At 42.0% G+C, this 52,199-nt stretch carries 64 protein-coding genes (1 of these 64 only partly in view); 52 read left to right on the top strand and 12 right to left on the bottom strand.

Annotated features, from left to right (window positions below; genetic code table 11):
- Window positions 1–108 precede the first annotated feature (108 nt).
- Complete coding sequence (locus ACFO6W_RS14290) at window positions 109–1,569, top strand: tryptophanase (protein WP_379997547.1); 1,461 nt, start codon at window positions 109–111, stop codon at window positions 1,567–1,569.
- 295 nt (window positions 1,570–1,864) lie between these two features.
- Window positions 1,865–2,128 (top strand): hypothetical protein, encoded by a 264-nt coding sequence (locus ACFO6W_RS14285; RefSeq protein ID WP_379997545.1) that lies wholly within the window; start codon window positions 1,865–1,867, stop codon window positions 2,126–2,128.
- Window positions 2,129–2,217: 89 nt separating this feature from the next.
- On the opposite strand, the gene ACFO6W_RS14280 is transcribed toward ACFO6W_RS14285, so the two are convergent.
- From ACFO6W_RS14280 to ACFO6W_RS14270, 3 genes are read right to left on the bottom strand one after another with little or no spacing between them, the layout of a single operon-like run.
- Complete coding sequence (locus ACFO6W_RS14280) at window positions 2,218–2,559, bottom strand: hypothetical protein (RefSeq protein ID WP_379997543.1); 342 nt, start codon at window positions 2,557–2,559, stop codon at window positions 2,218–2,220.
- Between the two features lie 40 nt (window positions 2,560–2,599).
- Window positions 2,600–3,157 carry an RNA polymerase sigma factor gene (locus ACFO6W_RS14275; RefSeq protein WP_379997541.1) on the bottom strand — a complete coding sequence of 186 codons (558 nt, stop codon included), beginning with the start codon at window positions 3,155–3,157 and terminating at the stop codon, window positions 2,600–2,602.
- Entirely contained in the window at window positions 3,158–3,541 is a 384-nt protein-coding gene (locus ACFO6W_RS14270; protein WP_379997539.1) for a DUF6249 domain-containing protein, read from the bottom strand.
- A gap of 533 nt (window positions 3,542–4,074) precedes the next feature.
- Here ACFO6W_RS14270 and gltX point away from each other — a divergent pair.
- The 9 genes from gltX to trxA all read left to right on the top strand — a co-directional run bounded on the left by gltX (window position 4,075) and on the right by trxA (window position 14,744).
- Window positions 4,075–5,589, top strand: a complete 1,515-nt coding sequence (gltX, locus tag ACFO6W_RS14265) for a glutamate--tRNA ligase (protein WP_379997537.1) — start codon at window positions 4,075–4,077, stop codon at window positions 5,587–5,589.
- A 96-nt stretch (window positions 5,590–5,685) separates the two neighbouring features.
- Window positions 5,686–6,924 (top strand): 3-deoxy-D-manno-octulosonic acid transferase, encoded by a 1,239-nt coding sequence (locus ACFO6W_RS14260; RefSeq protein WP_379997535.1) that lies wholly within the window; start codon window positions 5,686–5,688, stop codon window positions 6,922–6,924.
- Between the two features lie 74 nt (window positions 6,925–6,998).
- On the top strand, window positions 6,999–9,086 hold the full coding sequence (locus ACFO6W_RS14255) for an HD family phosphohydrolase (protein ID WP_379997533.1): 2,088 nt from the start codon (window positions 6,999–7,001) through the stop codon (window positions 9,084–9,086).
- Window positions 9,087–9,117: 31 nt separating this feature from the next.
- Window positions 9,118–10,305 carry a C1 family peptidase gene (locus tag ACFO6W_RS14250; protein ID WP_379997531.1) on the top strand — a complete coding sequence of 396 codons (1,188 nt, stop codon included), beginning with the start codon at window positions 9,118–9,120 and terminating at the stop codon, window positions 10,303–10,305.
- Between the two features lies 1 nt (window position 10,306).
- Window positions 10,307–10,738 carry a Dabb family protein gene (locus tag ACFO6W_RS14245; RefSeq protein WP_379997529.1) on the top strand — a complete coding sequence of 144 codons (432 nt, stop codon included), beginning with the start codon at window positions 10,307–10,309 and terminating at the stop codon, window positions 10,736–10,738.
- Window positions 10,739–11,005: 267 nt separating this feature from the next.
- Window positions 11,006–11,365, top strand: coding sequence for a MarR family winged helix-turn-helix transcriptional regulator (locus ACFO6W_RS14240; protein WP_379997527.1), 360 nt, complete (start codon window positions 11,006–11,008; stop codon window positions 11,363–11,365).
- A gap of 48 nt (window positions 11,366–11,413) precedes the next feature.
- Window positions 11,414–13,864 carry an FAD-dependent oxidoreductase gene (locus ACFO6W_RS14235; protein WP_379997525.1) on the top strand — a complete coding sequence of 817 codons (2,451 nt, stop codon included), beginning with the start codon at window positions 11,414–11,416 and terminating at the stop codon, window positions 13,862–13,864.
- 24 nt (window positions 13,865–13,888) lie between these two features.
- Window positions 13,889–14,113, top strand: a complete 225-nt coding sequence (locus tag ACFO6W_RS14230) for a hypothetical protein (RefSeq protein ID WP_379997523.1) — start codon at window positions 13,889–13,891, stop codon at window positions 14,111–14,113.
- Window positions 14,114–14,270: 157 nt separating this feature from the next.
- Entirely contained in the window at window positions 14,271–14,744 is a 474-nt protein-coding gene (trxA, locus tag ACFO6W_RS14225; RefSeq protein WP_379997521.1) for a thioredoxin, read from the top strand.
- 244 nt (window positions 14,745–14,988) lie between these two features.
- On the opposite strand, the gene ACFO6W_RS14220 is transcribed toward trxA, so the two are convergent.
- Window positions 14,989–15,585 (bottom strand): MarC family protein, encoded by a 597-nt coding sequence (locus ACFO6W_RS14220; RefSeq protein WP_006800272.1) that lies wholly within the window; start codon window positions 15,583–15,585, stop codon window positions 14,989–14,991.
- Window positions 15,586–16,388: 803 nt separating this feature from the next.
- Between ACFO6W_RS14220 and ACFO6W_RS14215 the strand changes: the two genes are divergently transcribed.
- A complete protein-coding gene (locus ACFO6W_RS14215; protein ID WP_379997519.1) occupies window positions 16,389–18,329 on the top strand; it encodes an NAD(+) synthase in 1,941 nt (646 codons plus the stop codon).
- Between the two features lie 167 nt (window positions 18,330–18,496).
- A complete protein-coding gene (locus ACFO6W_RS14210; RefSeq protein ID WP_379997517.1) occupies window positions 18,497–19,051 on the top strand; it encodes an NAD(P)H-dependent oxidoreductase in 555 nt (184 codons plus the stop codon).
- Between the two features lie 60 nt (window positions 19,052–19,111).
- Here ACFO6W_RS14210 and ACFO6W_RS14205 read toward each other — a convergent pair whose 3' ends face one another.
- Both ACFO6W_RS14205 and ACFO6W_RS14200 read right to left on the bottom strand, forming a co-directional pair.
- A complete protein-coding gene (locus tag ACFO6W_RS14205; RefSeq protein ID WP_379997515.1) occupies window positions 19,112–20,095 on the bottom strand; it encodes an alpha/beta hydrolase in 984 nt (327 codons plus the stop codon).
- Between the two features lie 125 nt (window positions 20,096–20,220).
- Window positions 20,221–21,447, bottom strand: coding sequence for an MFS transporter (locus ACFO6W_RS14200; protein ID WP_379997513.1), 1,227 nt, complete (start codon window positions 21,445–21,447; stop codon window positions 20,221–20,223).
- 386 nt (window positions 21,448–21,833) lie between these two features.
- On the opposite strand from ACFO6W_RS14200, the gene ACFO6W_RS14195 reads away from it, so the two are divergent.
- The 34 genes from ACFO6W_RS14195 (at window position 21,834) to rplQ (ending at window position 41,837) form a co-directional block, all read left to right on the top strand.
- Entirely contained in the window at window positions 21,834–23,234 is a 1,401-nt protein-coding gene (locus ACFO6W_RS14195) for an OmpP1/FadL family transporter (RefSeq protein ID WP_379997511.1), read from the top strand.
- Between the two features lie 269 nt (window positions 23,235–23,503).
- The gene (gene rpsL, locus ACFO6W_RS14190; protein ID WP_006800265.1) at window positions 23,504–23,926 is read left to right on the top strand and encodes a 30S ribosomal protein S12; all 423 of its coding nucleotides are present in this window, start codon (window positions 23,504–23,506) and stop codon (window positions 23,924–23,926) included.
- A gap of 163 nt (window positions 23,927–24,089) precedes the next feature.
- Window positions 24,090–24,566: a 30S ribosomal protein S7 gene (gene rpsG / locus ACFO6W_RS14185; protein ID WP_006800264.1), complete on the top strand. Its 477-nt coding sequence runs from the start codon at window positions 24,090–24,092 to the stop codon at window positions 24,564–24,566.
- A 24-nt stretch (window positions 24,567–24,590) separates the two neighbouring features.
- On the top strand, window positions 24,591–26,714 hold the full coding sequence (fusA, locus tag ACFO6W_RS14180) for an elongation factor G (protein WP_379997508.1): 2,124 nt from the start codon (window positions 24,591–24,593) through the stop codon (window positions 26,712–26,714).
- Window positions 26,715–26,807: 93 nt separating this feature from the next.
- Entirely contained in the window at window positions 26,808–27,113 is a 306-nt protein-coding gene (gene rpsJ, locus ACFO6W_RS14175) for a 30S ribosomal protein S10 (protein WP_006800262.1), read from the top strand.
- Between the two features lie 38 nt (window positions 27,114–27,151).
- Window positions 27,152–27,766 carry a 50S ribosomal protein L3 gene (gene rplC / locus ACFO6W_RS14170; protein ID WP_006800261.1) on the top strand — a complete coding sequence of 205 codons (615 nt, stop codon included), beginning with the start codon at window positions 27,152–27,154 and terminating at the stop codon, window positions 27,764–27,766.
- Window positions 27,766–28,395 carry a 50S ribosomal protein L4 gene (gene rplD / locus ACFO6W_RS14165; RefSeq protein ID WP_006800260.1) on the top strand — a complete coding sequence of 210 codons (630 nt, stop codon included), beginning with the start codon at window positions 27,766–27,768 and terminating at the stop codon, window positions 28,393–28,395. The genes rplC and rplD overlap by 1 nt, the downstream gene beginning before the upstream one ends.
- Window positions 28,396–28,405: 10 nt before the next feature.
- Window positions 28,406–28,699: a 50S ribosomal protein L23 gene (gene rplW / locus ACFO6W_RS14160; RefSeq protein WP_379997505.1), complete on the top strand. Its 294-nt coding sequence runs from the start codon at window positions 28,406–28,408 to the stop codon at window positions 28,697–28,699.
- Between the two features lie 7 nt (window positions 28,700–28,706).
- On the top strand, window positions 28,707–29,531 hold the full coding sequence (gene rplB, locus ACFO6W_RS14155; RefSeq protein WP_379997503.1) for a 50S ribosomal protein L2: 825 nt from the start codon (window positions 28,707–28,709) through the stop codon (window positions 29,529–29,531).
- Between the two features lie 22 nt (window positions 29,532–29,553).
- Window positions 29,554–29,823 (top strand): 30S ribosomal protein S19, encoded by a 270-nt coding sequence (gene rpsS / locus ACFO6W_RS14150; protein WP_006800257.1) that lies wholly within the window; start codon window positions 29,554–29,556, stop codon window positions 29,821–29,823.
- Window positions 29,824–29,869: 46 nt separating this feature from the next.
- Window positions 29,870–30,277 carry a 50S ribosomal protein L22 gene (rplV, locus tag ACFO6W_RS14145; RefSeq protein WP_379997501.1) on the top strand — a complete coding sequence of 136 codons (408 nt, stop codon included), beginning with the start codon at window positions 29,870–29,872 and terminating at the stop codon, window positions 30,275–30,277.
- Between the two features lie 6 nt (window positions 30,278–30,283).
- The gene (rpsC, locus tag ACFO6W_RS14140) at window positions 30,284–31,042 is read left to right on the top strand and encodes a 30S ribosomal protein S3 (protein WP_291111230.1); all 759 of its coding nucleotides are present in this window, start codon (window positions 30,284–30,286) and stop codon (window positions 31,040–31,042) included.
- Between the two features lie 22 nt (window positions 31,043–31,064).
- The gene (gene rplP / locus ACFO6W_RS14135) at window positions 31,065–31,496 is read left to right on the top strand and encodes a 50S ribosomal protein L16 (protein ID WP_006800254.1); all 432 of its coding nucleotides are present in this window, start codon (window positions 31,065–31,067) and stop codon (window positions 31,494–31,496) included.
- A gap of 5 nt (window positions 31,497–31,501) precedes the next feature.
- Window positions 31,502–31,699, top strand: a complete 198-nt coding sequence (rpmC, locus tag ACFO6W_RS14130) for a 50S ribosomal protein L29 (protein WP_296941741.1) — start codon at window positions 31,502–31,504, stop codon at window positions 31,697–31,699.
- 6 nt (window positions 31,700–31,705) lie between these two features.
- Window positions 31,706–31,963, top strand: a complete 258-nt coding sequence (rpsQ, locus tag ACFO6W_RS14125; RefSeq protein ID WP_006800252.1) for a 30S ribosomal protein S17 — start codon at window positions 31,706–31,708, stop codon at window positions 31,961–31,963.
- A gap of 2 nt (window positions 31,964–31,965) precedes the next feature.
- Complete coding sequence (rplN, locus tag ACFO6W_RS14120) at window positions 31,966–32,331, top strand: 50S ribosomal protein L14 (RefSeq protein ID WP_006800251.1); 366 nt, start codon at window positions 31,966–31,968, stop codon at window positions 32,329–32,331.
- A gap of 20 nt (window positions 32,332–32,351) precedes the next feature.
- Entirely contained in the window at window positions 32,352–32,669 is a 318-nt protein-coding gene (gene rplX / locus ACFO6W_RS14115; RefSeq protein WP_379997497.1) for a 50S ribosomal protein L24, read from the top strand.
- Window positions 32,669–33,232 carry a 50S ribosomal protein L5 gene (gene rplE / locus ACFO6W_RS14110; protein WP_291108953.1) on the top strand — a complete coding sequence of 188 codons (564 nt, stop codon included), beginning with the start codon at window positions 32,669–32,671 and terminating at the stop codon, window positions 33,230–33,232. The genes rplX and rplE overlap by 1 nt, the downstream gene beginning before the upstream one ends.
- 1 nt (window position 33,233) lies before the next feature.
- Window positions 33,234–33,503 (top strand): 30S ribosomal protein S14, encoded by a 270-nt coding sequence (gene rpsN, locus ACFO6W_RS14105; RefSeq protein WP_379997494.1) that lies wholly within the window; start codon window positions 33,234–33,236, stop codon window positions 33,501–33,503.
- Window positions 33,504–33,638: 135 nt separating this feature from the next.
- Complete coding sequence (rpsH, locus tag ACFO6W_RS14100; RefSeq protein WP_379997492.1) at window positions 33,639–34,034, top strand: 30S ribosomal protein S8; 396 nt, start codon at window positions 33,639–33,641, stop codon at window positions 34,032–34,034.
- Window positions 34,035–34,056: 22 nt separating this feature from the next.
- Window positions 34,057–34,611, top strand: a complete 555-nt coding sequence (gene rplF, locus ACFO6W_RS14095; RefSeq protein WP_291108957.1) for a 50S ribosomal protein L6 — start codon at window positions 34,057–34,059, stop codon at window positions 34,609–34,611.
- 19 nt (window positions 34,612–34,630) lie between these two features.
- Window positions 34,631–34,975, top strand: a complete 345-nt coding sequence (rplR, locus tag ACFO6W_RS14090) for a 50S ribosomal protein L18 (RefSeq protein WP_379997490.1) — start codon at window positions 34,631–34,633, stop codon at window positions 34,973–34,975.
- A gap of 5 nt (window positions 34,976–34,980) precedes the next feature.
- Window positions 34,981–35,499: a 30S ribosomal protein S5 gene (gene rpsE / locus ACFO6W_RS14085; RefSeq protein WP_006800244.1), complete on the top strand. Its 519-nt coding sequence runs from the start codon at window positions 34,981–34,983 to the stop codon at window positions 35,497–35,499.
- Window positions 35,500–35,517: 18 nt separating this feature from the next.
- Window positions 35,518–35,694: a 50S ribosomal protein L30 gene (gene rpmD / locus ACFO6W_RS14080; protein ID WP_006800243.1), complete on the top strand. Its 177-nt coding sequence runs from the start codon at window positions 35,518–35,520 to the stop codon at window positions 35,692–35,694.
- Window positions 35,695–35,725: 31 nt separating this feature from the next.
- On the top strand, window positions 35,726–36,175 hold the full coding sequence (gene rplO, locus ACFO6W_RS14075) for a 50S ribosomal protein L15 (RefSeq protein WP_379997487.1): 450 nt from the start codon (window positions 35,726–35,728) through the stop codon (window positions 36,173–36,175).
- Between the two features lies 1 nt (window position 36,176).
- Complete coding sequence (secY, locus tag ACFO6W_RS14070; protein WP_379997485.1) at window positions 36,177–37,493, top strand: preprotein translocase subunit SecY; 1,317 nt, start codon at window positions 36,177–36,179, stop codon at window positions 37,491–37,493.
- Window positions 37,494–37,503: 10 nt separating this feature from the next.
- Window positions 37,504–38,304 (top strand): type I methionyl aminopeptidase, encoded by an 801-nt coding sequence (map, locus tag ACFO6W_RS14065; protein WP_379997483.1) that lies wholly within the window; start codon window positions 37,504–37,506, stop codon window positions 38,302–38,304.
- A gap of 17 nt (window positions 38,305–38,321) precedes the next feature.
- Window positions 38,322–38,540 carry a translation initiation factor IF-1 gene (infA, locus tag ACFO6W_RS14060; protein WP_006800239.1) on the top strand — a complete coding sequence of 73 codons (219 nt, stop codon included), beginning with the start codon at window positions 38,322–38,324 and terminating at the stop codon, window positions 38,538–38,540.
- Between the two features lie 11 nt (window positions 38,541–38,551).
- Window positions 38,552–38,668, top strand: coding sequence for a type B 50S ribosomal protein L36 (ykgO, locus tag ACFO6W_RS14055; RefSeq protein ID WP_006800238.1), 117 nt, complete (start codon window positions 38,552–38,554; stop codon window positions 38,666–38,668).
- 33 nt (window positions 38,669–38,701) lie between these two features.
- Complete coding sequence (gene rpsM, locus ACFO6W_RS14050) at window positions 38,702–39,082, top strand: 30S ribosomal protein S13 (RefSeq protein WP_006800237.1); 381 nt, start codon at window positions 38,702–38,704, stop codon at window positions 39,080–39,082.
- 10 nt (window positions 39,083–39,092) lie between these two features.
- Window positions 39,093–39,482: a 30S ribosomal protein S11 gene (rpsK, locus tag ACFO6W_RS14045; protein ID WP_006800236.1), complete on the top strand. Its 390-nt coding sequence runs from the start codon at window positions 39,093–39,095 to the stop codon at window positions 39,480–39,482.
- 110 nt (window positions 39,483–39,592) lie between these two features.
- A complete protein-coding gene (rpsD, locus tag ACFO6W_RS14040; protein ID WP_379997480.1) occupies window positions 39,593–40,201 on the top strand; it encodes a 30S ribosomal protein S4 in 609 nt (202 codons plus the stop codon).
- Window positions 40,202–40,209: 8 nt separating this feature from the next.
- Window positions 40,210–41,202 carry a DNA-directed RNA polymerase subunit alpha gene (locus ACFO6W_RS14035; protein WP_006800234.1) on the top strand — a complete coding sequence of 331 codons (993 nt, stop codon included), beginning with the start codon at window positions 40,210–40,212 and terminating at the stop codon, window positions 41,200–41,202.
- Between the two features lie 8 nt (window positions 41,203–41,210).
- Window positions 41,211–41,837 (top strand): 50S ribosomal protein L17, encoded by a 627-nt coding sequence (gene rplQ / locus ACFO6W_RS14030; RefSeq protein WP_379997478.1) that lies wholly within the window; start codon window positions 41,211–41,213, stop codon window positions 41,835–41,837.
- A 336-nt stretch (window positions 41,838–42,173) separates the two neighbouring features.
- Here the strand turns inward: rplQ and pbpC are convergent, their stop codons facing one another.
- The gene (gene pbpC, locus ACFO6W_RS14025) at window positions 42,174–44,564 is read right to left on the bottom strand and encodes a penicillin-binding protein 1C (RefSeq protein ID WP_379997475.1); all 2,391 of its coding nucleotides are present in this window, start codon (window positions 44,562–44,564) and stop codon (window positions 42,174–42,176) included.
- Between the two features lie 316 nt (window positions 44,565–44,880).
- Between pbpC and ACFO6W_RS14020 the strand changes: the two genes are divergently transcribed.
- Genes ACFO6W_RS14020 through ACFO6W_RS14005 form a run of 4 tightly spaced genes read left to right on the top strand, consistent with a single transcriptional unit; the run spans window position 44,881 to window position 47,890 of the window.
- Window positions 44,881–45,912 carry a lysylphosphatidylglycerol synthase transmembrane domain-containing protein gene (locus tag ACFO6W_RS14020; protein ID WP_379997473.1) on the top strand — a complete coding sequence of 344 codons (1,032 nt, stop codon included), beginning with the start codon at window positions 44,881–44,883 and terminating at the stop codon, window positions 45,910–45,912.
- A 4-nt stretch (window positions 45,913–45,916) separates the two neighbouring features.
- On the top strand, window positions 45,917–46,330 hold the full coding sequence (locus ACFO6W_RS14015; protein WP_379997471.1) for a hypothetical protein: 414 nt from the start codon (window positions 45,917–45,919) through the stop codon (window positions 46,328–46,330).
- Between the two features lie 42 nt (window positions 46,331–46,372).
- The gene (locus ACFO6W_RS14010; protein ID WP_379997469.1) at window positions 46,373–47,197 is read left to right on the top strand and encodes an alpha/beta hydrolase; all 825 of its coding nucleotides are present in this window, start codon (window positions 46,373–46,375) and stop codon (window positions 47,195–47,197) included.
- A 42-nt stretch (window positions 47,198–47,239) separates the two neighbouring features.
- Complete coding sequence (locus ACFO6W_RS14005) at window positions 47,240–47,890, top strand: helix-turn-helix transcriptional regulator (RefSeq protein WP_379997467.1); 651 nt, start codon at window positions 47,240–47,242, stop codon at window positions 47,888–47,890.
- Here the strand turns inward: ACFO6W_RS14005 and ACFO6W_RS14000 are convergent.
- The 4 genes from ACFO6W_RS14000 to ACFO6W_RS13985 all read right to left on the bottom strand — a co-directional run bounded on the left by ACFO6W_RS14000 (window position 47,887) and on the right by ACFO6W_RS13985 (window position 51,135).
- Entirely contained in the window at window positions 47,887–48,636 is a 750-nt protein-coding gene (locus ACFO6W_RS14000; protein ID WP_379997465.1) for a helix-hairpin-helix domain-containing protein, read from the bottom strand. The two genes, ACFO6W_RS14005 and ACFO6W_RS14000, sit on opposite strands and share 4 nt — an antisense overlap.
- A gap of 38 nt (window positions 48,637–48,674) precedes the next feature.
- Complete coding sequence (gene trxB / locus ACFO6W_RS13995; protein WP_379997463.1) at window positions 48,675–49,616, bottom strand: thioredoxin-disulfide reductase; 942 nt, start codon at window positions 49,614–49,616, stop codon at window positions 48,675–48,677.
- Between the two features lie 111 nt (window positions 49,617–49,727).
- A complete protein-coding gene (lolA1, locus tag ACFO6W_RS13990) occupies window positions 49,728–50,366 on the bottom strand; it encodes an outer membrane lipoprotein periplasmic chaperone LolA1 (RefSeq protein ID WP_379997461.1) in 639 nt (212 codons plus the stop codon).
- Window positions 50,367–50,493: 127 nt separating this feature from the next.
- Window positions 50,494–51,135, bottom strand: coding sequence for a helix-turn-helix domain-containing protein (locus ACFO6W_RS13985; protein WP_379997459.1), 642 nt, complete (start codon window positions 51,133–51,135; stop codon window positions 50,494–50,496).
- Between the two features lie 216 nt (window positions 51,136–51,351).
- On the opposite strand from ACFO6W_RS13985, the gene ACFO6W_RS13980 reads away from it, so the two are divergent.
- Window positions 51,352–51,588 carry a hypothetical protein gene (locus tag ACFO6W_RS13980; RefSeq protein ID WP_379997457.1) on the top strand — a complete coding sequence of 79 codons (237 nt, stop codon included), beginning with the start codon at window positions 51,352–51,354 and terminating at the stop codon, window positions 51,586–51,588.
- Window positions 51,589–51,809: 221 nt separating this feature from the next.
- Here the strand turns inward: ACFO6W_RS13980 and ACFO6W_RS13975 are convergent, their stop codons facing one another.
- Window positions 51,810–52,199: the final stretch of a catalase gene (locus ACFO6W_RS13975; protein WP_379997455.1), read on the bottom strand. It continues 1,116 nt past the right edge of the window; only the last 390 of its 1,506 coding nucleotides appear in the window; its start codon lies beyond the right edge, outside the window — the gene reads right to left on this strand; it ends in the stop codon at window positions 51,810–51,812.

Here is a 52,199-nt window from a genome sequence, read left to right as displayed (position 1 = left end):
TCATTTGGGGATATACTTTTGATAAAATTTACAATCTATAAATAGCAACTTAAATTAATTATTTATATCTTGCATTATCTATTTTAACATACTATATAAACTAATATCATGTCAGACAATTCTGCTAAAATCAAATTCTACGGTGGAGAAGATATTCCACTGGAGTTGCACAAAGTACGGATAGTACAGAAATTACATTTAGTTCCTATCGAACGTCGTTTGGAAGCATTATGCGAAGCCGGATTTAATACATTCAGGCTCGATACAAAAGATGTATTCCTCGATATGCTTACCGACAGCGGAACAAACGCGATGAGCGACCGTCAAATGGGAGCCATGATGATTGCCGACGATGCTTATGCCGGTTCACAGAGTTTTGTACGTTACCAGAAAGCTGTTGAAGATGTTCTCGGTAAGAAATACCTGTTGCCGGTGCATCAGGGACGCGCTGCCGAAAATATTATCTCAAATGCCTTTATCCGTAAGGGTAGTATCGTACCGATGAACTACCACTTCACAACGGCAATGGCGCATATTACCCAATATGGAGGTAAGATAGAGGAATTGTTGTATGACGAAGCATATGTAATAAACAGTAAGCATCCTTTCAAAGGGAATATGAATCTGGAAAAGCTGGAGAAATGTATTACAAAGCATGGTGCGGCAAATATACCCTACATCCGTATGGAGGCTTCCACAAACCTGATTGGCGGGCAACCTTTTTCTATAGAGAATCTGCGCAGAGTTCGCGCTATTGCCGATAAATATGGAATCAAGCTTGTATTGGATGCCAGTTTGCTAGGTGAAAACGCATGGTTGGTGAAACAACGGGAAGAAGAATTTAAGAATAGCTCTATGGCCGAAATCATACTTTGTATGACAGGTCTCGCCGATCTTGTTTACTTCTCGGCCCGTAAATTGAGTTCATCCCGCGGAGGCGGGATCTGTACCAATAACCATGCGATATTCAAAGAACTGGAACCGTTGGTGCCTTTATTCGAAGGGTTCCTTACCTATGGAGGTATGTCGGTCCGCGAAATAGAAGCGATCGCAGTGGGCTTGTACGAAACACTGGATGAAAGTATGATTTGCCAGAGCCCTCAGTTTATCGCTTATTTAGTAAATGCACTCGACGCTAAAGGTATCCCTGTGGTAACGCCTGCGGGAGTACTTGGCTGCCATGTGAACGCCATGGAGATCTGTTCCCACATTCCCCAGACGGAGTACCCGGCAGGATCGCTTGCTGCTGCGTTCTTCCTTATCTCCGGGATTCGCGGTATGGAGCGGGGATCAGTGTCTAATCAGCGCGATGAATATGGCAATGAGACATATGCTGATATGGAATTGTTGCGTCTGGCTGTTCCTCGTCGTGTATTCACCCTTTCTCAAATCAAATATGTAGAGGACCGCATGACATGGCTCTACGAAAACCGTCACCTGATAGGAGGCCTTAGATTTGTGTACGAACCACCTGTGCTGCGCTTCTTTATGGGTGGACTCGAACCGGTGAGCGATTGGCCGCAAAGGCTACTGGAGAAATTCAAGGAAGATTTCGGAGATAGTTTGTAGATAATATATGGGAAGGGGGTTCGATAATTTTCGGGCCCTTTTTCTGTTTTCTGCCATTTTGATACTAATAAATCTTAAATTAATAAATACATAAATAAAACTGTAAAATCCGGATATATTTTTTGTCCTAAAACAAGCGCTGAGACACTATTTAAACGAAGTAAATAATCCTTAATAAACCTTACACATAGAGCCGTTTTTTTTAACGCGGATTAACAGCGGCTAATCTGAAATCAGATATACATTTGCTCCGTATTTAAACAACATGTTTAACTTTTTTAATTGACAAAAAATTATGAAAAAGATTATTCTTTCAAGTGTAATGGCAATCGCGTTAATTGCGTCTACTAGTGTAATGGCTCAAAATGTTACTCCAAAATCAGAAGCATCCAAAGTGAAAAAAGAAGCTAAAACTGAAGTGAAAGCTGCTGAAAAAACTGCAAAAAAAGAGACTAAAGCTCTAAAAAGCGATGCAAAGGCTGCAAAAGCTGATGTGAAATCAGATGCAAAGGCTGTTAAATCAGAAGCAAAAAAAGTAAAAAGTGAAGTAAAGAAATAAACGAAAGAATATTTACATATTAAAATACCTCACTAGTATACACAAGGAAACGGTCTCAATTAATTGAGGCCGTTTTTATTGTCCGCCTATTATTTGGCTCTGTGCTTATTCCGTCTGCGGTCGTCATAAAGAGAAATCATCCAGAACATGCTGCAAACAGAGGATATAAGTATCACAGGCACGAGAAAAGTAGCCGAACTCAATCCGCTTTGTCCCGATGTAGAATACACTGCCAGCCCTACAATGGCAATGAGAGCATACATAACACCGAAAACAGTAAGCATATTTTTTATAACGGGGCGGGAACTCACACTCCTTTTCGGCACCAAAGCCTTCTCCGTTTCTATCTGTTGCATGATTCTGTATTTCAGATTCTCTCCGGCTTTCATCTTTGTGCCCGACAGAAGGTCCTTTATTTTATCATCTTGCATATCGTTGTTTTTATCATTCAAATATATAAAAAGTTTTTTATCAGGCACATTCATGTCTCATCAGCAGGTTTATAGTATCGGCGAATCGCTTTCGCGCCCGGTGCAGCTTGACCTTTATATTCGCATCAGTCAGTCCCGTTATTTGTACAATATCTTTTACGGAGTTATCTTCCAGATAGTATAAAGTAAGTATCACAGCTTCGTCTTTAGGCATGCGTTCCATCGCTTTATTGACAAGTTCTTTCCTCTCATTCTCTTCCACCTGAGCCATAGTGTCCATATCGGAGTAGGAGTCGTTCATATCGATTTGTTTATAATCGACAAATTCGGTGCTATATGCACTGCCTCTCGTTTCGGTGACGGCAGTGTTGTAGACTATACGGTAAAACCATGTGGAGAATTTACTGTCGGACCTGAATGTATGCAAATTGTGAAAAGCTTTGACAAAGGCGTTCTGCACTATATCTTCCGCATCCTGCTTGTTTCCGCAGACACGGAAGGCTATAGTGACAGCCATGTCCTGATAGGTATCTACAAAGTAGCCGAAGGCGGAACTATCCCCCTTCAGTACTTTGTGTATCTGTTGCTTTTCGTTCATTTATTCAGCGTCGTCGTCAAATTCTTTTTTGTCTTTTACCAGCATGTAGAATGTTACATAGGCTAATCCGAGGAATAATAATACTCCGGAACCGACTACCCAGAAGGCCTGGTCTTCACTGAGATTCATAGTCTTGGATATAATCAGGGCGATAATTAGCCCCAGCGCGATTCCGATGCAAAGGATACCGTTCCGTAGCGACCTGTATTTGTTTGGAGTAGGTTTTCTCTGATCCGGCGGAATAATGCCTTGTTTAATCAATTCCATACGTTCCTTGTGTTTCGAGGCGATCGATTTCAGGCCAAGAAACATACCGAAGCCTATAGGGAGCGCTACTGAAGAAAGAATAGCCACAATGGGTATAATGTTGTGCATAAAGTCCATAATTTCTAATTTTTTATATTGTTATTAATCTGTTTCCGAATATATGACTACACGGCATTGTGTTCGGTTACAGATTTTTGAAAATATTTTTCAAAAAAAAATGCCTTTTTGTATAATTTGCTGTTAACCAATATATTGTATATATGTATGTGTTGGCGTCTTTCTTTGATTTGGATTTAAAGATATATCTATTAATTGTTAAAACCTGACATATGCTCATTTTTGATCATACAAGCATTCTTTGTAAAAACTTTTATCATTCGGTTCGAGCCTGCCCGCACTGCCGTAGGATTGTATCGTGTGGCTTGAAATACCACGCGGAAAACTCGCACGGCAGCAAAGGGATGTTGTTATTACTGTATAAAAACAATCCAGCATTAAAACTTAGCTACTGATTCGCATTATTTATAAACACCGATGGCTGACAGCTTTTACATATTGATAAATTATTTTCAAAATGATAAATCATATACAGCTAATTCGTTTTTCACTTATTTTATATACTTTTGTAGCCTTGATTTAAACTATAAGATATGTCTCAGAAAGTACGGGTACGCTTTGCACCCAGCCCTACAGGCCCATTGCATATTGGAGGTGTACGCACGGCATTATACAATTACCTGTTTGCTAAAAAGCACGGCGGAGACTTTGTTCTCCGTATCGAAGATACCGATTCCCAACGTTTTGTTCCCGGAGCCGAAGAATATATAATAGAAGCTCTTACGTGGCTCGGACTGAAGTTTGATGAGGGTACGCATGTCGGAGGGGCCTATGCTCCGTATCGTCAGTCGGACAGGAAAGAGATATACCGTAGATATGTCGATGTATTATTGGATAAAGGTGCCGCTTATATTGCTTTCGATACTCCTGAGGAACTTGAAGCTAAACGTGCGGCGGTAGCCAATTTCCAATACGATGCGTCTACCCGTGGTGAAATGAGGAACTCATTGACTCTGAGCAGGGAGGAAGTGGAGTCACTGATAGACGCCGGTAGTCAGTACGTTGTCCGTTTCAGGATTGAAGCGAATCAGGAAGTGATAGTTAATGACCTTATCCGCGGCGAGGTAAAATATAATTCTTCGGTGCTCGACGATAAAGTATTGTTTAAGTCAGCCGATAATCTGCCTACATATCATCTGGCAAATATTGTCGATGACCACCTGATGGAAATCACCCACGTCATCCGTGGCGAAGAGTGGTTGCCTTCGGCTCCTTTACATGTGCTTTTGTATAAAGCTTTCGGATGGGAGGCCACTATGCCGCAGTTTGCCCATCTGCCGTTATTGCTTAAACCCGAAGGAAACGGTAAATTGAGCAAGCGTGACGGGGATCGCCTGGGATTCCCTGTATTCCCGTTGGAATGGAAAGATCCGAAAACAGGAGAGATCTCTTCCGGTTATCGCGAAAGCGGTTATTTGCCCGAAGCCGTTATTAATTTCCTTGCGCTCTTAGGCTGGAATCCGGGTAACGATCAGGAGATAATGTCTATGGATGAACTCGTGCAGCTTTTCTCCCTTGAAAAATGTAGCAAAAGCGGGGCCAAATTCGATTATGAAAAAGGCAAGTGGTTCAATCATCAGTATATACAATTGCGCCCGAACGCCGAAATTGCCAATATATATTATCCCATTCTGGAAGAGAAAGGAGTGGATGTTACTCTCGACTATGTAGAAACAGTGGTGGGACTGGTTAAAGAGCGGGTAAGCTTTGTGAAAGAGTTGTGGGACCAATCCTTCTTCTTCTTCGTTGCACCGGTTTCATACGATGAAAAGGTGGTGAAAAAACGCTGGAAGGAAGATTCTTCCGCGCAAATGACAGAGCTGGCAGATGTATTGAAGGATATAGATGATTTTTCCGCCTATAATCAGGAAGAAATCGTAAAGGCATGGATCGAATCGAAAGGTTACCATCTGGGCAATGTAATGAATGCTTTTCGTTTGGCTGTTGTAGGCGAATCGAAAGGTCCGCATATGTTTGATATAACGGCGGCTATTGGTAAGGACGAGACTATCGCCCGCATTCGGAGGGCCGTTCAGGACATTAAGTAACAGAGGAGTGTTCCTCCGGAATATCTTTACAGCTAACCATTACTGTTATACATATGAAAGAGATAAATAGGTCAGTGACCATAAAAAATCATAGCCATGTTTTTTTATAATTTCGCCATATACCTGTATGCATTTATAGTCCGCATTATTTCCCCTTTCCACAAAAAGGCACGGAAAATGATAGTAGGACATAAGCAAACATATAAGATACTCAAAGAAAAAGTTGACCCTACGGCAAAATATATTTGGTTCCATGCTGCTTCGTCAGGCGAATTTGAGCAGGGTCGCCCGATCATCGAAGAGGTGAAGCGTAACAATCCGGAATATAAGATATTGCTTACATTCTTCTCGCCGTCAGGATACGAAATGCGTAAAAATTATCCGTTGGCCGATATCGTTTGTTATCTGCCATTCGATAAAAGGCGTAATGTAAAGAAGTTCCTGAAACTGGTGAAGCCCGAAACAGCTATTTTTATTAAATACGAGTTTTGGTACAACTTTGTAAATACTCTTCACAAGCAGGGAATACCTATCTATATGGTTTCGGCTATCTTCCGTTCCTCACAGATTTTCTTCAAATGGTACGGAATGGATATGCGCAAGCTGTTGAAGAAATATGAATGTATTTGTGTGCAGGATACAAATTCGGCCGAATTGTTGCGGAATATAAAAGTCACAAACGTTGAAGTCTGTGGCGACACCCGCTTCGACAGGGTGCTGGATATAAAGCGACAGGCAAAACATCTGAATATTGTCGAAGCATTCGCCAAAAAGGCTTCTGCCGAAGGAGAGAAAATACTGGTAACAGGCAGTTCGTGGCCAAAAGATGAAGATGTGATAATGCCATATTTCAATATGACTACCGACCTGAAAATGATAATCGCGCCACACGAAATAAATGAAGCTCATCTGAAATATATAGAGAGTAATCTTCAGCGGCCCTACATCCGTTATTCGAACGCTATTCCCGAAATGATGGCCGATTACGATTGTCTTATTATCGACTGTATGGGATTGCTGTCTTCTGTCTACCGCTACGGGCAGATTGTATATGTGGGTGGTGGTTTTGGTGTAGGGATACACAATGTGCTTGAGGCTGCCGTTTATGGTATTCCTGTTATATTCGGCCCTAACTTCAAGAAATTCCGTGAAGCACAGGGACTTCGTGAGCAGGGAGGTGGTTACTCTATCGCTGATAACCAGTCATTCAGGGGCTTGATGGATGAGTTTATCCAATATGACGAAACGCTGAATGCTGCCGGAAAGCATGCCGCCGATTATGTACGTTCCAATAGCGGGGTTGTGGACAGGGTGATGAATGTCCTCAAACTTTGAACTTTCCGTTTTCGGGTATATTTTTCTTCTAATAAAAAATATTCTTGTAGATTTGTATTCTAAACCATAGTGTTATGGCGCAAATAAGTAAGATATTCAATTCCAAGATTAAGATACCTACCCCTGTATTTTTTATAGTGACCATCCTGGTCATCTGGTATTTCTTGCCCCGTGAAGGCAAGTATAAGTATTCATATACCGAAAACAGACCCTGGCAGTATGGTTTACTGACAGCCCCCTTCAATTTCCATATTCATAAATCCGATAAGCAGGTACAAGGAGAGAAAGACAGTATAATGCAGTCTTATCAGCCATATTATCTTCCGAGTTCGGACATATCGAAGAAGACGATTATACAATTTTCACAGGATGCGACGGCAAAAAGCATCTCATCCGAATATATCAGTTATATAAGCCGCAAGCTCAGCGAAGTATATAAGGCAGGTATAATATCTGCGGAGGATTATGATAAAGTCCAGCAGCTCAACAAAAAGCAATTGCAACTGGTGAATGATAACAATGTCGCCAGTACACGCCATCTTGCATCTTTCTATACTCCCAGACAGGCCTATGAAAAAATCATCCAGGATGCGCCTTCGAGTCTGGATATTACGCATCTGAGGGCCATAAACCTGAATGACTACCTGAATGTAAATATATTGTATGACGAAAGCCGTTCGCAGAAAGAGAAAGAAGAGTTGCTCAAACAGGTGGCATTATACGAGGGAGAAGTACAATCAGGCGAGAAAATAATAGACCGCGGCGAAATTGTCGATGCCCGCACAAAGAATATCCTCGATTCTTACAACAGGGAGGTAGAAAGCAAAGTGGGGACAAAGTCCAAGCCCGGCTGGCTGATGTTCGGCGAACTGGTAATGTTGTCCCTGTTCCTGATATCGCTGATGATATATCTCAAATTTTACAGGTTGCATGAGTATAACAACCGGAAGAATATCATCTTTATTCTGATAATGGTCGGTATCTTTCCTATTATCACCGGTCTGATGGCCGATACGAAGATGTTCAGCCTGATGTATCTGGTTCCGTTTGCCATCCCTACCATACTGATCCGTACATTTATAGATTCACGGACAGCTATGACCACGCATATGATTACGGTACTCATCTGTGCTCTGATGCTCCCATTGGCTCAGATGGCCCAGTTTATCGTCATTCAGGTGATGATAGGCTATATGTGCATATTCAGTCTGAGAAACCTTTCGGAGCGTTCCCAGCTCGTATATTGCTCCATCCTTATTTTGCTGACATATGTTGTTGCATATACCGCGTGGGTTCTCTGTACAGAGGGAGACCCGTCGCTTTTGATCGAAAACGGGAGGATGTATATCTATTTCTGTATCAATTTTGTATTTGTATCGTTTGCTTATCTGTTAGTCTATATGTGCGAGCGCGTATTCGGCTTCATCTCCGAAGTAAGTATGATAGAATTATCGAATACCAACAGACCATTATTGCAGGAACTATCGGAAGTAGCTCCGGGTACATTTCAGCACTCGATGCAGGTGTCCACATTGGTGGTTTCGGCGGCACACCGTATAGGGGCAAATGCGACTCTTGTCCGCACAGGGGCTCTTTATCACGATATTGGCAAGATGGTGAACCCTATTTTCTTCACCGAAAACCAGGTTGAGGGAATTGATCCGCATGCAGGTCTTACAGAAAAAGAAAGTGCCCGCATTATTATCGGACATGTTGCCGAAGGAGTGAAGATAGCGAAAAAAAATAACCTGCCACAGCAGATAATAGACTTCATACAAACACATCACGGGAAAGGAAAGGCTAAGTATTTCTATAATTCGTATGTAAATAGTCATCCGGATGAAGATACAGACGAAGCCGACTTCACTTATCCGGGCCCAAATCCTTTTACCCGGGAAACGGCCTTGCTGATGATGGCTGATACCATAGAGGCCGCATCACGCAGTTTGAAAGACAACAGCAAAGAAGCGATCAGCGAACTGGTCAACAGACTTGTCGATTCGCAGGTAGCCGACGGGCTTTTCAAAAATGCGCCTATCACATTCAAAGATATAGAACTGGCAAAAGAGGTGTTTTCCGAAAAACTGGTAAGTATGCGCCATATGCGTGTAGCGTATCCCGAATTGAAGAAGCAGAATGATGAAACGTTGATAGAACAATAAGGATTTTAATACTGTAAAAACTAAATTATAAATGAAAAAATTAGTAGTGTTATCAGCATTCATTTTGCTGACTCTGGGTATAAATGCCCAGGACGCGGGAACAGGCTATCAGTTCTCCGTAGTAAAAGAAAACCCGATTACCTCTATCAAGAATCAGGGAAACAGTGGCACTTGCTGGAGTTTTTCCGGACTGGGCTTCCTCGAATCGGAAGTTATCCGCATGGGCAAAGGAGAGCACGATCTGTCGGAGATGTACATTGTACGCCGCAATTATGCAGACAAGGCGGACAAGTTTGTAAGGGTGGGAGGTAACCTGAATTTTGCTCAGGGAGGTTCTTTTGCCGATGTCGTAGAAACATTAAATGAGTATGGGGTTCTCCCGAATGAGGTTTATACCGGCCTTAACTATGGTGAAACAATGCATAAGCACGGGGAAGTTGAAGCAGGCCTTTCCGGATATGTAAAAGGAATTAATGAAAATAAGAACAAGCGTATATCTCCGGTATGGAAACAGGGTCTGAACGGCATTCTTGACGCTTATTTCGGAGTTGTTCCTCAGAATTTCCAATATCAGGGGAAATCATATACAGCCGGGTCGCTGCGTCAGTCTTTAGGCTTGGAGGCAAGTAATTATATATCTCTTACCTCGTTTACCCATCATCCGTTCTATGCTCCGTTTGCCCTTGAAATTCCGGATAACTGGCGTTGGTCGCTTTCATATAACCTCCCAATAGATGAACTGATGCAAACTATCGACAATGCCCTGAATAACGGTTATACAGTGGCATGGGCTTCTGATGTGAGCGAGATAGGCTTTACCCGTAACGGACTGGCCGTTATTCCTGACGATGAAGCGCCTGAGAATGTAGGTTCAGACCAGGCACACTGGTTAGGCCTATCCCAAACAGAAAAAAATAACCGCATTAAGTCTAAAATAGAACAAGGACCTGTAAAAGAAAAAGTAATCACGCAGGAAATGCGTCAGATAGCGTACGACAATCAGGAAACAACCGACGATCATGGCATGCAGATATATGGTATCGCTAAAGACCAGAATGGAAGTAAGTATTATCTGGTAAAAAACTCCTGGGGAGAGGCCGGTGCATATAAAGGTATCTGGTATGCCTCGGAAGCTTTTGTAAAGTATAAGACAATGAGTGTAATGATACACAAAAATGCCTTACCCGCCAGCGTTGCTAAAAAACTTACTCTGAAATAATATGATAATAAGGATAATAGGACTTCTGTTCGTATTTTCTCTGTTTTGTGCATGTAACAGGTCTAAACAGGAGAATGAGGTAAACGAAAGTTTGATCGTTGAACAGCCGGGAATTTTTGCAAAACTGGAAAAAGGGAATATACGGCATACAGTCATGTTCAATTTGAAATATGATGTGGATGCTCCCGAAACGGTAAAATTTTTGCAGGACGGCCAGCGCATTTTAGGCGCCCTCCCTATGGTAAGGAATTTCGAAGTATCCCGTCAGATCAGCAGCAAGAATGAATTTAAGTTCTATTTCTCAATGGTTTTCGACAATCAGGATGCTTATCAGGCCTATAATGGCCATCCTGAGCATGTGAAGTTTGTAAAAGAGCGTTGGGACACTGAAGTAACCAATTTTCTTGAAGCGGATTTCGTCGCCGTCGAATAACGATTATCATAGGATAATATAGTTTGAAGAGGATGAATTCTAAGTTTCCGGCAAATAAAAACAGGAAACTTAGAATTCATCCTGTTTTTATTTGTATCAGAGTTTGTTCTACAACGCTGACGATTCATTCTTAATAATTTATTTTGTCATGTACTATGATAGTTTCATTTCAATAATATTTTGACTCAATAAAAAAACTAAGATAATTTGCCTGTTCTAAATAAAAATATTTCCTTTACAAATATTTCGTACTAGCAAATAAATAAAATGGAACCGATTTGTAAATTAAAAGATATATATAAAGCCCTTTACAACTTCGAAAAACGTTTTGCAGAAGCTAATGGCATCACCATCAACGAAGGAATGTTGCTTTGCTGCCTCAAAGACGGCAAGCCAAGGTCGGCTAACGAGTTATGTGACTTTGTAGGATTGTCTAATTCGCGTGTGTCACGTGTCATTACCACCGTGGAAGGCAAGGGATATATAGTCCGTGAAATAGGAACTGCTGATAAACGCCAGATGATTTTCACATTGACGGAATCAGGAAAACAGAAAACAAAGGAAATGCAGGCGCAGGGAATGGATTTTTCGGAGTTCACAGCTTTAATTTCAAATTTGCAGGAATAAAAATTTTAATCGATTAATTGCTAATAGCAAATATTTATATCATAAATTATGAAAGTACTTATAATAGGAGGAGTTGCCGGAGGGGCGACAGCGGCAGCAAGGCTCAGGCGTATGGATGAAGACGCGGAAATTATATTATTCGAGCGGGGTGAATATGTATCCTATGCGAATTGCGGGCTGCCATATCATATCGGCGGGACGATAAGCGAGCGTGACAGGTTGTTTGTGCAGACTGTAGATGGCTTTACCGGCCGGTTCAATATAGATATACGGGTAAAGTCGGAAGTTACAGGCATCGATACCAGAAGTAAAACAGTGACGGTGCATGATTTAACTACCGGAGACAATTATATCGAAAGTTACGATAAGCTGATTGTATCCACCGGGGCAGAACCGATAAAACCGCCCTTGACGGGTCTTCATGACGGCCGGATATTCTCTCTGCGTAATGTGCCCGATATGGATAAGATAAAAGACTATATAGATCAGCATAAACCCAAAACTGCCGTTGTTATCGGTGGCGGTTTTATCGGTCTGGAGATGGTGGAAAACCTACATGATGCAGGGATTAAGGTGTCTGTGGTGGAAAAAGGCAATCAGGTGATGGCGCCACTGGACTATGCAATGGCTGCTATGGTACATCAGCACCTAAGGCAAAAAGGCGTATCGCTCTATCTTGAAGAAGGGGTGACAGGTTTTGAACCGGAAGGAGATAACCTGAAAGTCTTATTGGAAAAGGGAGTTGCGTTGGATGCCGGTATGGTTATCCTTAGTATCGGTGTCCGTCCCGAAACAAAGCTGGCAAAAGATGCCGGTCTTGAACTTGGTTCGCTCGGCGGGATTAAGGTAAACGACTATATGCAGACGTCGGATAAGGATGTGTATGCGTTGGGCGATGCAGTAGAAGTGTTCAACCCCGTAATCGGTAAACATGCCCTTATTCCCCTTGCCGGCCCTGCCAATAAGCAGGCGCGTATAGTAGCGGACAATATTCTCGAAAATAATAAATATAAGTATGCCGGCACAATAGGTACATCCATAGCCAAGGTGTTCGACCTTACGGTTGCCGCCACAGGAGCTTCGTCCAAATTGCTGGACAGGGAAAATATTCCTCATATTACTTCCTATACACACGGGAGTTCGCATGCAGGTTATTATCCCGATGCCTTGCCCCTGTCTGTGAAAATCAATTTTTCACCTGACGACGGTAAGTTGTTAGGTGTTCAGGCAGTAGGCTTCGACGGTGTGGATAAGCGCATCGACCTGTTTGCGCAAGTAATAAAAAAGGGAGGTACTATTTACGATCTGCAGGAAGTGGAACATGCTTATGCTCCGCCTTATTCCTCGGCGAAAGATCCTGTTAATATGGCAGGCTTTGTAGCGGATAATATTTTGAGGAAGAAAGTAAATATCATTCAGTGGGATGAACTGAAAAAGCAGGATAGACAGGATGTATTTATTATCGATACCCGTACTGCGGAAGAACATCAGTTCGGACACATCGCCGGCTCGGTAAATATTCCCGTGGACGAGATGCGCAGCCGCCTGCCGGAAATACCGAAAGATAAGAAGATTGTATTATATTGTGCTGTAGGACTACGAGGATATATTGCCTATCGCATTTTGGCGCAACACGGATATAAAGATATTTTCAACCTGTCGGGAGGATATAAAACATATTTCTGTGCCACGGAAGATTATTCTGGTTCAAACAATATATGTGCATCAGCTAAAGAAGAAAATAAACCTGCAACACAACAATTCACCAATATGAAAACGATCGCCATAGATGCCTGTGGGCTGCAATGCCCCGGACCGATAATGCAACTCAAAAAGAACTATGACAGTATAGAAGCGGGTGACCGCCTCGAAATAAAAGTGACCGACCAGGCTTTCGGCGAAGACCTCAATGGATGGAGCCGTATGGTGGGCGCTAAAGTTCTCGGCATGGAGAATGCAGGGGGAGTAATTACTGCTGTTGTGGAGAAACAGCCCGCAGACGAAAGATCTGAGAAGGCAGTCGCCTGCGGAGATAATAAAACACTCATCGTTTTCAGCGATGATCTCGACCGTGCCTTAGCCTCTTTTGTTATAGCCAACGGAGCGGTGGCTTCGGGCAAGAAAGTGAGTATATTCTTTACATTCTGGGGACTGAATGTGATAAAGAAGGTGGAAAAGCCAGCCGTAAAGAAAGACTTTATGGGTAAGATGTTCGGCCTTATGTTGCCGTCGAGCAGTAAAAAGCTAAGCCTTTCAAAGATGAATATGGGTGGAATGGGCAGCAAAATGATGCGTATGATAATGAAAGATAAGCGTATCGACAGCCTCGAAAGCCTGATGCAACAGGCAAAAGATAATGGAGTGGAATTTATAGCCTGTTCCATGTCGATGGATGTAATGGGGATAAAGAGAGAGGAACTGATGGACGGTGTCACCATCGGCGGTGTGGCTGCTTATCTCGACAGGGCTGAGAATGCCAATGTGAATTTATTTATTTGAGAAATATTAAATTATCTTTGACCAATGGAGAAAATAATAACCATATTGAAACGAAACTGGACATATCTCGCCGGAGCCGCTTCCGGCGCTGTCACCGGTTATCTGTACTGGTACTTTATCGGGTGCAGCAGCGGTACATGTCCTATTACGGCTTCACCTGTAAGCAGTATGATCTGGGGAGCAGTGACAGGAGGCTTGCTGCTCAGCCTTTTCAGAAAAGAAACAAGGAATGAGCAAGATAGTGAATAAATGGAGTATGCTGCCTGTCTGTATTAAGGGCATGGTATTTGCAATGCTTATAATCTATATTTTATCATCGTGTTGTGTTACAGGATACTGCCAGGCCAGCACTGTGGATTATGAACAGACAACAGAAAAAACAAACGAAAAATAACAGAAGGAAGTTATGAAACATATTTTATTGACGCTGTTTATAGCCGGACTGACATTCAGTTCCTGCAACGGACAAACAAAGAATACTCAAACAAAAGAACCAGCAAAAAAGGAGACTAAAATGAAAACAATACATTTGAATAAAATAGACTTTTTGAAAAAAGTAGCTAATTATGAGGCTAATCCGGGTGAATTCAAATATCTGGGCGATAAACCCGCGCTGATAGACTTTTATGCCGACTGGTGTGGCCCGTGTAAAGCCATTGCTCCCGTACTGGAAGAACTGGCAGCAGAATATGACGGCGAGATTTATATATATAAGATAAATACGGAGGAAGAACAGGAACTTGCAGCCTTGTTCGGAATCAGAAGTATCCCGAGCCTGTTGTTTGTGCCTATGGGTGAGGAACAGCCTCAGATGGCCCAGGGCGCATTGCCTAAGCCTGCACTGAAAGAGGCCATAGATAAGGTGTTATTGAAGAAATAATATATTATGCCAATCATTGATTTTTATTGACGATACGACTAAAATTAATATAGAGAAGAGGTTGTCCCAAAAGTATTTTTTCATATCATTTTGTCATGTTGAACGGAGTGAAACATCTCGTATCCGGAGGGCCGAGATTCTTCGTTACACTCAGAAACAACGTTCGGCAGAGCGAAGCGGAGCCAATGACAAAGAGGGTAACACTTTGATAGTGTAATATTACTTTTGGGACAGCCTCTTCTATTTATTGCTGCAAGCTGTCCAGCAGTGCATTGATGTTTGCGGTAAATAACCTTACGGCAATCGCCATAACGATGACCCCGAAAAATTTTCGCAGGACGTAGACTCCGCCTATGCCCAGTATCTTTTCCACTACATTGAGGTACCTGAGCACAAGGAATACGATTATCATATTCAGGAACAGGGCGATAATAATATTCGATACATCATATTCTGCACGCATAGATAACAACACCGTAAATGTACCGGGTCCGGCTATTAAGGGAAAAACAATGGGGACAAGTGTCTTTGAGCCGCCAGGAGCATCATTTTTGAAAACTTCCACGCCGAATATCATCTCTATGGATATGATGAAGATAACCAGTGCTCCGGCAACGGCAAAGGATGAGACATCGACATTGAATAATTTCAATACCCAGTTTCCGATAAACAGGAAAGCTGTCATTATGATAAATGAGTAGATAGCTGCCTGTAATGGGTTAACATCCCGTCCTTCTCCCTTGAAACTCAGAAATATAGGGATAGAGCCCGATACGTCGATTAGAACGAACAAGACAACAAATGCACTTAAGATTTGCGTTAAACTGATATCGAATCCCATAATATTTACTTTTTTTAAGATATAACAAAGGTATATATTTTTGGTTCAAATGCATGAGGTTTTATTCTTTTTGTAGAAGTTTATCTATGTAATAGTAAGCTATTAGCCTTTAGCTGTTAGCTTGTAGTTCTTTGAAGTATTGATTGGCCCCTCCAATCTCCCCTCCGGGGCAGGGCTGTTAAGTTCTGATTTCTTATACCCTCTGTGTCATGTTGAACGAAGTGAATTGCAAATCGCCGAAGCGAAGGCGAGGCAAACATCCCGTTTCTCAGGGTCGAGATCCTTCGTTCCACTCAGGATGACAGCAGAAAATAATGGAACAGAATCCAGAACTTAACAGCCCTGTCCCAAAGGGGGACTTACATAGAGGGAAAAAGTAACAGATAATAAAATAGTGGAAAAAGTGTAACTTTTGTAACTTTTTTGAAATAGTTACGAGTTAGCTGGCGCCCTGTTTTGTTTCACGCAAAGACGCAAAGTTTTTACATCTTACAGGTTGTTTATTGTTAACTGATGACTGTTTACTGAAAAGTTACCTTTTATATAGTGTTCTTTGTGTAAACCTTTGTGTCCCTTGCGGCGAAGATATTTAGCCATACATGGTTAATGAATGCAAAAATGACAGAATAAAAATAATGAAAAATGTGTCAGAAGTGTCAGGTTTTAACAATATATGGTTAATTAATGTAAAAAATAACTGATAATTATAGAAGTTACCAATTTTCATGGGTTTGTCTAAAAGAAACTGATAAACAACATAAAAAACTTTTGTAAGTTTGTGATTGTAAAAATATATTGCTCATATGAATAACTACGGATTTGTCCGCGTTGCGGCTGCCAGCCCTTCACTGAAGGTGGCGGATTGTGACTATAATACAGACGAGATACTGAAACAAATAAATGAAGCGCAAAGTAAGGGTGTTTCGGTCATTGTATTCCCCGAATTGGGCATCACGGCCTACACCTGCGGCGACCTGTTTCTGCAAAGGCTGCTTCTCGAAGAAGCGGAGAAGTCACTGCAACGAATATGTGATGCTACACGTGACTTGTCAGTTACAGCCATTGTAGGCGTGCCGGTCGAAATATCGGGCAGACTTTATAATATGGCGGTAGTTATCGGTGCCGGGTATATTCGTGGAGCAGTACCGAAAACGTTCCTGCCCAATTATAATGAGTTTTACGAAAAACGCTGGTTTTCTTCGTCAGAGGAATTGAAAGCACAGTCGGCATCCCTCTGCGGGCAGTGTGTGCCTGTAGGAATTAATCTGATATTCAGAACGCCCGGATTCAGCTTTGCCATAGAAATATGTGAAGATTTGTGGACGCCTGTTCCTCCTTCCTGTGCATCTGCGTTGAGCGGAGCTGAAGTTATATTCAACCTGTCGGCAAGTAATGAGACCACAGGAAAGCATGCATATCGCAAAGCGCTGGTGAATCAGCAGTCGGCTCGTTGCATTGCCGGGTATGTCTATGCAGCTGCCGGAGCTGGAGAATCCACTACCGATATTATTTTTGCAGGCAGCAGTCTGATAGCCGAGAACGGGTCTGTACTTGCCGAAGCGGAACGCTTCTCATTCGACAGCCAGCTGATAACGGCAGATATAGATATAGAACGGTTGAGAAATGACAGGTTGAGAAATAAATCATTCTCATTATCAGAGTACAGGGTGTTGGATAATATACAATTCGAAGAGATAGACATAGATATAAATAAGGAGGAAAAAGAATTTGCACTCAACCGCTATGTTTCGTCCACCCCGTTTGTCCCGGCACAGGATGCTACACTGGACGAACGCTGCGATGAAATCTTTTCCATGCAGGTGGGCGGTCTGGCAAAGAGGATGCTGCATGTGAATGGCAAGACCGCTGTGATAGGCGTGTCGGGCGGACTCGATTCTACCCTTGCATTACTGGTACTGGTGAAGACATTTGATAAACTGAACCTGTCTCGCGAAGGTATCTATGGTATTACAATGCCCGGATTCGGAACTACCGACCGTACCTATACCAATGCCATAAAGCTGATGCGGTCATTAGGTGTTACTATCAAAGAGATATCGATTAGGGACGCGGTTGTCCAGCATTTCAAAGATATAGAGCATGATGCAGGCATACATGATATAACATACGAAAATTCACAGGCGCGCGAACGTACACAGATACTGATGGACTATGCCAACAAGGTGAATGGCCTGGTTGTCGGTACAGGTGACCTTTCAGAGCTGGCTCTGGGCTGGTGTACTTACAACGGTGACCATATGTCGATGTATGCCGTGAACACGGGTATTCCGAAAACACTGGTGCGTACCCTTGTGTCGTGGGTTGCTGAAACACAGATGGATCGAGCGTCAAAAATAATTTTGGAAGATGTGGTGGATACACCTGTCAGCCCCGAATTGCTGCCTGCGGCGGAGGATGGGACAATAGCACAGAGAACAGAAGATGTGGTAGGACCTTATATTCTGCACGATTTCTTTTTATATTATGTACTTCGTTTCGGTTTCTCCCCTGCTAAAATCTATTATCTGGCAAAACATGCATTCAGGGGGCAGTATGAAAATGAAGTGATACTGAAATGGCTCCGGACATTCTTCCGGCGGTTCTTTTCCCAGCAGTTTAAACGCTCTTGCCTGCCCGACGGGCCGAAAGTGGGTTCGGTCAACCTGTCGCCACGGGGTGACTGGCGTATGCCGAGCGATGCCGCAGTGGCTTTGTGGATGAAACAGCTGGATACATTGCTTTGATTTGCTTCTGTGTAATATATGTAATAGTTTGCCTGTGAGTAATATAGGTAACTTTACCAGATAAAGCAAAATTTTTAATCAAATATTACATTGAAGATAACACTATTGAAAAAAAATGTATATTTGTAGAAGGAGAACTTCGCATTCTAATTCTAAAAAAATCACACATGGAACTGGAAAACAGAAATGAAAAGAATAAGGTTGTCATTCTATTGGCACACCCTGACTGGAACGAATCGGAAGCTAATAAAGCCTTGCTGGATGCCGTATATAACCCTGTCGATGTAGATTTGTACAACTTATATGGCGATAAGGAATATACAGTTACGGATTGGGCGAATATTATGGCCAAAGCATCATTTGTCATTTTTCAATTCCCTTTCTACTGGATGTCTGCACCTGCGAAACTAAAAGAGTGGCAAGACGAGGTGATGAATTCTTTGGCAAAAACTCCGGCTATCGCAGGTAAACCGTTTATGGTGGTTACCACGACCGGATGGAATCAGGAGGCATACAGGAGCGGAGGCAAAATAGGCTTTACAGTGGATGAATTGCTGCGTCCTTATCAGGCGGGAGCTATATATGCGGGCATGGTCTGGAAAACGCCTCTGGTTGTATACGGGATAGGGACAGCCAATTCCGCTAAAAATATTTCTATCGGTGTAGAACAGTACAGGAATATTGTGAGTCAATTTATACAGACTTCACAGGAGATCTGGTGATCTGATAAGAGAACAGCTATTCAATTTGAACAGCCGTCTCTATGTTATATTGCGAATTTTTTATTTCAGATATTTTTTCAGTGTCGCAGCGGACAACAGGATCAGTGCTTTCGTTTCCGGTGTATCGGCTAGCCCGTTGAGCATGCCCCAGTCATGGATTGCACTATTGAACCGTACAGTGGTTACATCCACGCCGGCTTCATCCAGTTTTCGCCCGTAGGCTTCGCCTTCATCCCTAAGTATGTCGTTTTCAGCTACTTCTATAAGGGTGGGCGGCAAATCTTTGAGTTGCTCTATGGATGCTAATAATGGGGACAGGTAAATACTTTTGGCATCTTCAGGTTTTGAGATGTATTGTCCTGCCATCCAGTCGAGGAGGGATGTTGTGAGGAATCTCTCTTTACCATATAGTTTGAATGACTCATAATCGGTGCTTGCATCGGTGACAGGCCATAGAAGTATCTGTACCTTGATATGGGGCCCGTTATTCTCTTTAGCCTTGATGCAGGTAACAGTAGTCATGTTCCCTCCGGCACTGTTGCCTACTACAGCCAGCCGTTTACCGTCTACGTTGATTTCGTCGCCGTGGGTTGCAACCCACTTTGTAGCAGCATACACTTCGTTGACAGCCTGCGGAAATTTAGCTTCGGGTGATAATGAATAGTTTACAAAAACGGAAGCGTATCCTGATTCTACGACCAAATCACGCACGAGACGCTGATGTGTCGGATAGTCGCCTAATACCCATCCTCCGCCATGAATAAAGATAAATACGGGTAGTTTGTCCTTTACTCCTTTCGGACGTACTATGTTCAACTTGATCGTATATCCGTCCGCTGTGATTGTCTTTTCCGATTCGTCGATTCCCGACAAATCTACCTTTACAGAAGCCTGTGCTTGTATCAGTACATTGCGGGCATCGGGTACAGGGAGCGATTCTACCGGCTTGCCGGCGGCATTCAATACTTTAAGAAAAGCTTTGGTTTTCTTACTAAGGTGCGGGTCCTCCAGATAGTTCAGAGGCTTTTTTATATCATTACTCATAGCCAATATAATTAAGGGGTTAATTATGCGAAGTAAACCTTTGTATTCAATTACAACATTTACTTTCGGCTATTAGTTTTATGATCCGGATAAAGGGGCTATTTAATTACGTTAATTTAACGGATTCATTCTTTCGCTCCCTTCGTAGTATAGCCTAGTCTTTTTATTACAGGAATGAAACTGGCAATTGCACCTATGGCAAGGGTTGCCACTCCTGCTATGATAAATGCATTGAGAAGCCCTATTTTTTCGGCAATAAATCCCGTGGCAAGTAATCCCGGTATCGTTGGCAGCAGGCTTACACTATCGTATATGGAAAATACACGCCCCAGCGCGGCGGGATCTATTTTGGTTTGCAATATTACTGTGAAAGAGCTCCAGTATATGGAACCTGCCACCCCGCTGATAGAGGTCAGTACAACAAACATGGCGAAGCCTGACGTAGGTAATATGCCCATGGCCCAATATGTTATACCCAGCCCCATGGCTACGATATTCATACTTACAACCTTATTCGTAGTCTTCATAAATTTGAGGCTGAGGACTGCTCCTCCTACCAGCATGCCGATACCCCATGCCGTTTCCACCAGCCCCATCTGGTAGGCATTTCCACCGAAGTAACTTGTCGTCATCAGCGGGTAAAGGGCTGCAATAGGCACTATAAAGAATGTGATCCCTATTACCGATACCATAAGATAGGTAATTCCCCTGTTCATAAACAGGTGCCTGACCCCCTCTTTCACCTCCAGCCATACGTTAGGCTCGATGTCCTCTTTCTTTTCCGGATTTGGTATTTTAACAAATAAGAGAGAGGTACAAGCTATTGCCGCACCCAACACATCGAACATCATTACATAAGTCATGCTTAAAAGCGATATGAGTACAGCACCCAGCGCCGGGCCCGCAATATTGCTGATGGACTGTATCATCTGGTTTATTCCCGCAATGCGCATCAACTCGCTCTCGGGAGCCAGCAACGGGACGGATGCCTGCATGGCAGGCATATGGAATGCGCTGCCTGCCGAGCGTAATGCCAGCAGAAGGTAGATGAGCCACAAAGGGGTCATTTCCAGATAAAAAAGAATTCCCAGTGCTGCCGAACAGAGAGCAACAAAGCTGTCGGCAAGTATCATTGTGCGTTTTCTGTCCCAGCGGTCTACATATACCCCTGTGAACAGGCCGAGAATAATGAAAGGAAGCAGTACGGCAATCATGGCTGAGGCCAGGACTTCGGGCGAACCGGTTTTTATACTAAGCCAGAATACAACTGCAAAACCCACTATGGAACTGGTCAGTGTAGAGAAAAACTGTCCCGACCATATGATGATAAACGTTCTTTTCCAATTATTCATAAATATAGTTACTCTGCTATAAAGAGCTGTGTGTTAAACAAACCGGTATATGTCTGCGATTTGCTGTTTATTAAACAAATGTGTGTGAAAATGATTTTACCTTAATTAAAATTAAGGATTGTGAGGAATGAGGAATCCCTCAGTGATAGAGAATGGTGAAAAGACGTATAAGTCTCATAGTTATATCGTTTTTTAGTGTTGCAAAGGTACATTTTTTTTCTTGAATGTAAATGTTATTGAGTCAAGATATTAGATATTTAATTTAGTTGCATAGACAACAAATATTTGATTATCAGTAAGATAAAGTCATATTTTTAACATGGTTTCTTTTGAAACTAATATAATACTCATATCTTTGTCCCCTCATTTAACTAATTTTATTAATAATGAATAAGAAATCGATACTGATAACCATTTTATCTCTATGTCAGGCCTCTTTTATTTTCGCAGGAGGAATATTGACCAATACCAATCAAAGTGCCCACTTTATCAGAATGGTTGCCCGCGATGCTTCATTGCAGATCGATGCGGCATATACTAATCCGGCCGGACTGGTGAAGCTGAACGATGGATTCCACTTTTCGTTTTCCAATCAAAGTGCTTTCCAGACAAGGACAATTACTTCCACTTTCGCGCCTTTCGCAGGATATGGCGGCAATGCTACAAAAGAATTCAAGGGAACGGCCTCGGCGCCGATAATACCGAGCCTGCAAGCTGCCTATAAAACAGGGAAATGGGTGCTCTCCGGAAATATCGCGGTTACAGGAGGCGGTGGTAAGGCTACATTTAATGATGGCTTACCGTCTTTTGAATCACAGCTGGCAGTATTGCCTACAGCAATAAGTGCAATGGGGGTACCTACAACTCAATATTCTGTCGATGCATATATGAGAGGGTCGTCATTTATCTATGGAGCTCAGATGGGTGGGAGTTATGCAATCAATGATATGTTTTCCGCATATGCCGGCTTCCGCCTCAATATCGTGAATAATGGCTACGAAGGCTATCTGAAAAATGTAAAAGTAAATCCACAGCATCCACTGGTAAACCCTACGGGGGGGATGATGCTTGCTACTGATTTCCTTACAGCTGCAGGAAAACCGGAACTGGCTGCTATGGTTGCTGACAGAGAAATTGATAATAAGCAAACAGGATGGGGAGTTGCGCCTATCCTTGGACTAAACTTTAATTGTAAGGCTCTTAATATTGGTATGAAGTATGAATTTAAAACAAGCCTTAATGTTGAAAGTAAAACAATAGATGGCAAAGATGGAGGACTGGCGCAGTTTAAGGATGGTGTAAATACTCCGCATGATATACCTTCTTTGTTTACAGTCGGAGCATCATATCAGATAACACCTCAATTCCTGGCTAGTGTTGGCTATCATCATTTCTTTGATTCGGACGCTAAAATGGCTGATGATAAGCAAAAATTTATTAATGGAGGTACAAATGAATATCTTGCAGGACTTGAATTTCGTATAAATAGTATGTTTCTGGTTAGTGCAGGCGGACAGATAACACGATATGGGGTTACAGATGATTACCAAAAGGATCTTAGCTTCTCTATCAACTCATACTCGATAGGTTTTGGTGGTGCTGTGAATGTAGCAAAGAATGTAATGATAAATATAGGCTATTTCTGGACAACCTATTCCGATTGGGACAAAGAAAATGCAAAATATGCTTCCATTCCGGGATCAGACCCTGTCGTCTACCTTTCGGGTAAAGATGTATTCTCCCGTACCAATAAAGTATTTGCAGCCGGGGTAGATTTCTCGTTCTGAAAACTTTGATATAGATAATATAATGAAGGCGGGGAAGCGGCAGGCTTCCCCGCCTTTGTATTTTAGGCAGATATATTCATTTTCTTTTGTAATTATTTGTGTATCTTACTGATTATGTCTACATTTGCAACCCGAATAAAGCATGAAAAGAGGCTTGTTTTGGTGGCAAACATTTGATTGTCATTGAAATAGCTTCTGTTTATTGTGTTATTCGGTAAAGTAAAATGTATAATAAAAATTGAATTTAAAGTTCTAAAGATTAAAACAAGATGCCTACGATTCAACAATTAGTAAGAAAAGGACGTACTGTTTTGGTTGAAAAGAGTAAATCCCGTGCATTGGATTCTTGCCCTCAACGCAGAGGTGTTTGTATTCGCGTGTACACAACTACTCCTAAGAAACCTAACTCAGCGATGCGTAAAGTAGCACGTGTGCGCTTAACAAACACAAAAGAGGTTAATGCTTATATTCCCGGAGAAGGGCATAACTTGCAGGAGCACTCGATTGTACTTGTTAGAGGTGGCCGTGTGAAAGACCTGCCCGGAGTTCGTTATCACATTGTTCGCGGAACATTGGATACAGCCGGTGTTAACGGTCGTACACAACGTCGCTCTAAGTACGGAGCAAAACGTCCTAAACCGGGAGCAGCGCCAGCTAAAGGTGCACCAGCTAAAGGGGGTAAGAAAAAATAATCCCTGAAGCAATCCCTTTAACCGAGATTTTTAATTAAGTATTAAAACGGTTTAAGTTTATTGGATAGGCTATACATGGGTTGAGTAAATGGTTCGGCGGAACCGTTGAAGACATCAGAAAATTGGCAACCAAAAACAAAAACAAAATTTTTTTAAGTAAACAATGAGAAAGGCAAAACCAAAGAAAAGACAGATCCTCCCGGATCCTGTTTTCGGTGATGTAAAGGTTACAAAATTTGTTAACCACTTGATGTACGATGGTAAAAAATCGACTGCGTTCGATATTTTCTATACAGCATTAGAAATTGTAAAGAAAAAACTACCAAACGAAGAAAAGTCTGCTCTTGAGATATGGAAAGCAGCATTGGATAATGTAACTCCGCAAGTAGAAGTGAAGTCTCGCCGTGTAGGTGGTGCAACATTTCAGGTTCCTACCGAAATTCGCCCTGATCGCAAAGAATCAATCTGTATGAAAAATCTTATCCTGTATGCTCGTAAGAGAGGCGGGAAGACTATGGCTGATAAATTAGGCGCTGAAATTACGGATGCATTTAATGGCCAGGGAGGCGCATATAAAAGAAAAGAGGATATGCACAAAATGGCTGAGGCTAACCGTGCTTTCGCTCATTTCAGATTTTAACAAAAAGGAAAGAGCTATAAACCGATGGCAAAAATTATCGACAATTTAAGAAATACAAGAAATATAGGCATCATGGCTCACATTGATGCCGGTAAAACCACTACCTCCGAACGTATTTTGTTCTACACAGGTCTTACTCATAAGATCGGTGAGGTACATGATGGCGCTGCCACTATGGACTGGATGGAACAAGAACAGGAACGTGGTATCACCATCACATCTGCTGCTACCACTGCGAGCTGGAAGTATAATAATGAGGTGTTTAAAATCAACCTTATAGATACTCCCGGACACGTTGACTTTACGGTAGAGGTAGAGCGTTCACTCCGTATCCTCGACGGAGCTATCGCTGCTTACGATGCCGTAAGCGGGGTAGAGCCCCAGTCGGAAACAGTGTGGCGTCAGGCTGACAAATACGATGTGCCTCGTATGTGTTATGTGAATAAGATGGACCGTTCGGGTGCAGACTTTTTTGAAGTAGTTCGCCAGATAAAAGAAATGCTGAACGGAAATCCTTGTCCGGTACAGATTCCTATCGGTGCAGAAGAAAACTTCAAAGGAATCGTCGACTTAGTGAAAATGAAGGCGATGTACTGGCACGATGAAACTATGGGCGCTGACTACGAACTGGATGAAATTCCGGCAGAATACCTGGCGGAAGCTCAGGAGTGGAGAGAAAAAATGCTTGAAAAAGCCGCTGAATGTGATGAAACACTGATGGAGAAATTCTTCGATGATCCTTCTTCCATTACTGAAGACGAAATTCTTGCAGCACTTCGTATAGGAACTCTTTCAATGCAGATCAACCCGATGTTTTGCGGTTCTTCATTCAAAAACAAAGGTGTACAGCCATTACTGGACGGCGTATGTAAATTCCTTCCCAGCCCTATCGATACATTAGCTATCGAAGGTACAGATCCGAGAAACGGAAATACAATCGTACGTCACCCTAGTCCGGACGAACCTATGTGTGCTTTGGCGTTTAAGATCGCTACTGACCCGTTTGTAGGACGTTTATGTTTCTTCCGTGTATATTCGGGAGAACTGGCAGCCGGTTCTTATGTATATAATACCCGTTCCGAAAAGAAAGAACGTATTTCCCGTCTATTCCAGATGCACTCAAACAAACAGAATCCGAAGGATGTGATTGGTTGTGGTGATATAGGCGCAGGTGTAGGATTTAAAGATATCCGTACAGGTGATACATTGTGTGATGAGAACCATCCTATCGTTCTTGAGTCTATGGACTTCCCTGAACCGGTTATCGGAATAGCAATTGAGCCTATCACTCAAAAGGATGTGGATAAGCTTTCTAATGGTCTTGCTAAACTATCAGAAGAAGATCCGACATTCCGTGTGCATACCGATGAAGATTCAGGCCAGACAATCATCGAAGGTATGGGTGAGCTTCACCTGGAAATTATCATTGACCGTCTGAAACGCGAGTTCAAAGTAGAATGTAACCAGGGACGCCCTCAGGTATCCTATAAAGAAGCGATCTCCCAGACAGTGGAGCTTCGCGAAGTTTATAAGAAACAATCGGGAGGTCGTGGTAAGTTTGCCGATATCATTGTTAAAGTTGGTCCTACAGATGCAGGCTTTGAAGGTGAATTGCAATTCATCGATGAAGTAAAAGGTGGTAACGTTCCGAAAGAATTTATCCCTTCTGTACAGAAAGGATTTGCTGCTGCAATGAAAAATGGTGTACTTGCAGGATATGCGCTTGATAAACTGAAAGTAGTCCTTGTAGACGGTTCATACCATACAGTGGACTCTGACCAGTTGTCATTCGAACTTGCAGCTAAGTTTGCTTTCAAAAATGCTTGTGAGAAAGCAAGCCCGGTATTACAGGAACCTATCATGAAACTGGAGGTCGTTACTCCGGAAGAAAGTATGGGTGATGTGATTTCCGACCTGAACAAACGCCGCGGGCAAGTAGAAGGTATGGAATCGAGCCGTTCCGGCGCACGCATCGTGAAAGCGAAAGTGCCTTTGGCGGAAATGTTTGGCTATGTAACGTCGTTGAGAACAATTACATCAGGTAGGGCAACTTCAGCTATGACGTTCTCTCACTACGAGGTAGTATCTCCGTCGATTGCGCGCCAGGTATTGACTGAGGTTAAAGGACGTGTCGATCTGATCAAATAATAAAATCCAGACTGCGGTTAGTAAATGACTCTTAATCGCAGTCTGAATCTATTTTATACAATAAATTTTTGAATAACTAATTAAAAACAGACAATGAGTCAAAAAATCAGGATTAAACTAAAATCTTACGATTACATGCTGGTAGACAAGTCTGCCGAGAAAATCGTTAAAACGGTAAAAGCAACAGGTGCAGTAGTCAGCGGTCCAATTCCGTTACCAACACACAAACGTATCTTTACTGTAAACCGTTCAACTTTCGTTAACAAGAAGTCCCGCGAGCAATTTGAGCTGTCTTCTTATAAAAGACTGATCGATATCTACAGCTCTACAGCTAAAACAGTAGATGCGCTGATGAAACTTGAGTTGCCAAGTGGCGTTGAAGTTGAAATCAAAGTTTGATGAATTTTTATACTAGTTTAAATAAATAATTAAGAGAAATGCCAGGATTATTAGGAAAAAAAATCGGAATGACATCCGTTTTCAGTGCCGAGGGAAAAAATATTCCATGCACTGTTATCGAAGTGGGTCCTTGTGTTGTTACTCAGGTAAAAACAGTTGAGAAAGACGGTTACGAAGCTTTACAGCTAGGGTTTGTTGAAAAGAAAGACAAACACACAGCCAAGCCGCAAGCCGGTCATTTCAAGAAAGCTGGAGTAGCACCTCAAAGACACTTGGCCGAGTTCAAAGGAATTGAAGGTCGCAAACTAGGCGATGTACTTACTGTAGACTTCTTGGAAGACGCACAGTATGTAGATGTTATCGGAACATCGAAAGGTAAAGGATTCCAGGGGGTAGTTAAACGCCACAATTTCGGTGGGGTAGGACAGGCTACTTTGGGACAACACAACCGTCTTCGTGCTCCGGGTTCTATCGGTGCTTGTTCTTACCCTGCGAAGGTATTTAAGGGAACAAGAATGGGCGGACAAATGGGTAATGTACGCACAACTGTCCAAAACCTTGAAGTAATTAAAGTGATTCCGGAACACAATCTTTTGTTGATTAAAGGCTCTGTACCGGGAAGTAAAGGTTCAATCGTAATAATTGAGAAATAATGGAACTGAGTGTATTAGATAAAAACGGTAAAGATACCGGTAAAAAAGTAGCGTTGAACGATGCTATTTATGGAATTGAACCTAACGAGCACGTTCTTTGGCTGGATGTGAAACAATACCTGGCAAACCAACGTCAGGGGACTCACAAATCTAAAGAAAGAAGTGAAATGTCGGGAAGTACACGCAAACTGATCCGCCAGAAAGGTGGAGGTGGTGCACGTCGTGGTGACATCAACTCTCCGGTATTGGTCGGGGGTGCCCGTGTATTCGGTCCAAAACCAAGAGATTACAGCTTCAAATTAAATAAGAAAGTAAAACAGCTTGCCCGTAAATCTGCTCTTGCTACCAAAGCAAAAGGTAACCAGATCGTAATAGTTGAAGACTTTTCTTTCGATGCGCCGAAAACTAAGGATTTCGTAGCATTGACTAAAAATTTGCAAGTGGCTGATAAAAAGATACTTCTAGTTTTGCCAGACCAAAATAAAAATGTATATTTGTCGGCTCGTAATTTAGAAAGAGTAAAAGTTGTAAAAGCTTCTGATTTAAATACTTACTCAATACTTAACTGTTCAAGTCTGGTATTGGCTGAGTCATCGGTTGCTGTTATAGATAACCTTTTAAAAGCATAAGGAGGATACTATGGGAATTATAATTAAACCAATATTAACAGAAAAACAAACTGCGATTTCGGAGAAATTCCCTAATCGTTATGGTTTTCGTGTTGCTCCAGATGCAAACAAAGCGGAGATTAAGAAAGCTATAGAAGAGCTTTACGGCGTAACAGTTGAGTCAGTGAACACGATCAAATACGACGGAAAGCGCAAAAGCCGTTACACTAAAGCAGGTGTAATCAGTGGTAAAACTTCGGCTTTCAAGAAAGCAATAATCACCCTTAAACAAGGTGAGAGTATAGACTTTTTTAGTAATATCTAAATAAAAAATGGCAGTACGTAAATTAAAGCCCACAACACCGGGGCAGAGACACAAAATTATTGGTACATTCGAAGAAATCACTGCAAGTGTACCAGAAAAATCCCTTGTAGTCGGTAAAAAAGCGTCAGGTGGCCGTAACAACCAGGGAAAGATGACTATGCGTTATCTTGGTGGTGGTCACAAAAGACAATTGAGGCTAATCGACTTCAAGAGAACAAAAGACGGAATACCAGCCACTGTAAAATCAATAGAATACGATCCGAACCGTTCGGCTCGTATCGCATTGTTATATTACGCTGACGGAGCAAAGACATATATCCTGGCTCCTCAGGGATTGGTAGTAGGTCAGACAGTGATATCGGGAGTTGATGCTGCTCCTGAAGTCGGAAATACATTGCCTCTGGCAAAAATTCCGATTGGTACAGTTATTCATAATATCGAATTACGTCCCGGACAAGGAGCTAAAATGGTTCGTTCGGCAGGTGGATTTGCTCAGTTGACTTCCCGTGAAGGAGACTATGCTATCATCAGAATGCCTTCGGGCGAAACACGCAAGATCCTATTGGCTTGTAAAGCTACTGTAGGCAGTGTAGGTAATTCAGATCATGCTCTTGAAAAATCAGGTAAAGCCGGACGCTCTCGCTGGCTTGGACGTCGCCCTCGCAACCGTGGTGTTGTAATGAACCCTGTCGATCACCCAATGGGTGGTGGTGAAGGTCGCGCTTCGGGAGGACACCCAAGATCACGTAAAGGATTGTATTCTAAGGGTCTTAAGACTAGAGCTCCTAAGAAACATTCTTCTAAGTACATAATCGAAAGAAGAAAGAAATAATAACCTGATTAATTAAGAAATTATGAGTCGTTCGTTAAAAAAAGGCCCGTATATTAATGTTAAGCTTGAGAAAAAAGTCTTGGCCATGAATGAGTCAGGTAAAAAAGCTGTAGTTAAGACATGGGCAAGGGCTTCAATGATCTCTCCTGACTTTGTAGGTCACACTATTGCTGTTCACAACGGAAACAAATTCATTCCGGTATATGTGACAGAAAATATGGTAGGACATAAATTAGGAGAATTCTCCCTCACACGTACATTCCGTGGACACGGAGGTAACAAGAAAAAATAATTGGAGCAGAAGCCAATAAATTAATTAAAAGAAAACATTAAAAATAATGGGTGCTAGAAAAAGAATAACAGCTGAAAAAAGAAAGGAAGCTCAAAAAACCATTTCTTTTGCCAAGTTGAACGATGTACCGACTTCACCACGCAAAATGCGCCTTGTGGCTGACATGATCCGTGGAATGGAGGCATTCAGAGCGCTTGGTGTATTGAAATACTCAAATAAAGAAGCTGCTGCCAAATTAGAAAAACTATTGCGTTCAGCTATCGCAAACTGGGAAGCTAAAAATGAACGTAAAGCAGAAAGTGGTGAGCTATTTGTATCATTGATAAACGTAGATGGTGGCGCAATGCTGAAAAGAATGCGTCCTGCTCCACAGGGAAGAGGTTACAGAATACGTAAGCGTTCAAACCATGTGACCCTTCACGTAGATACACTAAATAAAGAAAATCAAAATTAATAGCAGATGGGACAAAAAGTAAATCCAATAGCAAATCGTTTAGGAATCATCAGAGGATGGGACTCTAACTGGTATGGAGGCAAAAGTTACGGCAACACACTGCTGGAAGACAGCAAAATCCGTAAATATCTGAATGCCCGTCTAGCTAAAGCCAGTGTATCGCGTATCGTTATCGAAAGAACACTGAAACTTGTAACTATTACAGTTTGTACAGCACGTCCGGGTATCATTATCGGTAAAGGCGGACAGGAAGTAGACAAGCTGAAAGAAGAGTTGAAGAAAATTACAGATAAAGATATTCAAATCAATATTTTCGAAATCAAAAAACCTGAGCTGGATGCAGTTATCGTAGCTAACAATGTAGCGCGTCAGGTGGAAGGCAAAATCGCCTATCGCCGTGCTATCAAAATGGCTATCGCTTCTACGATCAGAATGGGTGCCGAAGGTATCAAGATTCAGATTTCAGGCCGTTTGAACGGAGCGGAAATGGCTCGTTCGGAAATGTATAAAGAAGGACGTACTCCACTTCATACATTCCGTGCCGATATCGACTATGCACATGCCGAAGCATTGACAAAAGTTGGTTTGATAGGTATCAAAGTATGGATTTGCCGTGGAGAAGTTTACGGCAAGAAAGACCTTGCACCTTCATTTGTTGCGTCTAAAGATGGTGGCCACTCTAACAACAGAGGTGGCGGTGACCGTCGTAACGACAGAGGCGACAGAGAACAGGGAAAAGGTTTCAAGAGAAATAAGAGAAAGTAATTAAAAAAACGTTTGAAGTAAAATGTTACAACCGAAGAAAACAAAATTCAGAAGACAGCAAAAAGGTCGTATGAAAGGTAATGCTCAGAGAGGGCATGAACTGGCTTTCGGTTCGTTTGGCATCAAAACCCTGGAGAACAAATGGATCACAGGGCGCCAGATAGAAGCGGCCCGTATTGCAGTAACTCGTTACATGCAGCGTCAAGGACAAGTTTGGGTTAGAATTTTCCCTGACAAACCAATCACTAAGAAACCTGCCGAAGTCCGCATGGGTAAAGGTAAGGGATCTCCTGAAGGGTTCGTTGCACCGGTTACACCTGGTAGAATACTATTCGAAATCGAAGGAGTATCTTATGATGTGGCAAAAGAAGCATTGCGCCTTGCAGCACAAAAGCTTCCTGTGACTACTAAATTTATAGTTCGCAGAGATTATGACTTAACTCAAAACGCTTAAGAAGTATGAAAATTGCAGAAGTAAGAGAACTTTCGGACAAAGAATTGAAAGAAAGATTAGATGCTGAAAGAATAGCATTAAACCAATTGGTGTTAAACCACAGTGTATCTCCATTGGATGCTCCGACTAAGATTAAAGAAAAGCGTCGCGATATAGCACGTTTCTTAACAGAGATCCGCCACAGAGAACTAAAAAATAAATAAGAGCTGATGGAAACGAGAAATTTAAGAAAAGAAAGATTCGGGGTCGTTTTCAGCAACAAGATGGACAAAACCATCACAGTAGCTGTAAAATGGAAAGAAAAACACCCTATTTATGGAAAATTCGTTAACAAAACGAAGAAATATCATGCTCATGACGAAAAGAACGAGTGTAACATCGGCGACACAGTACGCATCATGGAAACTCGTCCGTTGAGTAAAACTAAAAGATGGAGATTAATCGAAATAATCGAAAGGGCTAAATAATTATGATACAACAAGAATCAAGACTAGTAGTTACTGATAACAGTGGGGCTAGAGAATGCTTATGTATCCGCGTATTAGGCGGTACAAGAAGACGTTATGCGTCTGTAGGGGATGTGATTGTGGTTGCTATCAAGAATGTAATCCCTTCGAGTGATATTAAGAAAGGTGCTGTAACAAAAGCTATCATCGTGCGTACTAAAAAAGAAATCCGCCGTGTAGACGGTTCTTATATCCGTTTCGATGACAATGCTTGTGTATTGCTAAACGCAGCAGGTGAAATCAGAGGAAGCCGTATTTTCGGACCAGTTGCCCGTGAACTTCGCGCAACTAATATGAAAATCGTTTCGTTGGCACCAGAGGTACTATAATCCATAAAACTAAAAAAGCAATGAGTAAATTACATATCAAAAAAGGCGATATAGTTTATGTGAATACCGGTGTCGACAAAGGTAAAACCGGCCGCGTGCTGAAAGTGTTGGTTGAAAAGAACCGCGCTATCGTTGAAGGCCTGAACATGGTATCCAAATCTACTAAGCCTAACGCTAAAAGCCCTCAGGGAGGAATAGAGAAGAAAGAAGCTGCCATTCATATATCTAACCTTAACGTAGTAGACCCTAAATCGGGAAAACCTACACGTGTCGGTCGTAAAGAAGTGAATGGAAAGCTAGTACGTTACGCTAAAAAATCAGGGGAGGAAATTAAATAATGAGCAATACAACAACTCTTAGAACAGATTATAAAGACCGTATTGTAGCTTCTTTGATGAAAGAATTCGGTTATAAATCAACAATGCAGGTTCCTGTATTGAAGAAAATAGTAATTAATCAAGGTCTTGGTATAGCAGTTGCCGATAAGAAAATAATCGAAACAGCGATTAACGAAATCACAACTATCACCGGACAAAAAGCAGTAGCGACATACTCTAAGAAAGATATATCGAACTTCAAGTTGCGTAAGAAAATGCCTATCGGTGTGATGGTTACACTGCGCCACGACAGAATGTACGAGTTTCTTGAAAGACTTGTACGTGTAGCATTGCCCCGTATCCGCGACTTTAAAGGTATCGAAAGCAAGCTTGACGGAAGAGGGAATTATACATTGGGTATCCAGGAGCAAATCATCTTCCCTGAAATTAATATTGACAATATTAGTCGTATTTTGGGAATGAATATTACCTTTGTAACTTCCGCCAAAACGGATGAAGAAGGGTATGCCCTGCTGAGAGAGTTCGGACTACCATTTAAGAACGCAAAAAAAGAATTGATATAAGATGGCAAAAGAATCAATGAAAGCTCGTGAGGTAAAAAGAGCTAAGATGGTTGCTAAATATGCAGCTAAGAGAGCGCAACTCAAAGCCGATGGCGATTACGAAGCGCTGCAAGCTCTGCCTAAGAATGCTTCACCGGTACGTCTGCACAACCGTTGCAGCCTTACAGGTCGTCCGAAAGGCTTTATCCGCCAGTTCGGAATTTCCCGTATCCAATTCAGGGAAATGGCTTCTAAAGGTTTAATACCGGGAGTGAAGAAAGCAAGCTGGTAAAAGAATTATGAATTATAAATGATGAATTGAGGATTGATGCTATTCCTGATTCCAATTTATAATTCTTAATTCATCATTTATAATTATTTTTTAAATATTGTCCCGGATGCGGGATTAATTTAAATCAATTTAATCATGACAGATCCAATAGCAGATTATTTGACGCGCGTAAGAAACGCCATCATGGCTGGACACAGAGTTGTAGAAATTCCGGCGTCAAATTTGAAAAAAGAGATTACAAAAATTCTCTTGGAAAAAGGCTACATTCTTAACTATAAGTTTGTAGAAGAAGGACCTCAGGGCTCTATCAAAATAGCCTTGAAATACGATCCTGTAAATAAAGTGAACGCGATTAAGAAATTAATCCGTGTTTCAACTCCAGGTCTTCGTAAATATGTAGGGTATAAAGATTTGCCTCGTGTCCTTAACGGACTGGGTATAGCTGTAGTATCTACCTCAAAAGGAGTGATGACAGACAAAGAAGCTCGCGAGCTGAAAGTCGGCGGCGAAGTAATGTGTTATGTTTATTAATTAAGGGGAGGATAGTAAAGTTATGTCAAGAATAGGAAAATTACCCATAAATCTTCCGGCCGGAGTAAACGTTACTGTTGGCAAGGATAATTTAGTTACAGTAAAAGGACCAAAAGGAGAACTATCGCAAGAAGTTAATCCGGATATCAAAGTCTCTGTTGAAAATGGTGTGTTATCAGTAGCACGTCCGTCTGACGAAAAAAATCACCGTTCTCTGCATGGATTGTACAGATCGTTGATCAACAATATGATTGTTGGAGTTTCTGAAGGATATCGCAAAGAATTGGAATTAGTAGGGGTTGGTTACCGTGCGTCAAACAACGGTCAGATCTTGGAACTTTCATTAGGCTATACTCACAATATCTTTTTGATGTTGCCGAAAGAAGTAAGCCTTGAAACAAAATCGGAGAGAAACAAGAACCCGCTAATCATTTTAGAATCTTGTGATAAACAACTGATCGGTCAGGTTTGCTCGAAAATTCGCTCATTCCGTAAACCGGAACCATATAAGGGTAAAGGTATACGCTTTGTAGGTGAAGTTATCCGTCGCAAGTCTGGTAAAACCGCAGGTAAATAATTCATAAACTGTAGTAATCATGGTAACAAAGACAGATAAAAGAAATAAAATAAAATTACGCGTACGCGGGAAGATCTCAGGAACTACCGAACGTCCGCGTCTGACAGTGTTCAGAAGCAACAAGCAAATATATGCGCAGGTTATCGACGATCTTACAGGTAAGACTTTGGCAGCGGCTTCGTCTCTTAAAATAGCAGACAAGGCTCCTAAAAAAGAAATAGCCGCGAAAGTTGGTGAACTAATTGCTAAGAATGCTCAGGAAGCTGGTGTAACAACTGTGGTATTTGACCGTAACGGTTACCTGTACCATGGTAGAATTAAAGAATTGGCAGATGCTGCCCGTAACGGTGGACTTAAATTTTAATAGACATGGCAGGAGTTAACAATAGAGTAAAATCGACCAACGATATCGAATTAAAAGACAGGCTAGTTGCGATCAACCGTGTTACTAAAGTAACAAAAGGGGGACGTACATTCAGTTTCGCTGCTATCGTAGTTGTAGGAAATGAAGATGGTATAGTAGGCTGGGGTCTAGGTAAAGCTGGTGAAGTAACGACAGCTATAGCTAAAGGAGTTGAAGCTGCTAAGAAAAACCTTATCAAAGTTCCGGTACTTAAAGGAACAGTACCTCACGAGCAAGTTGCCCGTTTTGGAGGTTCTGAAGTACTTATTCGCCCGGCTGCTCCCGGTACAGGGGTGAAGGCAGGGGGTGCGATGCGTGCCGTGCTTGAGAGCGTAGGTGTAACAGACGTATTGGCTAAATCGAAAGGCTCGTCAAACCCTCACAACCTTGTGAAGGCTACGATCGAAGCTTTAGGTGAGTTGAGAGATGCATACACTGTAGCACAGAACAGAGGTATTTCTATGGAAAAAGTGTTTAAAGGTTAATTTGCAAAGAAAATTATTATGGCAAAGATTAAAGTTAAACAAGTTAAGAGCAGAATCAAGTGTCCGAAAGACCAAAAATTAACTTTAGACGCTCTTGGGCTGAAAAAGTTGAACCGTGTGGTAGAACACGAAGATACACCTGCTATCAGAGGGATGATCAACAAAGTACACCATTTGGTTACTATTGTAGAGTAATTTAGTTTATAAGATAAAAAAATATAAAAATATGAGTTTATCAAATTTGAGACCTGCTGAAGGATCAACTAAAACCGGAAAAAGAATCGGACGTGGTACGGGTTCAGGATTAGGTGGTACTTCCACAAGAGGTCATAAAGGAGCTAAGTCCAGATCAGGTTATTCTAAGAAGATCGGATTTGAAGGAGGGCAGATGCCTATCCAACGCCGTTTGCCTAAATTCGGATTTAAAAACATAAACCGGGTAGAATACAAAGCAATCAATCTGGACGTTTTGCAACGTTTGGCAGAAACCAAGAAACTTGCTAAAATCGATATTCAGACATTGATCGATGCAGGCTTTATTTCTTCCAATCAATTAGTGAAAATATTAGGAAACGGAGCTGTCACTACTAAAGTGGATGTTGAAGCTCACGCTTTCTCAAAAACAGCGGAAGCTGCAATTCAGGCAATAGGTGGAACAGTAACTAAACTGAAGTAAGATGGGATTAGTAAAAACACTGGAAAATATATGGAAGATTGAGGATCTTAGGAAAAGACTCATGATTACCTTCTTTTTCGTAGTGATCTATCGCTTCGGAGTTCATATTGTCCTGCCAGGTGTAGACCCGGCAGCTCTTAATGCCCTTCAGGCTAAGACTTCGGGGGGTATCCTGGACATATTGAACATGTTCTCGGGAGGTGCATTTGCTAATGCGTCGATTTTTGCATTGGGTATTATGCCTTATATCTCTGCCTCTATCGTTATGCAGTTGCTGGGTATGGCTGTGCCGTATTTCCAAAAACTTCAACGCGAAGGTGAAAGCGGACGTACCAAAATGAACCAGTACACACGTTATCTGACAGTGGCCATACTTCTATTCCAGGGTCCGGCTTACCTGTTGGGTGCATTGGGTGCGGCGGCTCCTACTTCATGGGACTTCCTTATTCCTTCAACCATTATCCTGGCCGGAGGTAGTATGTTTGTTCTTTGGTTAGGAGAACGTATCACTGATAAAGGTATCGGAAACGGAGTCTCTTTCATCATCTTGGTGGGTATTATAGCCCGTTTGCCACATGCGCTTATCGGTGAATTTTCTTCACGTCTGGCAAGCCAGGGAGGCGGATTGGTTATGTTCCTTGCCGAAATTGTATTCCTGTTGCTTATTATTTGCGGAGCAATCCTGTTGGTACAAGGTACACGGCGTATACCGGTACAGTATGCAAAAAGAGTTGTTGGGAACAAACAATATGGCGGCGCACGCCAGTATATACCATTGAAGGTAAATGCTGCTAACGTAATGCCTATCATCTTTGCCCAGGCAATTATGTTTGTGCCTATCTCTATTGCGGGATTCTCTACCGAAAAAGGCGGGTTCCTGGGCTCATTTATGGATCATACCAGCGTAGCATATAATGTTGTGTTTGCATTTCTTATTATTGCTTTCACATGGTTCTACACAGCTGTGACCATAAACCCTGTGCAGATGGCCGATGAACTGAAACGTAATAACGGATTTATACCGGGTATCAAACCGGGAAAGAAAACAGCGGATTATATCGATTCTATCATGTCTCGTATAACATTCCCGGGATCATTGTTCCTGGCTATGGTTGCCATTCTTCCTGCGTTTGCCAGCTACTTCGGGGTAAGCCGTGAATTCTCACAATTCTTTGGAGGAACATCATTGTTGATCCTTGTTGGGGTTGTGCTTGATACATTACAGCAGATCGAAAGCCACTTGTTGATGAGACATTATGACGGTTTATTGAAATCGGGCAGAATCAAAGGCCGTTCGGGTTCAATTGCAGCATATTAAGGAGGTTTAAATGATATTTCTGAAAACAGACGAAGAAATCGAATTGATGCGTGAAGCAAATCGCCTTGTAGGTATGACCCTGGGCGAAATGGCAAAGCATATAAAACCGGGGGTTACTCCGGCTCAATTAGATAAAATTGCGAAAGAATTTATACAGGATCACGGAGCCAGACCTTCCTTCTTGGGATATAAGGGTGCTCCGGGTGCTGTGGATTTTCCGGGAGCGATTTGTGCTTCAGTTAACGAACAGGTTGTACATGGATTTCCAACAGACTATGTTCTTAAAGACGGAGATATTATTTCTGTCGATTGTGGTACAGAAAAAAACGGGTTTTGTGGCGATTCGGCCTATACATTTTGTGTAGGAGAAGTAGCAGAAGACGTGAAAGCTTTACTAAGAGCGACGAAAGAAGCGCTTTATAAGGGAATAGAAAAGGCGGTAGATGGTAATCGCATAGGCGATATCAGCGATGCTGTTCAGACATATTGTGAGAAACGTGGTTATTCGGTTGTTCGCGAACTGGTAGGACATGGTATAGGACGTAAGATGCATGAAGCACCTGAGGTTCCTAACTATGGCAAACGGGGTACAGGCCCCTTACTCAAGAAAGGGATGTGTATAGCAATAGAACCGATGATCAACATGGGGAGCAAGAATGTTGTTTTCGAAAGCGATGGCTGGACTATCAGGACCCGTGACCGTAAACCTTCGGCCCACTTCGAACATACTGTGGCTATTCGCCAGGGAAAAGCTGATATTTTATCAACATTTGAATTTGTAGAAGCTGTTTTAGGAAATAACGCAATTTAAAAAACCTTTATTTATATATGGCTAAACAGGCAGCAATAGAACAAGACGGAGTGATCGTAGAAGCACTATCAAACGCGATGTTTCGTGTCGAACTTGAAAACGGACATGAAATAACCGCGCACATCTCAGGAAAGATGCGTATGCACTATATCAAAATACTTCCGGGAGATAGAGTACGTGTGGAAATGTCACCCTATGATTTATCAAAAGGACGGATTTCATTCAGATACAAATAAAAAACAAACATATGAAAGTAAGAGCATCATTGAAGAAGCGTACCGCTGATTGCAAAATTGTCAGGAGAAAAGGACGCTTATACGTTATTAACAAAAAAAATCCTAAGTACAAACAACGTCAGGGATAATTTATTAATTTTGCAAATTAATCGAAAAAATATATGGCAATAAGAATAGTTGGTGTCGATTTACCACAAAATAAAAGAGGCGAAATAGCCTTGACATACATTTATGGTATCGGACGTAGTTCTGCTAACAAAATCCTGGCTGAAGCAGGAATAGACAAAGATGTCAAAGTGAAAGACTGGAATGACGATCAGGCTGGTAAAGTGCGTGAAATCATCGCTGCCCAGTTCAAAGTAGAAGGAGACTTGCGTTCGGAAGTACAGCTTAATATCAAGCGATTGATGGATATAGGCTGTTACAGAGGTATCCGTCACCGTATCGGTCTGCCTTTGAGAGGTCAGAGTACTAAAAATAATGCCCGTACACGGAAGGGTAGAAAGAAAACTGTTGCTAACAAGAAAAAAGCTACAAAATAATTAATTTGATATGGCAAAGAAAACAGTCGCAGCGAAAAAGAGAAACGTTAAAGTGGATGCTACAGGACAAGCTCATGTACATTCTTCTTTCAACAATATCATTATTTCGATTACAAACAGCGATGGCCAGGTTATCAGCTGGTCGTCGGCAGGGAAGATGGGTTTCAGAAGTTCAAAAAAGAACACCCCGTACGCAGCTCAAATGGCAGCATCAGATTGTGCCAAAGTTGCATTTGACTTAGGATTGAGAAAAGTAAAAGTGTATGTAAAAGGACCGGGCAACGGACGTGAGTCTGCTATCCGAACTATCCATGCAGCAGGAATAGAAGTAACAGAAATCGTTGACGTTACTCCGCTTCCTCACAACGGATGCCGTCCTCCAAAACACAGAAGAGTTTAATCAAAATTTTAAATTTGGAACTTAAATTGTGATTTTGATTGCAAGTTTACCCTCTCTGTAATCGCGGCTGCACAATTTCAGCTTTCATCAATTATTAATTAGTAAAGAAAATGGCAAGATATACTGGACCAAAATCAAAAATCGCCCGTAAATTCGGAGAGCCAATATTCGGACCTGACAAAGTTCTTTCTAAAAAGAACTACCCTCCCGGACAACACGGAAACGGAAGGAAGAAAAAATCGTCCGAGTACGGTATTCAATTGCGTGAAAAGCAAAAAGCAAAATACACATATGGTGTACTCGAAAGACAATTCCGCAACATGTTTGACAAAGCGCTTTCATCACGTGGTATCACAGGTGAAGTGCTGCTTCAAATGTTGGAATCAAGATTGGATAACGTTGTTTTCCGTCTTGGAATAGCGCCTACGAGAGCGGCTGCCCGTCAGCTTGTATCTCACCGCCACATCACAGTGGACGGTTCGGTCGTGAATATTCCGTCTTATACAATCAAACCGGGACAATTGATCGCAGTCCGCGAGAAATCAAAATCTCTGGAAGTAGTAAGCGAAGCATTGTCTGGGTTCAACCATAGTAAATACCCTTGGATCGAATGGGATGCAGCATCTATGACAGGTAAGTTCCTTCACCTGCCTGAAAGAGCAGATATCCCTGAAAACATTAAAGAGCAGTTGATCGTAGAGTTGTATTCTAAAAATTAATTAAATTCATGGCTATATTAGCATTTCAAAAACCGGATAAAGTATTGATGTTAGAAGCGGACGATTTCTTCGGAAAATTCGAATTTCGTCCCTTAGAACCCGGATATGGTATTACCGTTGGTAATGCTTTACGCCGTATTCTGCTTTCATCTCTTGAAGGTTTTGCTATCACTTCTATAAAAATCGACGGTGTTGAACATGAATTTGCCACCGTACCGGGTGTTATAGAAGATGTTACAAATATCATTCTGAATCTGAAACAAGTACGTTTCAAGCAGATAGTAGAAGAGATCGAAAACGAGAAGGTGAGTATTACAGTCTCAGGTGCCGAAGTATTCAAAGCTGGAGATATTGGAAAGCATCTGTCAGGATTTGAAGTATTGAACCCTGACTTGGAAATCTGTCATTTAGACAAGAATGCTAGCTTCCAAATCGAATTGAATATTAACAAAGGCCGTGGATACGTACCTGCTGATGAAAATCGCAATCTGTCCGACGATGTTAATGTTATAGCTATTGATTCTATTTATACTCCTATCCGCAATGTGAAATACTCGATAGAAAACTATCGTGTAGAGCAGAAAACGGACTATGAGAAACTTGTGATAGAAATAGCAACCGATGGTTCTATTCATCCAAAAGATGCATTGAAAGAAGCTGCTAAAATTCTTATCCACCACTTTATGCTGTTCTCAGATGAGAAGATCCTTCTTGAGCAAAGCGAAGTGGATGGAAACGAAGAATTCGATGAAGAAATTCTGCATATGCGTCAGCTTCTGAAGACTAAGTTATCTGATATGAACCTTTCGGTTCGTGCCCTTAACTGTTTGAAATCGGCAGAAGTAGAGACACTGGGTGAATTAGTGCAATTCAATAAGAATGACCTTCTTAAATTCAGAAACTTTGGTAAAAAATCACTTACCGAACTTGATGAACTGTTGGATAGCCTGAGCCTGTCTTTCGGTATGGATATTTCTAAATATAAATTAGATAAAGATTAGTAAGCGACATGAGACATAATAAAAAATTTAATCATTTAGGGCGTACCAGTTCACACAGAAATGCCATGCTGGCTAATATGTGTGTATCTTTGATCATGAGCCCTAATAAGCGTATCTTTACGACCGTAGCCAAAGCAAAGGCTTTGAAGAAGGTTATAGAGCCGATGATTACAAAATCGAAAGAAGATACAACACATTCGAGACGTCTGGTTTTCCAGGATCTTAAGATTAACAGCGATCAGACTAAAGCTGCCATAACTGAGTTATTCCAGAATATATCTCAGAAAGTAGCTGACCGTCCCGGAGGATACACCCGTATTATCAAGACTGGTAACCGTTTGGGGGATAATGCCTCTATGTGTTTTATTGAATTGGTAGACTATAACGAAAATATGTTGAAGGAGAAGAAAGCTGCATCGAAAGGTAGAACCCGTAGATCCAAGAAAGCTGCTGACCAACCTGAAACAGCTAAAGAAACTGTAGCTCCAAAAGCAAAAGCTGTAGCCACTCCTGAAGCACCTGTTGTGGAAGAAGTAGAAGCATTGGAAGCTGCTCCGGAATCTTTACCTTTAGTTGATGATGCAGCTACTGAAGCTCCGGCTACTGAAGAAGACAAGCCTAAGACTGAAGAATAAGAGATTATAGACTCTTATTTATATAATAAAAAAAGTATCCTGAAACAGGATACTTTTTTTTGCTTTAATAAAAGCCAGTTCTTCTGTAGAACTATTGTCTCAGAACATCACACAAATCTCGAATGTGAAGTCAATGTAGTTTGTTTAAACTCTGCGTAAGGTTGGGAAGTCTGTTTATTCGTTAGTAGGTATTTAATCTACTTTACATTTATAAGATGGCTAAATATGGGAAACGTTGCATAACGAATTAAAAAAAAATGAAGAAATATTGAATTAATTAAATCATTGTCGGTCTACAGCTTTGTTTATCAGATGTTTATGTCTTTATTAAAATATTCACTTAATTGAAAATTTTACAGAAATACTCTCTCCGGTTTCGTCGACAGCGATCAAATGATGCTCTCCTTTTGCCGGACTGTACTCCATCTTATGGAATCCTTTCGTCTCACCGATATACTGACCGTCCAGATGCCAGAATACCCGGTTCTGTGGAGAACGGTGGGCCAGTTCGAAGACCAACTGGCCGGGAGTGCCGTCCAATTGTTTAGGCAGGCTGATGACTGCATTGGGGAAAGGATAGATAAAATCCATTGGTTTTATGTCCGAACCTTCACTGCATTCGGGTGAATACGGTGGTAACGGACGGTATGCCGGATGTTGTTCTTTATAGTACCATTCCCACGAAGGAGGCAATATAAACCATGAAGTATGGATAATCCCCCTTTTACCTGCGCATTCGTCATATACCTGATACTTCATGTCTTCGGACAAATGTACCAGTTTATGATAGGAACAAACCGAACCGTTCAGCCCTTTTTTACTGATCCATATCGTATCGGTTTCCGTAGCCGGACAGTTCATACTTTTCAGACAACCGCTTTCGTGGCATATCTCGGCTCTTACAAGGTCGCTTTCCGGTCTGGCGAACCAACGGCTTTGCGGCAGGGCATTGAATATATCGAACATCACCATACCTGCAGTGCGTGCCCCTGTGAGCCCCGGACGGCCTTCTCCGTCGGAGTTGCCTACCCATACGCCTACAACGTATTTTGGACTGATACCTACCGCCCATCCGTCACGGAATCCGAAACTGGTTCCCGTTTTCCATGCTATTTTCTGTATAGAAGGGATAGAGCGCCAGTCTATCTCATCAGGACGGTTTACATTTGTCAAGGCTTCGAATGTTTGCCAGATGGCTCCTGCCGAGAATAATGGAGTCCGGTTTCTATCACCTTTTTGGTCGTTGTCATCGCTTAGGATATATGAGGGCTGCTTCATATCATAATACCGGCTTTCCTCATTGAATATATTGAGTTGTTGAGCCATTTGCAGGTACATGGTGCTGATGTCCCACAACTTGCCTTCTGCACCCCCTAAAATAAGCGACAGGCCATAGTTGTCGGCTGTGCGGTTGAGTGTAGTCATTCCCGCCCGTTTTAACAGGTTGTAGAATTTAGGAACGCTGTATTTGCGGAGTGAAACAACAAATGGTACATTAAGCGAACGGGCAAGCGCCTCCGAAGCATGCGTAGCCCCATCATATTGCAGGCTGAAATTTTTCGGGGCAAAGCCGTTCAGATTAATCGGCACATCGGGTAGTAGCTGGCCGGGTAGTAGTTCGCCTTCCTGTAGCATGGCACAGTAAAGGAATGGTTTCAAAATACTGCCTGTGCTGCGTGGCGCCTGTATTACATCCACCTGGTTGGCCGAAATACTTTTTTCAAAGTCTACATTGCCGCAATAGGCTACGACCTCATTCTTTTGTACATCGAAAACTATTGCTGCAATATTCCTTATCCCATTTTGGGAGAATTCGGCATTCCAGCGGCCGAGAACAGACTCTATACGTTCCTGTTGCGATTTGTCTATGGTGGCAGTTATGTGCTTTCCGCCCTGTTCTTTATACAGGCGGGTGACAAGATGCGGTGCTACCTGGGGCAGGGGATGTGGCTGGAAGGGCAGAGGTTCGGCTATTGCCAGTTCATAATCTACTTTATCCAGTATTTCCCGCTGATACAACAGCTCCAGTAGCCTGTTCCTTTTAGTCAATAGTTTGTCCCTGTTCTTACCAAAGTGCATCAGGGTAGGGGAGTTGGGCAATACAGCGAGGGTGGCTGCTTCTGCCCACGACAAGGTAGCTGCTTGATGCCCGAAATATCGCCACGATGCGGCCTCTATACCTACTACATTTCCACCCATAGGGGTATGTGAGGCATACAGGTTCAGTATTTCGTCTTTCGAGTAAGAGAGTTCAAGGCGTGTAGCCAGAATCATCTCGATGAACTTTTCACCGAACGTGCGGTTCTCTTTACGCGAGAGGCGGATAGTTTGCATCGTGATGGTACTTGCTCCGCTTACGATCCGTCCGCTACTGATATTTTGTTTTATCGCGCGGGCCAGGGCTAATGGATTTACGCCCCAGTGGCGGTTGAAATGCCTGTCTTCAAATTCTGTCAGGCAGGTCTTGTATTTGTCAGGTATGGAATCTGACATAGGGAACCGCCATTGCTGGTCATTGGCTATACGTGCGCCGAGTAGTTCCTCATGCCTGTCGGATACTACTGTACTGTACGGTACATGGAATAATGGCGACGGCAGACAGAATATATACCATGCGAGTAAAATAAGGCAGACAGGAATGCCAATCCGGTATTTCATCTTAGCTTTCTTATATCGTTCCCACTGACGTATAAGGAATATTTTTGTTGATTGCAGGAACTGCCTCATTATTTTTTATTTTATCTATTGTTTAATTTGATGAGTTGTTAAAACCTGATGAACTTTACACCTTTTCATACTTTTCCTATTATTACCTTTTCAGTTTAATCTCCGGCTTTAATGTTTCCGGTTATATTATATAGATAAAGTTATGGAAGAATATACCAATTACAGGCCTGTTTTTTATATAATTTATCTAAACAGCCTCATGGTGTTAATATTCCGCAAATTACTTCATATATTAACTTACTTTACTGTAAATGTACAAAAGAAAAGAAAAAGATAAAATGTTTTCTTATTTTTGTATCTTCATCAGATTTTGTGGATGGGAAAGGAATCTTCAAGCTTTAGCATATGGAAAATACTTGTGCCTGCATTTATAGGCATGGGGGTTATCCTCTATATGTTCAGCCGTGAATTTGATCTGGATGATTTTAGGCAGATTACAATAACGGAACATACTGTTTTCTGGATTTTTATTGCTTTTTGTTTTATGCTTGGGCGTGATACGGGTTTTGTAATCCGTTATCGTTACCTTTCCGAGAAGCAGTTGTCATGGAAACAATGTATCAAAGTCACGTTGCTGGCTGAGTTTGGCACGGCAGTCACTCCTTCTGTGGTAGGAGGGTCGAGTATGGCCGTTTTGTTTCTGGCAAAAGAGAAAATCCCTGTTGGACGTAGTACAGCGATGGTATTTGTGACTTTGTTGCTGGATGAGATGTTTTTTGTGGTCACCTTCCCGATGCTGCTGTTATTTATCCCTTTTCACTCCCTGTTTGCCGACAATACAGCCTTGGGTTCGGGAGTGTTGGTGCTCTTTATCGTCGCCTACATTATTAAAATGCTCCTGTGTACATTGTTGATAATCGGGCTATTCTTCAAGCCTCAAGCTATCCGCTGGCTGATAATAAAGGTTTTCAGATTGCCGTTTCTCCGTCGTTGGCACAAAAGCGCGGCTAAAGCCGGGGACGACCTTATTGTGAGTTCACGGGAGATAAGAGGAAAAACATTATCATACTGGTTCCCCCTGATAATGGCTACTATCCTGTCGTGGAGTTCCCGCTACCTGGTGGTGAATGCTATTTTCATGGCATTCTTTCAGGTGCACGAAAATCTGCTGATATTTGCCCGTCAGTTTGTTATGTGGGTGGTGATGGTGGTTAGCCCTACACCTGGAGGAAGCGGATTTACGGAATTTATATTCAAACAATATCTGAGCGAGTTTATACCTTTAGCCGGAGTGGTACCCGTTATAATTCTCCTTTGGCGGCTGCTGACTTATTACAACTACCTGTTTGTGGGCGCAGTGATTGTACCGGGATGGGTGAAGAAATCATTTGGAAAGAAAGAGGAGTGATTATATGAGCAACAGGAGAAACGGATCGACTAGAGGGATACTCACAATATGCATAATAATGGTATTTCTTTATATATCTTACCAGCGATTCTGGTATACCGAAGAAGAGAAAATAACGATGTTTTATGAAGACAACAGGTTCTCTTTCGAATTATTAAAAGATAAGATATCGGCTCCAGAGAAAGACGAAGGCGAAGATATCAGGATGATTGATTCACTGAAAAATAAATTGTCGGTGCGAAGATATTGGATAACATATGATACGGATGATACGGCGATAATTCATCTGAATGTCGATTTCGAGAATTATATTGCTCCATTCGAATATTGGTATAGTGTAAAAGGACTTACGGAATCCGAGAATAAAGAAGGTCCGGCATTAAAGAAATTGAATGATAACTGGGGTATATTCAGATGATATTAAAATGATGAACCTAATAACTAAATAATCTAACGAAAAATGAAAAAACTATTTACAACTTTGACTTTGTTGGTAGCTATAGTCTGCCTGCCATTGTTTTCGCAAACAGTAGATACCATTCAGGTATTCAGTCCAAAGATGAACAAAACAATCAAAAATGTGGTTGTCCTCCCCGCGGGGTATGACAAAAACAGCACGGCTAAATATCCGGTTCTTTACCTTTTGCATGGTTATGGGGGGCGATACGATACATGGGTAAAAGGTACTAAAAAGAGCCTGCCCCAGGATGCTACACGTTGGCAGATGATAGTGGTTTGTCCCGACGGGCAGAATAGTTGGTACTGGGATAGCCCTGTTGAATCGTCGATGCAATTTGAAACGTATGTAAGCTCCGAACTTATTAAATATATAGATGAGCATTACAATACTGTGGCTTCTCCGAAAGGGCGTGCTGTAACAGGTTTCAGTATGGGCGGCCATGGCGGTTTATGGTTGGGGATAAATCATTCAGACGTGTTCGGCGCATGCGGTTCTATGAGTGGAGGGGTGGATATCCGTCCTTTTCCGAATAACTGGGAAATGAAAAGCTGGCTTGGTAAATATAAAGATAACAAAGAACAGTGGGACAGGCATACTGTCATAGATCAATTGGATAAGATACAGCCGAATTCTCTGGCTATTATAATAGACTGCGGCGTGAATGACTTCTTCTACAATGTAAATGAAGAACTGCATAAGAAAATGCTCTACATGAATATCCCTCACGATTATATTGTACGTCCGGGGGCGCATACACATGACTACTGGAATAATGCGGTGGATTATCAAATGATGTTCTTTTCTAAATTTTTCGGACAGAAATAACTATCTTTGACCTTTGATCATATCAAACTCCTAAAGGTGAAGATGAAAGATGTAATAATAGTCGACAAGCAGGATATTACGCGCATTGGGATGGAAACCCTTGTGAGTGATACGAAGAAGGCATCTTCTGTTCAGATAGCGGATAGTAAGGGCGATCTGATAAAGATACTGGCCTCTGTCCCCGATGCGGTTGTGATACTGGACTATACTCTTTCCGATTTCGGAAGTGTGGACGAGCTTATGAATGTAGGCTATCGCTTCTCACAATCCCGTTGGCTGTTATTTTCCGATGAACTGAGTTATGACTTTCTCCGTCGCCTGATTATGAGCAGCGAGTCGTTTAGCATCGTACTGAAGTCCTGCGAACTGGATGAAATAAATATGGGTTTGCTGCATATATTCCGTGGCGAACGCTTTATCTGCGGTCGTGTAACAAACCAGCTTCTGCAAAGCCAGAAGCCTATGACCGAATCGCTGGACCATATTCTTACTGTTACTGAGAAAGAGATTCTCAAGGAGATAGCATTAGGGCGGACGACGAAAGAAATAGCATCTAACCGCAATTTAAGCTTTCACACAATCATCACTCACCGTAAGAATATCTTCCGTAAACTGGAGGTAAACAATGTGCACGAAGCCATCAAGTACGCTATGCGCGCGGGACTGGTAGATCTGGCCGAATATTATATCTAGTCGAAAGAGAGGTAAGGTGTGAGCCTTTTGATGTCATCCTCGGTAAATTCTTCGAGCAGGGACAGGCGTTTCAGTGATTCTATACTGCCTTTCCGGCTTCTGATATCCATAATAATCTTCGCTTGCCTGTAATCGATATAGGGGTGCTTGTTCAATTCGGTGAATTCTGCCGAATTGACTTTTATCTTCTTTACCTGAGGGGTAAGTGTAATGTAAGGCATGATCCTTTCATACAATTCATTGTCCAGCCCCCATACCTCTTTCAGTTGTGTGATATCCGCGAATCCTCCTAATAGATTGCGATACCTGACTATCCGGTTTGCGAAACCGGTTCCTATACCGGGAATCTTTTTCAGCGATGTAGTATCTGCCGAATTGAGCTCTATGGTTTCACCCCTTTTCAGCTTCTCCTGATAGGCATAGCCTGCGTTCTTTTTCTTCTCCTGTTCGTAGATATTAGTAGCCGTTTTGCAGGTCAAAGTATCAATATTTGTACTTAGTGGCGTTGGTGAAACGGTAACGCTTTCTTTATCTGCGCTTTGCTTAGGCCTGGTAAAGATGTATATCCCTCCGGAGAGGGCGATAAGGACGAGCAATAGCAGTATTGCGGTTCTGTCACGTTTCTGAAAGTAGAAGTAGTCTTTCCAGTTCATCAAGGTTGTTTTAGTTACGGGTTGCTTCTCCTTGAAGCAGTTACGGGTTACAAGTAATAAGTCTTTGGTGGTTTCGCACCGTTCGGGTTTCAACCCATCCGCAACTCGTTTACTTGTAACCCGTAACTATATTACAATCCCCTTTCGCTCAGATACCTTTCGGCTTCTATCGCTGCCTGACAACCTGTGCCTGCGGCTGTAATAGCCTGACGATAATGTGGATCGGCAACATCACCCGCTGCAAATACACCTTCTAAGCATGTTTTTGGTGTTCCCGGTTCGGTAAGGATATAGCCCACGGAGTCGAGATTAAGCTGGTCTTTGAATATGTCTGTATTCGGTTTGTGGCCTATGGCGAGGAAGAATCCGTCTATCTTGATGTCGAATTTCTCTTCATTGGCCTCTCCCTGATGTTTTATAATATGGGCGCCTTCCACACCGTTCTCTCCAAACAATCCCACGGCATTGCATTCAAACAGGATTTCTATCTTTGGATTTTGCATTGCCCTGTCCTGCATTACTTTCGATGCACGGAGGTAAGGTTTGCGTACAACCAGATAAACCTTTTCTGCCAGGCCGGCCAGGTATATAGCTTCTTCACAGGCAGTGTCTCCACCTCCTACTACGGCTACTACTTTCTTACGGTAGAAGAACCCGTCACATGTCGCACAGGCAGAAACTCCCATACCGGCGTATTTTGTTTCATCGGGTAATCCGAGGTATTTTGCACTGGCTCCCGTAGCAATGATTACCGTATCGGTTTCTATAACTTTTTCCCCGTCGATGGTCACTTTGCGGGGATAGCCCGTAAAATCTACAGAGGTAGCGATACCGAAACGTATATCGGCACCGAAGCGTGTAGCTTGTTTTTTCAGGTCCTCCATCAGTTCGGGGCCTGTAATGCCTTCCGGATAACCGGGAAAGTTTTCAACCTCGGTGGTCGTTGTCAGCTGTCCGCCGGGTTGTATTCCTTCGTAGAGTACAGGAGATAAATTTGCTCTAGACGCATAAATAGCCGCAGTATATCCTGCGGGGCCTGAACCGATAATCAGGCAACGTACTTTTTCGTTCATGTTGTGAGATTTATATGTTTTGTTTATATTTAATGCAAAAATATAGAAAATATTTATTTGTACAAAGTTTATCTATTTCTTATTTTTTATAGTATGATAAACAGAATCTATCTATCGTAAATCGACGATCTCAGCCCTCGGATACTCCTTTTTGCTGAATTGGAATGTGTCGTCAGTCAGGTTGTTTCCGGTCTGGTAGCTTTTAATGATGAGTGTATTTTCTATTCCAGCTTTATCTGTTACCGTAATCCGGGAGAATATATTGTTTGCTTTATCTATCATGACAACTATTTTGGTAAAATCACCACTCTTCTTCTGCGGTATCAGTTCGACCTCATACAATGATTTGCCGTTTAGTCTTTTTTCCCCTTTATATGACAGGTTGAATCCTTTCTTATATATATTGAATAGTACCGAAGGGCTGATTGCCTGCAATTCCTCCCCGGTAGGATTACTTATGTTCACTTCCTCGGTGTCTTTAATATAGACCCACTGCGTGGTTCCATCAAACCAGGTAATCGCGTCGGGGATCTCTATCCTGAACTTATTGCCCTTCATGAAGGCCTTACCGTCGTAACTGTGAATTGTCCGGGCTTTTGTATCCTTCGAGTCCAGTGTAAAACTTGCCGTTACAGCACCCGCCTTATTATATGTTTCCGATGCTTTGTCTAATATCTCACGGGCATTTTGAGCAGATAATCCGGCTGTGAATGTGATAAGGCAGAATAATGTGAATAATTTGATTTTCATTTCTTATTTTGTTTAATATACAAATATAGACAATTAATAAACAGAAAAGTTTAAACACAGTATCTAAGAATTGCTCCACTTATAATTCTTATAAAAAGTTACAAAAGTTACACTTCTGCATTAATTTCTAACCTGCCTTCAAAAATTGTTTCCTGTGCCGTGTATTTCTTTGCAATTTGCAGCTACCCGGTATTTTAATATTCTTCTTCATGTTTTCCACATTGTTTTTCTTCTTTTGGGATATACTATTTTCTGAAATCGTGGCTGGTTGCAGCCCTTGTATATTATCCGTTTCTTCGCCGGCAGGTATGGTTGCAGTGTGTGTCGCAACTTGTGGTTCTTTTATTTCAATATCCTTTATTTCAGATTCCCGTTTGCAAGCCTTATCTTTTATGCTTTTATCGGCCCTGTCGAGAATCATTTTTATCGTCCTCAGATCGGGCAGGTACTCTTTTTTGTGTACGGTTTTCGATTTGAATATCATTTCCTCAGGGTTAGTCTCGTCAGGTGTGTAGATGTCTTTTTCTTCAATAAGGGTATAGCGTCCGAGCCGTTGTTTGATAGAAGAATATGCCATTGACAGCAATATCTCATTACGATAACTCATCGCGTCTTCAATTTCTTTATCGAAGCCGGGATTCTCACGCTTCCATTTGTAGAAAGTATTCCTGCTGATTCCTGTTGCTTTACAAATATCGGATATACTGCACAGTTCTTCTGCAATCAATGAAGTAATTTTTTCTGCCAATTCCTGGTTATATTTTGCCATGATACTGAAATATTTAAACAGTTATTAAAATTGCTTTCAGTATAGATAATCGGCAAAGAAAATAATGGAGTGAATTAAGTTAAATAATGTTGTACTCTTTTGGATAGTATCTTTCGCGTGGCAGAAAGGGATCGAACGTTAAATCCCGGCTACTGATTCGTATTACTTATTAATTTTATGTATATTTATAAACAGTATTAATTAAAGAATAATATTATGGATGAGCTGGTAACTGTAAAGACGTCTGATTTTGAGGCTGATCTGGCTATCGCAAAGTCATACCTGATAGATAATGGCATAGATTGTGTCGTAAATGGGGAATATATTACAATTTCCTTACCCGAAGGGGGAGGAGCAAGGTTGCAGGTGATGTCAGGAGATTATAACCGTGCACTGGAATTGCTTATTAAAGGGGGATTCGCTAAGCGGGAGGATTATGACTTCAGGGAATGAACTGTGTTATATATAAAGAGGCTGTCCCAAAAGTATTTTTTCATATCATTTTGTCATGTTGAACGGAGTGAAACATCTCGTATCCGGAGGGCCGAGATTCTTCGTTACACTCAGAAACAACGTTCGGCAAAGCGAAGCGGAGCCAATGACAAAGAGGATAACATTTTAATAGTGTAATATTACTTTTGGGACAGCCTCTTATTTATTTCAGATGGTTGATATTAACTGGCAGTGGCTTTTACCCTGTCTTCCTGGTTCATCGCTGCCAGGCTTTTTACTTTGTTGATATCTAATCTCAGACCTTCGGCAACACGTGTCCCGTATTCCGGGTGCGCCTTATAGAATATGGCACATTGACGGTACTGAATGCGCTGTTGCGCATTTTTGATATGCCCTACAATATTACTTATGAGATTGCTCCTGTCATAATCGGACATGGCGCGCGAATACAATTCTCCGGCCTGTACAAAATCGATATCTCCCAATGGGTATTCATGGCGCGCAGCCATTCCCTGCACATCGATAGCGGGAGGAGTGAATTTTATATCCGGCGCAGGTCCGTTAAATGAGTTAGGGTAATAATTAGGTGCACTTTCCTGGCTGCCGGTATT

The organism is Dysgonomonas termitidis (assembly GCF_042654545.1).
Classification (GTDB): Bacteria; Bacteroidota; Bacteroidia; order Bacteroidales; family Dysgonomonadaceae; genus Dysgonomonas; species Dysgonomonas termitidis.
The sequence above is the reverse complement of the archived record's forward strand: the minus strand, read 5'-3'. Positions and strand labels throughout refer to the sequence as shown.

Bases quoted from the DNA above. Each gene is read 5' to 3' on its own strand.
- ACFO6W_RS14290 (WP_379997547.1), top strand. From the start codon at position 109: ATGTCAGACAATTCTGCTAAAATCAAATTCTACGGTGGAGAAGATATT.
- ACFO6W_RS14285 (WP_379997545.1), top strand. From the start codon at position 1,865: ATGAAAAAGATTATTCTTTCAAGTGTAATGGCAATCGCGTTAATTGCG.
- ACFO6W_RS14280 (WP_379997543.1), bottom strand. From the start codon at position 2,559: ATGCAAGATGATAAAATAAAGGACCTTCTGTCGGGCACAAAGATGAAA.
- ACFO6W_RS14275 (WP_379997541.1), bottom strand. From the start codon at position 3,157: ATGAACGAAAAGCAACAGATACACAAAGTACTGAAGGGGGATAGTTCC.
- ACFO6W_RS14270 (WP_379997539.1), bottom strand. From the start codon at position 3,541: ATGGACTTTATGCACAACATTATACCCATTGTGGCTATTCTTTCTTCA.
- gltX (WP_379997537.1), top strand. From the start codon at position 4,075: ATGTCTCAGAAAGTACGGGTACGCTTTGCACCCAGCCCTACAGGCCCA.
- ACFO6W_RS14260 (WP_379997535.1), top strand. From the start codon at position 5,686: ATGTTTTTTTATAATTTCGCCATATACCTGTATGCATTTATAGTCCGC.
- ACFO6W_RS14255 (WP_379997533.1), top strand. From the start codon at position 6,999: ATGGCGCAAATAAGTAAGATATTCAATTCCAAGATTAAGATACCTACC.
- ACFO6W_RS14250 (WP_379997531.1), top strand. From the start codon at position 9,118: ATGAAAAAATTAGTAGTGTTATCAGCATTCATTTTGCTGACTCTGGGT.
- ACFO6W_RS14245 (WP_379997529.1), top strand. From the start codon at position 10,307: ATGATAATAAGGATAATAGGACTTCTGTTCGTATTTTCTCTGTTTTGT.
- ACFO6W_RS14240 (WP_379997527.1), top strand. From the start codon at position 11,006: ATGGAACCGATTTGTAAATTAAAAGATATATATAAAGCCCTTTACAAC.
- ACFO6W_RS14235 (WP_379997525.1), top strand. From the start codon at position 11,414: ATGAAAGTACTTATAATAGGAGGAGTTGCCGGAGGGGCGACAGCGGCA.
- ACFO6W_RS14230 (WP_379997523.1), top strand. From the start codon at position 13,889: ATGGAGAAAATAATAACCATATTGAAACGAAACTGGACATATCTCGCC.
- trxA (WP_379997521.1), top strand. From the start codon at position 14,271: ATGAAACATATTTTATTGACGCTGTTTATAGCCGGACTGACATTCAGT.
- ACFO6W_RS14220 (WP_006800272.1), bottom strand. From the start codon at position 15,585: ATGGGATTCGATATCAGTTTAACGCAAATCTTAAGTGCATTTGTTGTC.
- ACFO6W_RS14215 (WP_379997519.1), top strand. From the start codon at position 16,389: ATGAATAACTACGGATTTGTCCGCGTTGCGGCTGCCAGCCCTTCACTG.
- ACFO6W_RS14210 (WP_379997517.1), top strand. From the start codon at position 18,497: ATGGAACTGGAAAACAGAAATGAAAAGAATAAGGTTGTCATTCTATTG.
- ACFO6W_RS14205 (WP_379997515.1), bottom strand. From the start codon at position 20,095: ATGAGTAATGATATAAAAAAGCCTCTGAACTATCTGGAGGACCCGCAC.
- ACFO6W_RS14200 (WP_379997513.1), bottom strand. From the start codon at position 21,447: ATGAATAATTGGAAAAGAACGTTTATCATCATATGGTCGGGACAGTTT.
- ACFO6W_RS14195 (WP_379997511.1), top strand. From the start codon at position 21,834: ATGAATAAGAAATCGATACTGATAACCATTTTATCTCTATGTCAGGCC.
- rpsL (WP_006800265.1), top strand. From the start codon at position 23,504: ATGCCTACGATTCAACAATTAGTAAGAAAAGGACGTACTGTTTTGGTT.
- rpsG (WP_006800264.1), top strand. From the start codon at position 24,090: ATGAGAAAGGCAAAACCAAAGAAAAGACAGATCCTCCCGGATCCTGTT.
- fusA (WP_379997508.1), top strand. From the start codon at position 24,591: ATGGCAAAAATTATCGACAATTTAAGAAATACAAGAAATATAGGCATC.
- rpsJ (WP_006800262.1), top strand. From the start codon at position 26,808: ATGAGTCAAAAAATCAGGATTAAACTAAAATCTTACGATTACATGCTG.
- rplC (WP_006800261.1), top strand. From the start codon at position 27,152: ATGCCAGGATTATTAGGAAAAAAAATCGGAATGACATCCGTTTTCAGT.
- rplD (WP_006800260.1), top strand. From the start codon at position 27,766: ATGGAACTGAGTGTATTAGATAAAAACGGTAAAGATACCGGTAAAAAA.
- rplW (WP_379997505.1), top strand. From the start codon at position 28,406: ATGGGAATTATAATTAAACCAATATTAACAGAAAAACAAACTGCGATT.
- rplB (WP_379997503.1), top strand. From the start codon at position 28,707: ATGGCAGTACGTAAATTAAAGCCCACAACACCGGGGCAGAGACACAAA.
- rpsS (WP_006800257.1), top strand. From the start codon at position 29,554: ATGAGTCGTTCGTTAAAAAAAGGCCCGTATATTAATGTTAAGCTTGAG.
- rplV (WP_379997501.1), top strand. From the start codon at position 29,870: ATGGGTGCTAGAAAAAGAATAACAGCTGAAAAAAGAAAGGAAGCTCAA.
- rpsC (WP_291111230.1), top strand. From the start codon at position 30,284: ATGGGACAAAAAGTAAATCCAATAGCAAATCGTTTAGGAATCATCAGA.
- rplP (WP_006800254.1), top strand. From the start codon at position 31,065: ATGTTACAACCGAAGAAAACAAAATTCAGAAGACAGCAAAAAGGTCGT.
- rpmC (WP_296941741.1), top strand. From the start codon at position 31,502: ATGAAAATTGCAGAAGTAAGAGAACTTTCGGACAAAGAATTGAAAGAA.
- rpsQ (WP_006800252.1), top strand. From the start codon at position 31,706: ATGGAAACGAGAAATTTAAGAAAAGAAAGATTCGGGGTCGTTTTCAGC.
- rplN (WP_006800251.1), top strand. From the start codon at position 31,966: ATGATACAACAAGAATCAAGACTAGTAGTTACTGATAACAGTGGGGCT.
- rplX (WP_379997497.1), top strand. From the start codon at position 32,352: ATGAGTAAATTACATATCAAAAAAGGCGATATAGTTTATGTGAATACC.
- rplE (WP_291108953.1), top strand. From the start codon at position 32,669: ATGAGCAATACAACAACTCTTAGAACAGATTATAAAGACCGTATTGTA.
- rpsN (WP_379997494.1), top strand. From the start codon at position 33,234: ATGGCAAAAGAATCAATGAAAGCTCGTGAGGTAAAAAGAGCTAAGATG.
- rpsH (WP_379997492.1), top strand. From the start codon at position 33,639: ATGACAGATCCAATAGCAGATTATTTGACGCGCGTAAGAAACGCCATC.
- rplF (WP_291108957.1), top strand. From the start codon at position 34,057: ATGTCAAGAATAGGAAAATTACCCATAAATCTTCCGGCCGGAGTAAAC.
- rplR (WP_379997490.1), top strand. From the start codon at position 34,631: ATGGTAACAAAGACAGATAAAAGAAATAAAATAAAATTACGCGTACGC.
- rpsE (WP_006800244.1), top strand. From the start codon at position 34,981: ATGGCAGGAGTTAACAATAGAGTAAAATCGACCAACGATATCGAATTA.
- rpmD (WP_006800243.1), top strand. From the start codon at position 35,518: ATGGCAAAGATTAAAGTTAAACAAGTTAAGAGCAGAATCAAGTGTCCG.
- rplO (WP_379997487.1), top strand. From the start codon at position 35,726: ATGAGTTTATCAAATTTGAGACCTGCTGAAGGATCAACTAAAACCGGA.
- secY (WP_379997485.1), top strand. From the start codon at position 36,177: ATGGGATTAGTAAAAACACTGGAAAATATATGGAAGATTGAGGATCTT.
- map (WP_379997483.1), top strand. From the start codon at position 37,504: ATGATATTTCTGAAAACAGACGAAGAAATCGAATTGATGCGTGAAGCA.
- infA (WP_006800239.1), top strand. From the start codon at position 38,322: ATGGCTAAACAGGCAGCAATAGAACAAGACGGAGTGATCGTAGAAGCA.
- ykgO (WP_006800238.1), top strand. From the start codon at position 38,552: ATGAAAGTAAGAGCATCATTGAAGAAGCGTACCGCTGATTGCAAAATT.
- rpsM (WP_006800237.1), top strand. From the start codon at position 38,702: ATGGCAATAAGAATAGTTGGTGTCGATTTACCACAAAATAAAAGAGGC.
- rpsK (WP_006800236.1), top strand. From the start codon at position 39,093: ATGGCAAAGAAAACAGTCGCAGCGAAAAAGAGAAACGTTAAAGTGGAT.
- rpsD (WP_379997480.1), top strand. From the start codon at position 39,593: ATGGCAAGATATACTGGACCAAAATCAAAAATCGCCCGTAAATTCGGA.
- ACFO6W_RS14035 (WP_006800234.1), top strand. From the start codon at position 40,210: ATGGCTATATTAGCATTTCAAAAACCGGATAAAGTATTGATGTTAGAA.
- rplQ (WP_379997478.1), top strand. From the start codon at position 41,211: ATGAGACATAATAAAAAATTTAATCATTTAGGGCGTACCAGTTCACAC.
- pbpC (WP_379997475.1), bottom strand. From the start codon at position 44,564: ATGAGGCAGTTCCTGCAATCAACAAAAATATTCCTTATACGTCAGTGG.
- ACFO6W_RS14020 (WP_379997473.1), top strand. From the start codon at position 44,881: ATGGGAAAGGAATCTTCAAGCTTTAGCATATGGAAAATACTTGTGCCT.
- ACFO6W_RS14015 (WP_379997471.1), top strand. From the start codon at position 45,917: ATGAGCAACAGGAGAAACGGATCGACTAGAGGGATACTCACAATATGC.
- ACFO6W_RS14010 (WP_379997469.1), top strand. From the start codon at position 46,373: ATGAAAAAACTATTTACAACTTTGACTTTGTTGGTAGCTATAGTCTGC.
- ACFO6W_RS14005 (WP_379997467.1), top strand. From the start codon at position 47,240: ATGAAAGATGTAATAATAGTCGACAAGCAGGATATTACGCGCATTGGG.
- trxB (WP_379997463.1), bottom strand. From the start codon at position 49,616: ATGAACGAAAAAGTACGTTGCCTGATTATCGGTTCAGGCCCCGCAGGA.
- lolA1 (WP_379997461.1), bottom strand. From the start codon at position 50,366: ATGAAAATCAAATTATTCACATTATTCTGCCTTATCACATTCACAGCC.
- ACFO6W_RS13985 (WP_379997459.1), bottom strand. From the start codon at position 51,135: ATGGCAAAATATAACCAGGAATTGGCAGAAAAAATTACTTCATTGATT.
- ACFO6W_RS13980 (WP_379997457.1), top strand. From the start codon at position 51,352: ATGGATGAGCTGGTAACTGTAAAGACGTCTGATTTTGAGGCTGATCTG.